The organism is Streptomyces sp. NPDC057287 (assembly GCF_042667905.1).
Classification (GTDB): domain Bacteria; phylum Actinomycetota; class Actinomycetes; order Streptomycetales; family Streptomycetaceae; genus Streptomyces.
On the sequence record NZ_JBHUYV010000006.1, the window covers coordinates 305,842 to 361,678 of the forward strand.

54 protein-coding genes and 4 tRNA genes (1 of these 58 cut by a window edge) are annotated in these 55,837 nt (G+C 69.6%); 44 read left to right on the forward strand and 14 right to left on the reverse strand.

Translation table 11 applies throughout. The annotated features are described in order from the left end of the window. From ACFUNE_RS14335 to ACFUNE_RS14345, 3 genes are all read right to left on the reverse strand, one after another. On the reverse strand, positions 1-404 hold the 5' portion of the coding sequence (locus ACFUNE_RS14335; protein WP_383566749.1) for a response regulator. The gene continues 256 nt to the left of window position 1, outside the view; only the first 404 of its 660 coding nucleotides appear in the window; it begins with the start codon at positions 402-404; the stop codon falls past the left edge of the window. A 195-nt stretch (positions 405-599) separates the two neighbouring features. Then, positions 600-1,952: a sensor histidine kinase gene (locus ACFUNE_RS14340; RefSeq protein WP_383566359.1), complete on the reverse strand. Its 1,353-nt coding sequence runs from the start codon at positions 1,950-1,952 to the stop codon at positions 600-602. Between the two features lie 256 nt (positions 1,953-2,208). Next, a complete protein-coding gene (locus tag ACFUNE_RS14345; RefSeq protein WP_383566362.1) occupies positions 2,209-3,411 on the reverse strand; it encodes a sensor histidine kinase in 1,203 nt (400 codons plus the stop codon). 205 nt (positions 3,412-3,616) lie between these two features. Here ACFUNE_RS14345 and ACFUNE_RS14350 point away from each other — a divergent pair, with 205 nt between their 5' ends. The 14 genes from ACFUNE_RS14350 to ACFUNE_RS14415 all read left to right on the forward strand — a co-directional run bounded on the left by ACFUNE_RS14350 (position 3,617) and on the right by ACFUNE_RS14415 (position 16,155). Continuing rightward, positions 3,617-4,018, forward strand: a complete 402-nt coding sequence (locus ACFUNE_RS14350; protein WP_053930253.1) for an NADH-quinone oxidoreductase subunit A — start codon at positions 3,617-3,619, stop codon at positions 4,016-4,018. Further along, a complete protein-coding gene (locus ACFUNE_RS14355) occupies positions 4,009-4,641 on the forward strand; it encodes an NADH-quinone oxidoreductase subunit B (protein WP_383566366.1) in 633 nt (210 codons plus the stop codon). Before ACFUNE_RS14350 ends, ACFUNE_RS14355 begins: the two co-directional genes overlap by 10 nt. Continuing rightward, the gene (locus tag ACFUNE_RS14360; RefSeq protein ID WP_383566369.1) at positions 4,638-5,960 is read left to right on the forward strand and encodes an NADH-quinone oxidoreductase subunit C; all 1,323 of its coding nucleotides are present in this window, start codon (positions 4,638-4,640) and stop codon (positions 5,958-5,960) included. Before ACFUNE_RS14355 ends, ACFUNE_RS14360 begins: the two co-directional genes overlap by 4 nt. Further along, complete coding sequence (locus ACFUNE_RS14365) at positions 5,957-6,925, forward strand: NADH-quinone oxidoreductase subunit H (RefSeq protein ID WP_383566372.1); 969 nt, start codon at positions 5,957-5,959, stop codon at positions 6,923-6,925. Before ACFUNE_RS14360 ends, ACFUNE_RS14365 begins: the two co-directional genes overlap by 4 nt. Continuing rightward, positions 6,925-7,509, forward strand: coding sequence for a NuoI/complex I 23 kDa subunit family protein (locus tag ACFUNE_RS14370; RefSeq protein WP_383566375.1), 585 nt, complete (start codon positions 6,925-6,927; stop codon positions 7,507-7,509). The genes ACFUNE_RS14365 and ACFUNE_RS14370 overlap by 1 nt, the downstream gene beginning before the upstream one ends. Next, on the forward strand, positions 7,506-8,192 hold the full coding sequence (locus ACFUNE_RS14375) for an NADH-quinone oxidoreductase subunit J (protein ID WP_383566378.1): 687 nt from the start codon (positions 7,506-7,508) through the stop codon (positions 8,190-8,192). The genes ACFUNE_RS14370 and ACFUNE_RS14375 overlap by 4 nt, the downstream gene beginning before the upstream one ends. Next, entirely contained in the window at positions 8,192-8,608 is a 417-nt protein-coding gene (nuoK, locus tag ACFUNE_RS14380; RefSeq protein WP_383566382.1) for an NADH-quinone oxidoreductase subunit NuoK, read from the forward strand. The genes ACFUNE_RS14375 and nuoK overlap by 1 nt, the downstream gene beginning before the upstream one ends. Beyond that, positions 8,605-10,605 carry an NADH-quinone oxidoreductase subunit L gene (locus ACFUNE_RS14385; RefSeq protein WP_383566385.1) on the forward strand — a complete coding sequence of 667 codons (2,001 nt, stop codon included), beginning with the start codon at positions 8,605-8,607 and terminating at the stop codon, positions 10,603-10,605. Before nuoK ends, ACFUNE_RS14385 begins: the two co-directional genes overlap by 4 nt. 27 nt (positions 10,606-10,632) lie before the next feature. Then, complete coding sequence (locus tag ACFUNE_RS14390; RefSeq protein WP_383566752.1) at positions 10,633-12,183, forward strand: NuoM family protein; 1,551 nt, start codon at positions 10,633-10,635, stop codon at positions 12,181-12,183. Further along, positions 12,180-13,745: an NADH-quinone oxidoreductase subunit N gene (locus ACFUNE_RS14395; protein ID WP_383566388.1), complete on the forward strand. Its 1,566-nt coding sequence runs from the start codon at positions 12,180-12,182 to the stop codon at positions 13,743-13,745. The genes ACFUNE_RS14390 and ACFUNE_RS14395 overlap by 4 nt, the downstream gene beginning before the upstream one ends. A gap of 116 nt (positions 13,746-13,861) precedes the next feature. Beyond that, positions 13,862-14,326, forward strand: coding sequence for a large conductance mechanosensitive channel protein MscL (mscL, locus tag ACFUNE_RS14400; protein WP_383566755.1), 465 nt, complete (start codon positions 13,862-13,864; stop codon positions 14,324-14,326). 225 nt (positions 14,327-14,551) lie between these two features. Next, positions 14,552-15,415, forward strand: a complete 864-nt coding sequence (htpX, locus tag ACFUNE_RS14405) for a zinc metalloprotease HtpX (protein ID WP_383566392.1) — start codon at positions 14,552-14,554, stop codon at positions 15,413-15,415. Next, positions 15,412-15,804, forward strand: coding sequence for a YccF domain-containing protein (locus ACFUNE_RS14410; protein WP_383566395.1), 393 nt, complete (start codon positions 15,412-15,414; stop codon positions 15,802-15,804). Before htpX ends, ACFUNE_RS14410 begins: the two co-directional genes overlap by 4 nt. 78 nt (positions 15,805-15,882) lie before the next feature. Continuing rightward, entirely contained in the window at positions 15,883-16,155 is a 273-nt protein-coding gene (locus tag ACFUNE_RS14415) for a GlsB/YeaQ/YmgE family stress response membrane protein (protein WP_383566398.1), read from the forward strand. A 205-nt stretch (positions 16,156-16,360) separates the two neighbouring features. Here the strand turns inward: ACFUNE_RS14415 and ACFUNE_RS14420 are convergent, their stop codons facing one another. Then, positions 16,361-16,849, reverse strand: a complete 489-nt coding sequence (locus ACFUNE_RS14420) for a YajQ family cyclic di-GMP-binding protein (protein WP_329231786.1) — start codon at positions 16,847-16,849, stop codon at positions 16,361-16,363. Positions 16,850-17,012: 163 nt separating this feature from the next. Here ACFUNE_RS14420 and ACFUNE_RS14425 point away from each other — a divergent pair. Further along, positions 17,013-17,094: transfer RNA gene (locus ACFUNE_RS14425), tRNA-Tyr, on the forward strand. 418 nt (positions 17,095-17,512) lie between these two features. Here ACFUNE_RS14425 and ACFUNE_RS14430 read toward each other — a convergent pair. From ACFUNE_RS14430 to ACFUNE_RS14450, 5 genes are all read right to left on the reverse strand, one after another. Continuing rightward, the gene (locus tag ACFUNE_RS14430) at positions 17,513-18,349 is read right to left on the reverse strand and encodes a hypothetical protein (protein ID WP_383566401.1); all 837 of its coding nucleotides are present in this window, start codon (positions 18,347-18,349) and stop codon (positions 17,513-17,515) included. Between the two features lie 82 nt (positions 18,350-18,431). After that, complete coding sequence (locus ACFUNE_RS14435; RefSeq protein ID WP_383566404.1) at positions 18,432-19,655, reverse strand: MFS transporter; 1,224 nt, start codon at positions 19,653-19,655, stop codon at positions 18,432-18,434. 123 nt (positions 19,656-19,778) lie between these two features. Further along, complete coding sequence (locus ACFUNE_RS14440) at positions 19,779-20,438, reverse strand: DedA family protein (protein ID WP_383566407.1); 660 nt, start codon at positions 20,436-20,438, stop codon at positions 19,779-19,781. A gap of 170 nt (positions 20,439-20,608) precedes the next feature. Next, positions 20,609-21,265, reverse strand: coding sequence for an SDR family oxidoreductase (locus ACFUNE_RS14445; protein ID WP_383566411.1), 657 nt, complete (start codon positions 21,263-21,265; stop codon positions 20,609-20,611). A gap of 34 nt (positions 21,266-21,299) precedes the next feature. Next, complete coding sequence (locus ACFUNE_RS14450; RefSeq protein WP_383566414.1) at positions 21,300-22,520, reverse strand: amidohydrolase family protein; 1,221 nt, start codon at positions 22,518-22,520, stop codon at positions 21,300-21,302. 307 nt (positions 22,521-22,827) lie between these two features. Here ACFUNE_RS14450 and ACFUNE_RS14455 point away from each other — a divergent pair. The 6 genes from ACFUNE_RS14455 to ACFUNE_RS14480 all read left to right on the forward strand — a co-directional run bounded on the left by ACFUNE_RS14455 (position 22,828) and on the right by ACFUNE_RS14480 (position 25,456). Next, positions 22,828-22,900 (forward strand) — tRNA-Thr (locus ACFUNE_RS14455). Between the two features lie 46 nt (positions 22,901-22,946). After that, a tRNA-Met gene (locus tag ACFUNE_RS14460) sits at positions 22,947-23,019 on the forward strand. An 89-nt stretch (positions 23,020-23,108) separates the two neighbouring features. Then, the gene (gene rpmG, locus ACFUNE_RS14465) at positions 23,109-23,273 is read left to right on the forward strand and encodes a 50S ribosomal protein L33 (protein WP_003956487.1); all 165 of its coding nucleotides are present in this window, start codon (positions 23,109-23,111) and stop codon (positions 23,271-23,273) included. A gap of 101 nt (positions 23,274-23,374) precedes the next feature. Beyond that, positions 23,375-23,827 carry a MaoC family dehydratase N-terminal domain-containing protein gene (locus ACFUNE_RS14470; RefSeq protein ID WP_383566418.1) on the forward strand — a complete coding sequence of 151 codons (453 nt, stop codon included), beginning with the start codon at positions 23,375-23,377 and terminating at the stop codon, positions 23,825-23,827. Beyond that, positions 23,827-24,255, forward strand: a complete 429-nt coding sequence (locus tag ACFUNE_RS14475) for a MaoC family dehydratase (RefSeq protein ID WP_383566421.1) — start codon at positions 23,827-23,829, stop codon at positions 24,253-24,255. The genes ACFUNE_RS14470 and ACFUNE_RS14475 overlap by 1 nt, the downstream gene beginning before the upstream one ends. Before the next feature lie 145 nt (positions 24,256-24,400). Further along, complete coding sequence (locus ACFUNE_RS14480) at positions 24,401-25,456, forward strand: UDP-N-acetylmuramate dehydrogenase (protein ID WP_383566424.1); 1,056 nt, start codon at positions 24,401-24,403, stop codon at positions 25,454-25,456. A 59-nt stretch (positions 25,457-25,515) separates the two neighbouring features. Here ACFUNE_RS14480 and ACFUNE_RS14485 read toward each other — a convergent pair whose 3' ends face one another. Further along, a complete protein-coding gene (locus ACFUNE_RS14485; protein WP_383566427.1) occupies positions 25,516-26,151 on the reverse strand; it encodes an NAD(P)-dependent oxidoreductase in 636 nt (211 codons plus the stop codon). Between the two features lie 89 nt (positions 26,152-26,240). Between ACFUNE_RS14485 and ACFUNE_RS14490 the strand changes: the two genes are divergently transcribed. After that, positions 26,241-26,822 carry a TetR/AcrR family transcriptional regulator gene (locus ACFUNE_RS14490; protein WP_383566431.1) on the forward strand — a complete coding sequence of 194 codons (582 nt, stop codon included), beginning with the start codon at positions 26,241-26,243 and terminating at the stop codon, positions 26,820-26,822. Here the strand turns inward: ACFUNE_RS14490 and ACFUNE_RS14495 are convergent. Together ACFUNE_RS14495 and ACFUNE_RS14500 are read right to left on the reverse strand one after the other, a co-directional pair. Further along, positions 26,815-27,828, reverse strand: a complete 1,014-nt coding sequence (locus tag ACFUNE_RS14495; RefSeq protein ID WP_383566434.1) for an adenosine deaminase — start codon at positions 27,826-27,828, stop codon at positions 26,815-26,817. The two genes, ACFUNE_RS14490 and ACFUNE_RS14495, sit on opposite strands and share 8 nt — an antisense overlap. Before the next feature lie 124 nt (positions 27,829-27,952). Beyond that, positions 27,953-29,179, reverse strand: a complete 1,227-nt coding sequence (locus tag ACFUNE_RS14500; RefSeq protein WP_383566437.1) for a pyridoxal phosphate-dependent aminotransferase — start codon at positions 29,177-29,179, stop codon at positions 27,953-27,955. A gap of 214 nt (positions 29,180-29,393) precedes the next feature. Here ACFUNE_RS14500 and ACFUNE_RS14505 point away from each other — a divergent pair. The 13 genes from ACFUNE_RS14505 (at position 29,394) to tuf (ending at position 46,680) form a co-directional block, all read left to right on the forward strand. Continuing rightward, a tRNA-Trp gene (locus tag ACFUNE_RS14505) sits at positions 29,394-29,466 on the forward strand. Between the two features lie 106 nt (positions 29,467-29,572). Continuing rightward, positions 29,573-29,860, forward strand: coding sequence for a preprotein translocase subunit SecE (gene secE, locus ACFUNE_RS14510; protein ID WP_356532983.1), 288 nt, complete (start codon positions 29,573-29,575; stop codon positions 29,858-29,860). Between the two features lie 74 nt (positions 29,861-29,934). Further along, the gene (nusG, locus tag ACFUNE_RS14515) at positions 29,935-30,831 is read left to right on the forward strand and encodes a transcription termination/antitermination protein NusG (RefSeq protein ID WP_383566440.1); all 897 of its coding nucleotides are present in this window, start codon (positions 29,935-29,937) and stop codon (positions 30,829-30,831) included. Positions 30,832-31,009: 178 nt separating this feature from the next. Further along, on the forward strand, positions 31,010-31,444 hold the full coding sequence (gene rplK, locus ACFUNE_RS14520; protein ID WP_073740413.1) for a 50S ribosomal protein L11: 435 nt from the start codon (positions 31,010-31,012) through the stop codon (positions 31,442-31,444). 82 nt (positions 31,445-31,526) lie between these two features. Beyond that, a complete protein-coding gene (gene rplA / locus ACFUNE_RS14525; RefSeq protein ID WP_383566443.1) occupies positions 31,527-32,249 on the forward strand; it encodes a 50S ribosomal protein L1 in 723 nt (240 codons plus the stop codon). A 409-nt stretch (positions 32,250-32,658) separates the two neighbouring features. Next, positions 32,659-33,222, forward strand: coding sequence for a 50S ribosomal protein L10 (rplJ, locus tag ACFUNE_RS14530; RefSeq protein WP_383566446.1), 564 nt, complete (start codon positions 32,659-32,661; stop codon positions 33,220-33,222). Between the two features lie 86 nt (positions 33,223-33,308). Further along, on the forward strand, positions 33,309-33,692 hold the full coding sequence (gene rplL / locus ACFUNE_RS14535; RefSeq protein ID WP_103517760.1) for a 50S ribosomal protein L7/L12: 384 nt from the start codon (positions 33,309-33,311) through the stop codon (positions 33,690-33,692). A gap of 609 nt (positions 33,693-34,301) precedes the next feature. Continuing rightward, entirely contained in the window at positions 34,302-37,787 is a 3,486-nt protein-coding gene (gene rpoB / locus ACFUNE_RS14540; RefSeq protein ID WP_383566449.1) for a DNA-directed RNA polymerase subunit beta, read from the forward strand. Positions 37,788-37,916: 129 nt separating this feature from the next. Further along, positions 37,917-41,816 (forward strand): DNA-directed RNA polymerase subunit beta', encoded by a 3,900-nt coding sequence (locus tag ACFUNE_RS14545; RefSeq protein WP_383566452.1) that lies wholly within the window; start codon positions 37,917-37,919, stop codon positions 41,814-41,816. Positions 41,817-42,315: 499 nt separating this feature from the next. Beyond that, positions 42,316-42,687, forward strand: coding sequence for a 30S ribosomal protein S12 (gene rpsL / locus ACFUNE_RS14550; protein WP_003948652.1), 372 nt, complete (start codon positions 42,316-42,318; stop codon positions 42,685-42,687). Between the two features lie 2 nt (positions 42,688-42,689). Beyond that, a complete protein-coding gene (gene rpsG, locus ACFUNE_RS14555; protein ID WP_014154599.1) occupies positions 42,690-43,160 on the forward strand; it encodes a 30S ribosomal protein S7 in 471 nt (156 codons plus the stop codon). Positions 43,161-43,198: 38 nt separating this feature from the next. Continuing rightward, entirely contained in the window at positions 43,199-45,328 is a 2,130-nt protein-coding gene (fusA, locus tag ACFUNE_RS14560) for an elongation factor G (protein ID WP_383566456.1), read from the forward strand. A gap of 158 nt (positions 45,329-45,486) precedes the next feature. Continuing rightward, entirely contained in the window at positions 45,487-46,680 is a 1,194-nt protein-coding gene (gene tuf, locus ACFUNE_RS14565; RefSeq protein WP_383566459.1) for an elongation factor Tu, read from the forward strand. 135 nt (positions 46,681-46,815) lie between these two features. Here tuf and ACFUNE_RS14570 read toward each other — a convergent pair whose 3' ends face one another. Continuing rightward, positions 46,816-48,798 (reverse strand): PIG-L family deacetylase, encoded by a 1,983-nt coding sequence (locus ACFUNE_RS14570; protein ID WP_383566758.1) that lies wholly within the window; start codon positions 48,796-48,798, stop codon positions 46,816-46,818. A 396-nt stretch (positions 48,799-49,194) separates the two neighbouring features. Between ACFUNE_RS14570 and ACFUNE_RS14575 the strand changes: the two genes are divergently transcribed. Beyond that, on the forward strand, positions 49,195-50,379 hold the full coding sequence (locus tag ACFUNE_RS14575; RefSeq protein ID WP_383566462.1) for a hypothetical protein: 1,185 nt from the start codon (positions 49,195-49,197) through the stop codon (positions 50,377-50,379). A gap of 86 nt (positions 50,380-50,465) precedes the next feature. On the opposite strand, the gene ACFUNE_RS14580 is transcribed toward ACFUNE_RS14575, so the two are convergent. Further along, a complete protein-coding gene (locus ACFUNE_RS14580) occupies positions 50,466-50,927 on the reverse strand; it encodes a GNAT family N-acetyltransferase (RefSeq protein WP_383566465.1) in 462 nt (153 codons plus the stop codon). Between the two features lie 550 nt (positions 50,928-51,477). On the opposite strand from ACFUNE_RS14580, the gene rpsJ reads away from it, so the two are divergent. Genes rpsJ through rpsC form a run of 8 tightly spaced genes read left to right on the forward strand, consistent with a single transcriptional unit; the run spans position 51,478 to position 55,837 of the window. Further along, a complete protein-coding gene (gene rpsJ / locus ACFUNE_RS14585) occupies positions 51,478-51,786 on the forward strand; it encodes a 30S ribosomal protein S10 (RefSeq protein ID WP_003948644.1) in 309 nt (102 codons plus the stop codon). 14 nt (positions 51,787-51,800) lie between these two features. Next, positions 51,801-52,445 carry a 50S ribosomal protein L3 gene (rplC, locus tag ACFUNE_RS14590; protein ID WP_014154591.1) on the forward strand — a complete coding sequence of 215 codons (645 nt, stop codon included), beginning with the start codon at positions 51,801-51,803 and terminating at the stop codon, positions 52,443-52,445. 4 nt (positions 52,446-52,449) lie between these two features. Beyond that, the gene (gene rplD / locus ACFUNE_RS14595; RefSeq protein ID WP_205018350.1) at positions 52,450-53,100 is read left to right on the forward strand and encodes a 50S ribosomal protein L4; all 651 of its coding nucleotides are present in this window, start codon (positions 52,450-52,452) and stop codon (positions 53,098-53,100) included. Next, entirely contained in the window at positions 53,100-53,438 is a 339-nt protein-coding gene (gene rplW / locus ACFUNE_RS14600; RefSeq protein ID WP_031096361.1) for a 50S ribosomal protein L23, read from the forward strand. The genes rplD and rplW overlap by 1 nt, the downstream gene beginning before the upstream one ends. Positions 53,439-53,477: 39 nt before the next feature. Continuing rightward, positions 53,478-54,314, forward strand: a complete 837-nt coding sequence (gene rplB / locus ACFUNE_RS14605) for a 50S ribosomal protein L2 (RefSeq protein ID WP_147959073.1) — start codon at positions 53,478-53,480, stop codon at positions 54,312-54,314. Between the two features lie 12 nt (positions 54,315-54,326). After that, complete coding sequence (gene rpsS / locus ACFUNE_RS14610; RefSeq protein ID WP_015610726.1) at positions 54,327-54,608, forward strand: 30S ribosomal protein S19; 282 nt, start codon at positions 54,327-54,329, stop codon at positions 54,606-54,608. A gap of 42 nt (positions 54,609-54,650) precedes the next feature. Next, the gene (gene rplV, locus ACFUNE_RS14615) at positions 54,651-54,998 is read left to right on the forward strand and encodes a 50S ribosomal protein L22 (RefSeq protein ID WP_073733141.1); all 348 of its coding nucleotides are present in this window, start codon (positions 54,651-54,653) and stop codon (positions 54,996-54,998) included. Next, positions 54,998-55,837 carry a 30S ribosomal protein S3 gene (rpsC, locus tag ACFUNE_RS14620; protein ID WP_358973519.1) on the forward strand — a complete coding sequence of 280 codons (840 nt, stop codon included), beginning with the start codon at positions 54,998-55,000 and terminating at the stop codon, positions 55,835-55,837. Before rplV ends, rpsC begins: the two co-directional genes overlap by 1 nt.

Sequence of the window (55,837 nt, forward strand, 5' to 3'; positions counted from 1 at the left end):
AGCGCGGTCCCGCCCTGCGCCACCCGCACCACGGCGTCCACGAACTCCCTGACCTCGGCGACCCGGTCCTTCAGCAGATAGCCGACCCCGCGGCTGCTGCCGGCCAGCAGCTCGGTGGCGTACTGCTCCTCGACGTACTGCGAGAGCACCAGCACCCCGATGTCCGGATACTGCTTGCGCAGCTCCACCGCCGCCCGCACCCCCTCGTCGGTGTGGGTCGGAGGCATGCGCACGTCGGCGACCACCACGTCCGGCAGCGCGTCCTGCCCCGCGAGGTCGGCCACCGTCTTGAGCAGCGCCTCCCCGTCCCCCACCCCCGCGACGACATCGTGCCCGAGCTCGGTCAGCAGCCGGGTGAGCCCTTCCCGGAGCAGCACCGAATCCTCGGCGATGACGACCCGCACTCTTTCCTCCACGACGTTGTGTCCCCCACTGTCCGTCCTGCGTGTGTACGCCGCTGTGCGCGCCGCCTCTGCCTCCAGCATTCCAGCATCGGCGCCCCGAAGGGTGTGGACCAGCGGTTCCGGTCCGACCGGGCACGCCGCGGTGCCCCGGACGCCGTGTCGGCGTCCGGGGCACCACGCGCAGCGGCTCGCGCCTCAGCCCCTCCAGGGCAGTTCCGCCGTGACCGTCGTCGGGCCCCCGGGCGGGGAGTCGACGACGAGGATGCCGTCCACCGCGTCCAGCCGCTCCGTGAGCCCGGCCAGACCGCTGCCGGTGGACACATCGGCGCCGCCGCGCCCGTTGTCGGTGACCTGGAGCATCAGCCGGTCGGCCGCCCGCCAGACGTCGACCGAGGCCCGGGTGGCGCGGGCGTGCTTGCTGACGTTCTGGAGGAGTTCGGAGACGGTGAAGTACGCGATGCCCTCGATGGCCTGCGCCGGCCGTGACTCCAGGTCCACGACGACCTTGACGGGGACGGTGCAGCGGGAGGCGATGGCGGAGAGTGCGGCGTCCAGGCCGCGGTCGGTGAGGACGGCGGGGTGGATGCCGCGGGCGAGGTCGCGGAGTTCCTGGAGGGCGACCTTGACCTCTCCGTGGGCCTCGTCGACCATGCGGGCGGCGGCTTCGGGGTCGTCGGTGAGCTTCTCCTTCGCCAGCCCCAGATCCATGGCGAGGGCGACGAGGCGGGCCTGGGCGCCGTCGTGGAGGTCGCGTTCGATGCGGCGCAGGTCCGCGGCGGCGGTGTCCACGACCACCCCGCGGTCCGACTCCAGCTCCGAGACCCTGGTGGCCAGCCGGGAGGGGCCGAGCAGACCCGACACCATCAGCCGGTCCACGGACACCAGACCACGGATGATCCACGGCGTGACCAGGACGAGCGCCAGACCGAGCGCGCTTGTCGCCGCCAGCTCGAACGGCGAGTCAAGGTAGACCTGATGCGTCGCGTCGCCGTACAGCTGGATGCCTCCGACACCCGTGTCGGAGGGGAAGGCCCAGTGCCACAGCGGATACGTGAACGCGGCCCAGCCGTACGCCCAGAACGTCACCGCGACGGTGAACGAGAAAATCGCCCAGGGCATGTGCAGCACCGAGTAGAGCAGGTGCCGCCAGGACACCCCGCTCTTCAGCACCGCGCCGACCCAGGACATCAGGCCGCCCTTCCCGCGCACCGGCGCGGGGTCGGCGACGTCCAGCTTCAGCAGCCCCCGCGCCCGGCCCCGTTCCATGACGCCGAAGCCGCGGCACACGACCAGGCCGGCGGCGAGTATCGGAATGCCGAGGAAGGTGATCAGCATGCCCAGGCCGAGCGACACCATGGTGACCGCGAAGCTGAACATCACGACACCGATCGGCAGGCCCAGGAGCACATAGGCCAGCTCGCGCCAGACACGCGCCTCGAGAGGTGCGCGGAGCGCCGCGGGGAGGAAGTGCTTCGCCGGGGGGTGGCCCCCCGACCCGGTGCCGGGGCTGTGGTGGTCCCGCGTGCCCGGTCCGTATGCCGTGGCCATCAGTGGCGTCCGTCCGTTTCTTCTGAGCGGGAACTCCCCGCGGGCCGATAGAGCGGCTGATACCTCAAGACTGCTGTGCCGGAGGACTCCGCACCATGAGGGCGGTCTCCGTATCCGGCGGGGGGTTTTCCCCACCACGTCTCCCCGGCCTGGTCTCCCCACCACGTCTCCCCGGCCACGTCCTGCCGGCCACGGGCGGGCGGATGCGGTCCTGACGACTTCCCGCGGGCACGCCGTCGCATCGGGGTGCGGGCGGTCACGTCGCGCCGTCCTGCCGCACGGCCCCGGTGTCCGCACGGTCGCGCCAGGGCAGCTCAGCGGTGACCGCGGTGGGGCCGCCCTCGGGGGAGTCCAGGACGAACAGTCCGTCGACCGCTCCCAGCCGCTCCGCCAGCCCCGACATCCCCGTACCTCCGTCGAGCCGGGCGCCGCCCCTCCCGTCGTCCCGGACCTGGAGCATCAGCCGGTCCCCGGACCGCCAGACGTCGACCGAGGCCCGGGTGGCGCGGGCGTGCTTGCTGACGTTCTGGAGGAGTTCGGAGACGGTGAAGTACGCGATGCCCTCGATCGCCTGCACCGGCCGGCCGGGCAGGTCCACCGACACGGTCACCGGGACGGTGCAGCGGGAGGCGATGGCGGAGAGTGCGGCGTCCAGGCCGCGGTCGGTGAGGACGGCGGGGTGGATGCCGCGGGCGAGGTCGCGGAGTTCCTGGAGGGCGACCTTGACCTCTCCGTGGGCCTCGTCGACCATGCGGGCGGCGGCTTCGGGGTCGTCGGTGAGCTTCTCCTTCGCCAGCCCCAGGCCCATGGCGAGGGCGACGAGGCGGGCCTGGGCGCCGTCGTGGAGGTCGCGTTCGATGCGGCGCAGGTCCGCGGCGGCGGTGTCCACGACCACCCCGCGGTCCGACTCCAGCTCGGCGATCCGGCGCTCCAGCTCGTCGGAGGGGGAGAGGAGCGCCCGCGCCATCGCCCGGTCCGCGTTCGTCAGCCCGCGCGCGATGAACGGGAGCACCGGCCAGAGCACGAACAGGCCCACCAGCGTCACGACGAACGTCGCCACCCCCCACGGCAGCCGCATGAACGAATACAGCAACGTCCGCCAGCCCACCGGATCCTTCAGCCCCGCCCACAGCCAGGAGAAGAACCCCTGCTCCCGCCTGCCGCGCGCCGGCGGGCTCGGCTCGTCGATCCGCACGCCGAGCATCCCCCGCACCCGGGCGCGCTCCGCCCGGCCCAGACCGCGCGCACCCTGCAGCCCCAGCACGAGCAGTGGCAGTCCGATCACGGTGACCGAGAGCCCGGCGCCCACGCCGATCAGGAGCACGGTGTAGACGAACCCGGCGATCGCCATCGGCAGGTTGGCCAGGAGATGGGCGATCTCCTTCCACGTCCACCGGTCGTAGGCGAAGCGCGCGGGCGGCGGCCGGTCGTTGTCCGGCAGGGAAGGGCTCATGGTCATGGGACCAGCGTGCCGGGCCGGGCGTCCCCACGCCATGGGGTTCGTGGGTGGGCGCCGGGTGGGGGTAACCCCACCTCGCGACGGACCTCCCCTGTCACCTCCTGCCCCACCCGTTGTGCGACGGGGCTGCTTACCCTTTCTTTAACAGGGCCTAGACTCCCGTGCGTACAGACCGTCGAACAGGTTGAGGGAGCGAGGGGCGGACGTGGCGGACGTGCCGGGACCGACCGTTCTCGCGTCGGACTACTTCCAGAGCTACTCAGTGGTCGGACTGCTCGCCCTGGTGGGCGTGCTGTTCGTCGCCGTCGCCTTCGGGGCCGGCCGGCTGCTGAGGCCCGTGGTCCCGACGCCGGAGAAACTCCTCACGTACGAGTGCGGTGTGGACCCCGTGGGGGAGGGCTGGGCCCACACCCAGGTTCGCTATTACGTGTACGCCTTCCTGTACGTGATCTTCGCCGTCGACTCGATCTTCCTGTTCCCGTGGGCGACGGTGTTCGCGGCCCCCGGATACGGGGCGACGACGCTGGTGGAGATGTTCATCTTCCTCGGTTTCCTGGCCGTGGGACTGCTCTACGCATGGAAGAAGGGCGTCCTCGAATGGGCGTGACGAGCCGGCAGAACCCCGAACCCCCCGTGTCGCTGCCCGATCCGACGCCACTGCCCGAGCCGAAGCTCGGCGTGCTGTCCCGGCTCGCGCCCGAACCGATGAAGGTGGTCCTCAACTGGGGCCGCCGCTACAGCCTCTGGGTCTTCAACTTCGGACTCGCCTGCTGCGCCATCGAGTTCATCGCCGCCTCCATGGCACGGCACGACTTCATCCGGCTCGGCGTCATCCCGTTCGCCCCCGGCCCCCGGCAGGCCGACCTGATGATCGTGTCCGGCACGGTGACGGACAAGATGGCCCCGGCCGTGAAGCGCCTGTACGAGCAGATGCCCGAGCCGAAGTACGTCATCTCCTTCGGCGCCTGCTCCAACTGCGGCGGGCCGTACTGGGATTCGTACTCCGTGACGAAGGGCGTCGACCAGATCATCCCCGTCGACGTCTACGTACCCGGCTGCCCGCCCCGGCCCGAGGCGCTCCTCCAGGGCATCCTCAAGCTCCAGGAGAAGATCGCGCGCGAATCGCTCGCCGAGCGGTACGCCACCGCGGACACGGCCCGCCCCTCGGCCGCGGCCCTGACCAGCGGTCTCGTCGCCGCCCCGAAGACGCCGGGGGAGGAGGGGAAGTGACCGCCGAGGAGACCTACGACCGGCTGCCCGACGCCGTCGCCGACGTCTTCGGCGCGGACGCCACGGCCACCCACGCGTACGACCTGCTGACCGTCGACGTCCCCGCCGCCTCCTGGACCGCCGCCCTCGAAACGGCCCGCGACGAGCTGGGCTGCACCTACTTCGACTGGCTGAGCGCCGTCGACGAACCGGGTACGGGATTCCGCGTCTGCGCCCATGTCGCGGCCCTCGGCGACGGCACGGTCCGACGCCTGCTCCTCCGCACGACCGTTCCGCACGACGCGGCCACTCTGCCCACCGCCGTGGGCGTCTACGCGGGCGCCGGGTGGCACGAGCGCGAGACGCACGAAATGTTCGGCATCGCCTTCGAGAACCACCCGCATCTGGTGCCCCTGCTGCTGCCCGAGAGCTTCGAGGGCCACCCGCTGCGCAAGGACTTCGTCCTGGCGGCCCGCGTGGCCAAGGCCTGGCCGGGCGCGAAGGAGCCGGGCGAATCCGAGCACGGGGGGCCCAAGCGGCGCACGATGCTGCCGCCCGGGGTGCCCGATCCCAACGAGTGGGGCCCGCTCAAGGGGCAGCTCCCGCCCGCCCCCGCCCGGCCGGCCCGAGGGGCGCGCGCGGCGGGAGACCGGCCGGTGCGCCGGGCCCGGAGCGCGAGCGAAGGCTCGGCGGCGCAGCGGCCCGACGCGGAGGAGACCCCGCAGACGGCGCCCCCGCGTCGCAGTCGCAGCGCCTCCCAGGGCTCGGCGAGCCAGGCCACCGACCCGGCCGCCGTACCTCCGGCATCCGCTCCTCCGTCATCCGCTTCTCCGGCATCCGCTCCTCCGGTCGCCACACCTCCGGAGGCCACGCCTTCGGGCGACGCGACGGAGAACGGCGCGACGGAGAACGGCCCCGCGCAGAGCGGCGGCGGGCCGCGCGCGACGGGCGCGGCCGGCAGCTCCGACGCGCCCTGGCACGACGCGCGCCCCGCGTTCGACGAGGCCCCGAAGCGGCCGGCGGAGCCTGCGTCTTCCGAGCCTGCGGAGCCCGCGCCTGCGCCTTCCGAGCCTGCGGAGTCCACGTCCGAGCAGCCCGCCGAGCCCGCGCGGGCGGACCCCGACGCGCAGGATGACGCCGGCCGGGACCCGGCGCCCGACGCGCAGGATGACGCCGGCCGCGAACCTGACCGCGACCCGGAGCCCGGTCCGGACCACCCCCCGGACAGCGGGCCCGGCCGGGACACCGGCCCCGACAGCGACGGCCCCGACCCCGATGCCTCGTCCCGATCCGACCGTTCCGCCGGTCCCGACCGCCCTGCCGGAGGCGATACCGCGTGAACGACGTACTCGACGTCGCCCTCCGCCTCGTCATCGTCTTCGCCGTCTTCATGGTGGTCCCTCTCGCGGTGGGACAGGCCGAGCACAAGGTGATGGCCCACATGCAGGGCCGCCTCGGCCCCATGTACGCGGGCGGATTCCACGGCTGGGCCCAGCTCGTCGCGGACGGGGTGAAGTTCGCGCAGAAGGAAGACGTCGTACCGGCGGACGCGGACCGCCGGGTCTTCCAGATGGCACCCGCCGTCGCCCTGCTCCCGTACCTCCTCGTGATCGTCGCCATCCCGATCGGCCCCAGCGAGGGAGCGGTCGGCCAGGTCGTCGACGCGGGCATCTTCTTCGTGCTGGCCGTCATGGGCGTCGGCGTGCTCGGCTCGCTCATGGCGGGCTGGGCCTCGGCCAACAAGTTCTCGCTCCTCGGCGGTCTCCGCACCGCCGCTCAGCTCCTCGCGTACGAACTGCCGATGCTGCTCGCCGCCGCCTCCGTGGCCATGGCGGCCGGCACCGTCTCGCTCCCCGGCATCCTCAACGCCTTCGAGTGGTGGTGGCTGCCCTGGCAGATCGTCGGCGCCCTGGTCTTCTTCGTCGCCGGCCTCGCCGAGCTCCAGCGTCCGCCCTTCGACATGCCGGTCGCCGACTCGGAGATCATCTTCGGCGCCTACACCGAGTACACAGGTCTTCGCTTCGCCCTGTTCCTGCTCGCCGAGTACGCGGGAATCGTCGTCCTGTGCGGACTGACGACCGTCCTCTTCCTCGGTGGATGGCACGGCCCGCTCGGTGCCGACGGACTCGGCTGGGTCTGGACCCTGCTCAAGACCGCGGTTCTCGCGTTCGTCGTCATCTGGCTCCGGGTCACCTACCCCCGCCTGCGTGAGGACCAGCTGCAGAAGCTCGCCTGGACCACGCTCATTCCCCTCGCCCTCGCGCAGATCGCGCTCACCGGCATCGTGAAGGTGGCGATCAATTAGTGCCCCCGATCCCCGGCTCAGGCCTGGCCAAGGGTCTCGCCGTCACCCTGCGGACCATGACGAAGCGCACGGTCACCGCGCAGTACCCGGACGTCCAGCCCGAACTTCCGCCCCGCACCCGGGGCGTCATCGGGCTGTTCGAGGAGAACTGCACGGTCTGCATGCTCTGCGCCCGCGAATGCCCCGACTGGTGCATCTACATCGACTCCCACAAGGAGACGGTGCCCGCCGCCGCACCCGGAGGCCGGGAGCGCAGCCGCAACGTCCTGGACCGCTTCGCGATCGACTTCGCGCTGTGCATGTACTGCGGCATCTGCATCGAGGTGTGTCCGTTCGACGCACTGTTCTGGTCACCCGAGTTCGAGTACGCCGAGACGGACATCCACGAACTGACCCATGAGCGTGACAAGCTCCGCGACTGGATGTGGACCGTCCCCGAGCCGCCCGCGCTCGACCCGGGAGCCGAGGAGCCCAAGGAGATCGCCGCCGCCCGCAAGACGGCCGACAAGCTCCAGGCCCAGGAAGCCCAGCAGGCGCAGGAAGCCGGGCCGGGGCAGGAAGCAGAACAGGAGGGGCAGGAGTGACCCTCGCGGCCGCCGCCGGCCATCCCGGCTTCCTCTCCCCGACCGGTGTCGAGATCGCCTTCGTCCTCGTCGGTCTCGCCACCCTCGGCGCAGCGCTGATCACCGTCACGACCAAGCAGCTCGTACACGCGGCTCTCTGGCTCGTCGTCGCGCTCGGTGGCATCGCGGTGGAGTACCTCCTGCTCACGGCCGAGTTCATCGCGTGGGTGCAGGTCCTGATCTACGTCGGCTCCGTCGTCGTCCTCCTCCTCTTCGGGCTGATGCTCACGAGAGCCCCCATCGGCCGTTCACCGGATGCCGATTCCGGCAACCGGTGGATCGCGCTGGGTGCCTCGGTCGCCGCCGCCGGCGCCCTGGTCTGGGTCGTCGTGGACGCCTTCCGCACGACCTGGATCAATCTGGACGGTCCCGCCCAGGGCTCGACCGCGGCCTCCGGAGAATTCCTCTTCAGGCACTGGGTGCTGCCCTTCGAGGCACTCTCCGTCCTGCTGCTCGCCGCACTCGTGGGAGCGATCGTCCTGTCCCGCAAGGACGGCAGGGACGGCAAGCCCCGCCAGGGCGGCCTGAACCAGCGGGGCGGCCGGACCGGGCAGGGCGGCCGGACCGGGCAGGGCGGCCGGACCGGCAGGGACCGACAAGGCACCGACGAACGCCCCGTCGCGAACAGGGAGGACAAGAGCTGATGCACCTCGCCTATCCCGCGGTCCTCGCCGTCCTCCTCTTCTGCACCGGGCTGTACGGGGTGCTGGCCCGCCGCAACGCGATCCTCGTCCTGATGTCCGTCGAGCTCATGCTCAACGCCGTCAACCTCAACCTGGTCGCCTTCGACGTCTGGCTCCGCGACGAGCTCCACGCAGGCCAGGCCCTCACCCTCTTCACGATCGCCATCGCCGCGGCCGAGATCGGCATCGGCCTCGCGATCGTCCTGGCCGTCTACCGCAACCGCGGCAGCTCGGACGTCGACCGTCTCCGCGACACCGCGGAGACCGACGACGCCGAAACGCTGCCCGACGACGTTGACGACGACGTCCAGGGCACCACCGCAGACCAGGCCACTGCTCCGGCAGGGAAGGCAAAGAAGGCAGAGGCCACCGCGTGACCACCACGACCCTCGCCGTCCTCGTCCCCCTCCTCCCTTTCCTGGGCGCCGCCGCGGGACTCCTGCTGGGCAGGACCTCGCCCGGATTCGTCCGCCCCCTCGCCGTCCTGCCGACCCTCGTCGCCGCCGTCCTCGCGGTCGTCGTCGCAGCACGGCAGGGCGGCGGCCGGTCCATCGACGCCGCGACCCAGCTGACCCCCACCGGCTCCGTCCCGATCGACCTCGCCCTGCACCTGGACGGCTTCGCCGTCCTCGTCGCCGTCCTCGTCGGGCTCGTCGCCACCTGTGTGCAGATCTACTCGACGGCGTATCTGAAGGACGACGCCCGGTACCCCTCCTACGCGGCCCTCGTCTCCCTCTTCACCTCCGCGATGCTGCTCGTCGTCTACTCGGGCGACCTGATGGTGCTCCTGGTCGGCTGGGAGATCATGGGCATCTGCTCGTACTTCCTGGTCGGCCACTACTGGGAGACCCCCGAGGCACGCGCGGCCTCCCTCAAGGCCTTCCTCGTCACCAAGCTCGGCGACGTGCCGTTCCTCATCGGCCTGTTCGCGCTCGCCGCCGACACCGGCACGTTCCGTATCACCGGCATCCTGGCCGCGGTCACCAACGGCGGACTCGACCACCCGACCGTCATCGCACTGCTGCTCCTCGCCGGAGTCGCGGGCAAGTCCGCGCAGTTCCCCCTGCACACCTGGCTGCCCGACGCCATGGCCGGCCCCACCCCCGTCTCGGCGCTCATCCACGCCGCGACGATGGTCGCCGCCGGTATCTACTTCGTGGCCCGGCTCCTGCCCGTCTTCGCCGCCTCCGGCGCCGCCCTCGTCGTCCTCGCCGTGATGGCGGCCGTCACCATGATCGGATCCGGGCTCGCCGCGCTCGCCCAGGACGACATCAAGCGCGTCCTCGCCTACTCGACGATCGGCCAGCTCGGCTACATGTCCGGCGCCCTGGCCGTCGGCGACCGCGGGGCCGCCGTCTTCCACCTCCTGTCGCACGGCGCCTTCAAGGCGGTCCTCTTCCTTGCCGCGGGTGTCGTCATCCACGCGGCGGGCACCAATTCACTCGCCGCCATGTCGCGCATGGGGGGTCTGACCAAGCGGATTCCCGACGCCTACTGGACGATGACCGTCGCCCTTTTGGCGCTCGCCGCCATTCCCCCGTTCGCCGGCTTCTTCTCCAAGGAAGCCGTTCTCGTCGCCGCCGAGCACACCGCCTTCGGGGACCGGGACGTCGCCCCTGCCGCGGCCGGCTGGACGGTCCTCGTCGCCGGGCTCGTCGCCGCCGTCCTCACCGCCGCCTACGCCACCCGGCTGTGGCTCCTCGCCTTCCGCGGGCGCGGCCCCGAGGCGCCCGACCACGGCAGGCAGCCCGTCGCGATGACCTCCGTCCTCTGGGTGCTCGCCGTCCCCACGATCGCCTTCGGCCTCGCCGCCGGCTCTCTCACCGACTGGTTCGACGGACACAGCCTCACCCCCTCCCTCACGACCGCCGTCCTCTCCACAGGCGTCGGGCTCGTCGGAGGACTCGTCACCTACGGGGCCTGGCGCCACACCACGGCGCTCGCCGACCGCCCCCCGGTCGGCGCGGTCGTCGCGCACCCCGACGCCGAACCCGCGCTCGTGGAGGCCGAGGCGATCGCCTCGCACACCGCGGTGTACGGCACGATCGCGGACGCCCCGGACCCCTCGGACCCCGGCCGTCTCCTCCTGGGCCCGCTCCACCGCCACGCGGTGACCGGATTCCACCTCGACGCCCTCTACACGGCGATGTTCGTCCGCCCCGTCGGCGCCGCCGCCCGGCTCGTCCGCTTCCTGGACCGCGAGGTCGTCGAGACCTACGTACGCGGCTCGGGCAGCATCGCGCGCGGACTCGGCACAGCGGTCCGCCGCGCCCAGACCGGCAACGTGCAGACCTACCTCGGCGCGCTGCTCGCCGGAACCCTTGTCCTGGCGATCGCCGCCGTCGTCTTTGCCAACGTCTACGCCGGGGCGTGAGCCGTGTTCGATATCAGCGCATCCGTGATGCAGTTCCTTCTGGCGTTCGTCGTCGTCGTCCCGCTCCTCGGCGCGGTCGCGGCCCTCCTGCCCGCCCCGCCCGGACTCAGGGGCAGGAACCCCGACCAGGCCGTACTCCGCCACGGCGTCACCGTCACCGGCGTCGTACTCCTCGCCGCGCTCGTCCTGGCCGCGGGCTTCGACCACGACCACCCGTCGAAGATGCAGGCCACCACGGACATCAGCTGGATCCCGGCTCTCGACGTCCGGATCCACCTCGGCACCGACGGCATCTCGCTCCCCCTTCTCGTGCTGACCGCGCTGCTGACCTTCCTCTGCGCGCTCCACAGCTACTTCAAGCTCCCCGCAGGCCCCTCCCCGAAGGCCTTCGTCGCTCTCGTCCTCGTCCTCGAGTCCGGCACCCTCGCGACCTTCGCCGTCCTCGACCTGATGCTGTTCTTCCTGGCCTTCGAGATGGTCCTCATCCCGATGTACTTCCTCATCGCCCGCTGGGGCGGCGACCGGAAGCAGCCCGCCGCCTGGAAGTTCATCCTCTACACGCTGCTCGGCTCCGTGATCATGCTGCTGGGGCTGCTCCTCATCGGACTGAAGAGCGGCACCTTCGACATGGTGGCACTCGCCACTGACAACGGCCGCGGCCTGACCACGTCCGTGCAGGTCATCGCCGTACTCGCGGTCGGTGTCGGGCTCGCCGTGAAGACCCCGATGTGGCCCCTGCACAGCTGGCTGCCCGACGCCCACACCGCGGCCCCCACCGTCGGTTCCGTCCTCCTCGCCGGCGTGCTGCTGAAGATGGGCACGTACGGCTTCGTCCGCATCCTGCTCCCCGCCGCCCCCGACGGGATGCAGACCTTCGCGCCGTACCTCGCCGCCTTCGCCGTCGTCGGGATCATCTACGGATCCCTCGCCTGCCTCGCCCTCGCCCGCCCCGGCGCCAAGGGCGACCTGAAGCGCCTGATCGCCTACTCCTCCGTGGGCCACATGGGCTTCGTGCTCCTCGGCATCGCGACGATGACCCCGACCGGCGTCAACGGCGCGCTCTTCGCGAACATCGCCCACGGTCTCATCACCGGCCTGCTGTTCTTCCTGGTCGGCGCGGTCAAGGACCGCTACGGCACGGCGGACCTCGACACCCTGTCCGGAGCCACCGGCGCCGCCCTCTACGGCCGGGCGCCCCGGCTGGGCGGCCTCCTCGCCTTCGCCGCGGTCGCGTCGCTCGGACTCCCCGGGCTCGCCGGTTTCTGGGGGGAGATGCTCACGCTGTTCGGCGCCTTCGACCCCGCCGCAGGTCTCAGCCGCCCCGCCTTCCTCACCTTCATGGCGATCGGCGCCCTCGGCACCCTGCTCACCGCCGCGTACATGCTGATCGTCGTTCGCCGTGTCTGCATGGGCGAGCACCGGGAGCACCCCCACCAGGTCGCCGACATCCAGCGCCACGAATTCGCCGCCTGGACCCCGCTCGCCGCCCTGACCGTCCTCGCCGGACTCTGGCCCGCCGTCCTCCTCGGCCTCACCGACCCGGCCGTGCAGAAGCTCCTCGCAGGAGGCAAGTCGTGACCGTGGCAGCAGGCAGTGCGACCGGGGCGGAAAGCCTCGTCCAGTCCGTCGACTGGCTCGCGATCGCACCCCCCGTCATCGCGGCGTCCGCGGCCCTGCTCGTCCTCGTTGCGGACCTCTTCGTCGGCGAACGGCACAAGCCGCTCCTCGGCTGGGGAGCCGTCGCCGGGCTCCTCGCCGCGCTCGCCGCGATCGTCCCGCTGCGCGCCGGTGACCGCTCCACCTTCTGCCTCACCGGCGGGACCCAGGCCTGCAGCTACACCGCAGACCACTTCGCGCTCGTCATCCAGGCACTTGTGCTCGGCGGGGCACTGCTCACCGCTCTGCTCTCGATCGGCGACACCCGCAAGCTCCCCGCCGGCGAGTTCTGGTTCCTGCTGCTCTCCTCCGCGGCGGGCGCCGCGCTCCTGCCGGCCGCGCGGGACCTGGCCACCCTCGTCGTCGCCCTCGAAGTCGCCTCGCTCCCCGCGTTCGCGCTGGTCGGCATCAAACGCGGCGACCGGCGCTCCTCCGAGGCGGCGCTGAAGTTCTTCCTCTCCTCGGTCGTCGCCACCGCCGTCATGCTCCTCGGCGTCAGCTTCGTCTACGCCACCACCGGCACCATGCACCTCACCGAGATCGCCGCCCGGCTCGACGACGTACCGGGCAGGTTCTCCACCCTCGCCGAGGCGGGCGTCGTCCTCACGCTCGTCGGCTTCGCCTTCAAGACGGCCGTCGCCCCGTTCCACTTCTGGGTCCCGGACACCTATGTGGGGGCGCCGCTCCCCATCGCCGCGTACCTCTCGGTCGTCGGCAAGGCGGTGGGCTTCTCCGGCCTCATCCTCGTCACGGTCATCGGCTTCCCGTCGTACGCCGACGTGTGGGGCCCCGCCCTGGCCGTCCTCGCCGCGCTCACCATGACCACCGGCAACCTCGCCGCGCTCCGGCAGAACGCCACCCGGGCCCGCAGCGCCGTACGCCTGCTCGCCTGGTCGTCCGTCGGCCAGGCCGGCTATCTCCTCGTACCGATCGCGGCAGCCGCCTACTCCAGCGACGAGCAGATCGGCTCGACCGTCGCCTACGCGCTCATGTACGCGGTGGTGAACCTCGGAGCCTTCGCGGTCGCCGCCCTCGTCGCCCGCACCCACCCGGGGAACCGTCTCAGCGACTACCGGGGCCTGTACGCCACCCGCCCGCTGGCCGCGCTCGCCCTGGGGTTCTTCCTGCTCTGCCTGGCGGGCCTGCCGCCCGGCATCGTCGGCCTCTTCGCCAAGGTCACGGTCTTCTCCGCGGCCGTCGACGCGGGACTCGGCTGGCTCGCCGTCGTCATGGCCGTCAACGTGGTGATCGCGCTGTACTACTACCTCCGGTGGACCGCCGTGCTCTTCCTGTCCCCGGAGCCGGAGCCGGAGCCGGAGCCGGAGCCGGAGACGGTCACGCCGGCCGGCACGGTTCCCGCAGTACGCAAGCACCGGGTCCCGGCCCCGCTCACCCTGGCGATCGCCCTGACCGCCGTAGCCGGAATCACACTGTCCGGCGCCCCGCAGCTCATCCTTCGTTTCGCCGCCGTCAGCCTCTTCTGAGCGGCTCCGTCCGGCTTGCCCGTGGAGCCACGCACAGGGCATGGTCATGCGTGCACGCGTCCCGAAAGGGAACGCAGGACGGGTACGACATGAAGAGCACAGAGGGAGCCAGAGCGGTGCTGAACGGGTTCAAGGACTTCATCCTCCGCGGGAACGTCATCTCCATGGCCATCGGCCTCGCTGTGGGAGCCGCCTTCACCGCCGTGGTCACCGGTTTCAGCAACGCGTTCATCGTGCCGCTGATCGGTCTCTTCACCCGTGGCACCGGCGACTTCAGCAAGGCCTCCTACTCCGTCGACGGCGTGACGTTCCCCTACGGCCTCTTCATCAGCGCCGCCATCGCCTTCCTCATCACCGCCGCGGTCCTCTACTTCCTGGTCGTCCTCCCCATGGCCAAGGTCCAGAACCGCTTCACGGCCAAGGAGGAGGAGAAGGCGGCCGACATCAAGGCCGCCCTCCGCGACTGTCCCCACTGCTTCAGCGAGATCCCCTCGATCGCCACCCGCTGTGCCCACTGCACCAGCGAGGTCGAGTCGGACGCCGAGGCGCGCGCGCTCGCGGGGCTCCCCGCCCAGCGCTGACCTCACCCCTCCGCCGCGGGGCGCCACCCGCCCGCGCAGGCACATCCACCCGTACGGCCCAGGGGCGGATCCACCAGGATCCGCCCCTGCTGCCTGTGCCCCCGGCCATCTCGCACAAGGGAACTAGCTTCCTTCGCCTCGCGTTGACCAGTACAGGAAGTTCCACTGGGGAGTGGAGCACCACCGAGCAAGGGTTCCCCTGCTGCACCACTTGGAGGGCGTACCGTGCACCGCCGGCACAACGGGCTGAAAACCGCTGTACTCCTCGGGGGCCTCTCGGCCCTCATCATCGTCATCGGCAGCTTCTTCGGACGGACCGGCCTGATCGTGGCCCTTCTCGTCGCGCTCGCCACCAACGCCTACGCGTACTGGAACAGCGACAAGCTCGCCCTGCGCGCCATGAGGGCCCGCCCGGTCAGCGAATTCGAGGCGCCGCAGCTCTACCGCACCGTCCGCGAGCTGTCGACCGCGGCGCGCCAGCCCATGCCCCGGCTCTACATCTCCCCGACGCAGGCACCGAACGCCTTCGCCACCGGCCGCAACCCGCGCAACGCCGCCGTGTGCTGCACCGAAGGCATCCTCCAGATCCTCGACGAGCGGGAGCTGCGCGGTGTCCTCGGCCATGAGCTGAGCCACGTCTACAACCGCGACATCCTCATCTCCTCCGTCGCGGGAGCCCTCGCCTCCGTCGTCATGTTCCTGGTCAACTTCGCCTGGCTCATCCCCGTCGGGCGGTCGGACGACGACGACGGCCCCGGTCTCCTCGGGATGCTCCTGGTCATGATCCTCGGCCCGCTCGCCGCCTCCGTGATCCAGCTGGCCGTGAGCCGTTCCCGTGAGTACCAGGCCGACGCGTCCGGGGCTCAGCTCACCGGCGACCCGCTCGCCCTGGCGTCCGCCCTGCGCAAGCTCGACGCCGGGACCAAACAGCTTCCCCTCCCACCCGAACCGCGGATCGAGACCGCGAGCCACATGATGATCGCGAACCCGTTCCGCCCCGGCCAGGGCATGTCGAAGATGTTCTCCACCCACCCGCCCATGGCTGAACGCATCGCCCGACTCGAGCAGATGGCAGGGTATCGACCATGAACGCAATCCTGAACGTCATATGGCTGGTCCTGTGCGGACTCTGGATGTTCCTGGGCTACATCGCCGCGGGGCTCCTGCTCTGCATCACGATCATCGGCATCCCCTTCGGCGTGGCCGCGTTCCGTATCGGCGTCTACGCACTCTGGCCCTTCGGCCGCACCGTCGTGGACCGTCCCGGTGCCGGAGGCGGCTCCCTCATCGGCAACGTCCTCTGGGTGATCCTTGCGGGCTGGTGGCTCGCGCTGGGCCACATCTTCACCGGCATCGCCCTGTGCATCACGATCATCGGGATCCCGCTGGGCATGGCGAACTTCAAGCTCATCCCGGTCTCGCTGATGCCCTTCGGCAAGGAGATCGTCCCGAGCGACCAGCCGCTCGTCGGCCACTAGCGGAGCGGCCGGCCGGCAACCGCACCCGTCCTGAATGCGTCATGGCTTGCAGGAACGAGTGACGGGTAGGACGCGAACATGAGCATCATCAGCTGGATCATCCTCGGGCTGCTGGCCGGCGCCATAGCCAAGATTCTCCTGCCGGGCCGCGACCCCGGCGGCATCATCGGCACCACCCTCATCGGCATCGTGGGGGCCTTCCTCGGCGGCTGGCTGTCGTCCCGCTTCCTGGACCGCCCCATCAGCACCGACTTCTACGACACGGCCACCTGGGTCGCAGCCATCGCCGGCTCCCTCGTCCTGCTGATCGCCTACCGGCTGCTCTTCGGCAACTCCCGCGAACGCCGCTGACCCGCCCCCGCACGCAGCCCCGGACCGGCCGCACGGACCCCGGGACACGCCCGCAGAGGCCCCGGACACGCCCGCAGGGGCCTGGACGCGGCTGCCAGGGCCCGGGGCACGCCCGCAGGGCCCCGGGATACGGCAACGGGGCGGAGCACGGCCCACCGGCACGCCCCGCCCCGCCCACGACCCGCTGCACACGGCAGCGCACCGTCTACCGGTAGTTGGCGAACTGCACCGCGAAGTCGAGGTCCTTGCCCTTGACCAGCGCCTGCACCTCCTGCAGGTCGTCCCGGCTCTTGGAACTGACGCGCAGCTCGTCGCCCTGGACCAGTGCCTTGACGCCCTTCGGGCCCTCATCGCGGATGATCTTCGCCACCTTCTTGGCGTTCTCCTGGGAGATGCCCTCCTCGATCGTGGCGAAGATCTTGTACTCCTTGCCGGAGAGCTGAGGCTCGCCCGCGTCCAGCGACTTCAGGGAGATCCCGCGCTTGATCAGCTTGGACTGGAAGATGTCGAGGATCGCCTTGACCCGCTCCTCGCCGTTCGCCTCCATCAGGATCTTCTCGCCGGACCAGGAGATCGACGCGCCCGTCCCCTTGAAGTCGTAGCGCTGGGAGATCTCCTTGGCGGCCTGGTTGAGGGCGTTGTCGACCTCCTGCCGCTCGACCTTCGAGACGATGTCGAAACTGGAGTCGGCCATGACGTGTGGCTCCTTGCGTCGTATGCGTTGGGTACGGCACAAAGCCTAGCCACCCCCGCCCGCGCCCGGCACTGATCAACCGGGTGGCGTAGCACCCCTGGGTATCGGGTATCGTTTACGTCGTCGCCAAGGAGTCCTGAGCGGGGTCCGAGGCGTCGTTCCAGGCGGTGTGCCCGAGTGGCCAAAGGGAGCAGACTGTAAATCTGCCGGCTCAGCCTACCCAGGTTCGAACCCTGGCGCCGCCACAGGACGGGAACCCCGTCCGACCTGCTTAAACACCAGGTCGGGCGGGGTTTTTTCGTGCGTGCACGTGGTGCTGCGGAGCGGGCCTGCCGGCCCCCGAAATCTCACGTCGTCCCACCCGGATCCCACCCTTGTCACGGCGTGTCCCCCCAGCTGTTCCCCGGGGACAGGCTCACTCCGTCTCGTTCCACTCTCGTGCCGGTCTCGATCCACTCCCGTGGTGCTGTGCCGATGCCCCGAAGAACGCGATCCGTCAGCGCGGCCGGTCCAGGGTCGGGGCCGGCCCGGTCGGTGTCTGTCCCCATGCCCGGCATTGTTCTCCGCCGGCATGGGGTGGGCGAGGTCTTTTCCGGGGTACTCCGAGAGACCTGATCGGGCATCAGGCCGGGCGGGGTTTCTGCGTGTGTGGGCCGGTGGGGATCAGGGCCGTTCGAAGAACTGGAGCACCCCTCCGACGGAGAAGCAGAGCGCGCCCGTGAGCGTGCCCCAGTTGGCGATGTCGACGTTCAGGACGCTTCCCGTGGCGGGGCGGGTGAAGTCGGCCAGTGCCGAAGCCATGAAGAGCACCGATCCGAGCTGGTTGACCGCGACGATCCACCAGCCGAGATCGTGCGGCCGCACGCCCGGCCGGCCGTGGCAGACCTCCAGCAGGGCCAGATGTCCCGAGATGAGGAACAGCGTGCACCCGATCAGGTCCGGTGCCCAGACCAGCCCGTTCTCCTGCCGCGCCGAAAGCCCTCCCAGGAGGGAGCCGACCAGGTTGATGCCGAACACCAGCGTTCCCACGAACAGCAGGAAGGTGCTCAGCCAGTCGATCCGGCCGGGCTCGTAGCTCCACCAACTCCATCGGCGTGCGGCGAGTGACGCGCTCGTGCTGTCCTGGCGAGGAGCCTGGATCGCCTGCAGAAGTGACGCGTAGCCGCCCGTGTTGAAGAACAGACCGCCGGCGAAATAGATCCAGGCGCCCGTCGCGTCGGCGGGGCCGAACTGGGCCACCGCGGCACCTGCGACGAACAGGCCCCCACCGGCCGCGAACGTACCGGCCGCAACCGCGTTGAGCAGGCGGAGGCGGCGCACCGACGCGGTGTCCGCGCGTCGGGGCCGGGCCTCCGGCTCTCCTGCGGCCCGTACGGTGAGCAGGCCGCGCTTGCGTGCCTGCCGTGATTCCCAGACGGCGGTGCTTCCGTCACTGAGACGCCAGGTCATCCGGGTCGTGAACGGCCCCGCGCCCTCGACGGCCTGATCGGTTCGACTCACGCCGCGACCCTAGCTTTTTCGATGCCCCTTCATCCCGCTTGCGTGCGGTTTCCACCCGATGTGGTGGCGGTCCGTCACCTCCTCAGGCTGCCGGACCCGACGTGGTGGGCCCGCCGCCCGACGGTGCGGGGCGCCGCAGCAGGTAGACCCCGGCGCACGTGACCAGGACCGCCATGCACGCGATGAAGACCAGCCCCGCGTCCTGGAGGCCGATGTGGCCGGAGAGGACGCCGACGCCGATCACCGGCAGCGAGATGCCCGCGTAGGCCACCACGAACAGCGTCGAGATGACCGCCGCCCGCTTGTCCGCCGGGGAGGCCGCGGCCACTTGGGCCAGGGCGGCGCGGAAGGTCAGTCCCTGGCCCCCGCCGCCGAGGAGCGCACTCAGCACCACCAGGGGCAGCAGCTGCCACCACAGCGCTGCCGCGAGCAGGGCGAGGCCGCCGAGGAGGCCTGCGCAGCCCAGCGGCAGCGACCGCTGCTCACCGATCCTGCCGACCGCCGACTGCCCGGCGATCGAGGCGAAGAAGGCCAAGGCGACGATCAGCCCGCTCACCGCGTGGTTGTCCACGTCCAGGAACTCGGACAGGAACGCCGGGCTGACCGAGGTGAACACCCCGAACAGGGCGAATCCCACGAAGGAGGCGAGCGCCGCGGGCCTGAACACCGCTCGGACCCCGGACGGCAGTCCGGGCCGCTGCGGGCGGACGGAGCTCAGCGGCCGCCGCTCACGCACGGTCTCCCTCAGGCCGAGCAGGACGACCGCCGATGCGGCCAGCAGCACCAGGTGGACGACGAACGGCAGGTGCAGCGGCCACGGGGCGTACTGGGCGAGGATTCCGGCGAGCAGGGGGCCGCAGCCCAGGCCGCCCATGTTCGCGGCGGTCGCCACGAACGAGGCTCTGGGGGAGTCCCTGCCCGGCGCCAGTTCCATCACGTACGCGGTGGCCGCGCCCGTGAACAGCCCGGCGGACAGGCCCGACAGCAGCCGCCCCGCGAAGAGCCAGCCCAGAGCGGAGGCACCCAGGAAGCAGGCGGCGCTCACCGCCGCGCACCCCAGCCCCCACAGCAGTACGGGGCGCCTGCCCACGGCGTCGGAGGCGTTTCCCGCCAGCAGCAGTACGCCGATGACGCCGAAGGCGTACACGGCGTACACGACGGTCACCGTCAGTTCGGAGAACCCGAGTTCGTCCTGGTAGAGGCCGTAGAGCGGCGTCGGCAGGGTGGTCCCGGCCATGCACACGGCGAACACCGCCCCGGCCGCGTAGCAGGGGAGCCAGCCTCGGCGATCAGGGCCACCGTCCATACGGCGACGCTATCCCGCGAACGCTCCACCGGTCCTGAACGCCTCGCGCCGTGCCTCGCGGGTCGTCACCATCCGCGCCCCCGGCCTCGGTACGGGTGGTCCGGACGACAGGGCCGGCGCGGGTCAGGAACCGCCACGGGCCCGGGCGGCGCCGCGCAGCCGCAGGACGACGTACGTCACGACGGCCACGACCGCCAGGGCGAGCACCGCCTTGGAGGCGAGTCCCACATACGTCCCCACCGTCTCCCACCGGTCGCCCAGCCAGTATCCGGCCATCACCAGAACCGAGTTCCAGATCAGGCTGCCGAGTGCCGTCAGGGTGAGGAAGACGGGCAGGGGCATGCGCTCCACGCCGGCAGGGACGGAGATGAGGCTGCGAAAGACCGGCACCATGCGGCCGAAGAAGACCGCCTTGGTGCCGTGCTTCGCGAACCACTCCTCCGTGCGCACCAGGTCGGAGGCCTTCACCAGCGGCAGCTTCGCCCACAGGGCGCGCATGCGCTCCCGGCCGAAGGCCGCGCCGATCCAGTAGAGGACCAGGGCTCCCACGACCGAGCCGAGCGTCGTCCAGAACAGCGCCGAGGCCAGGCTGAGCACTCCCTGCCCGGCGGCGAACCCGGTCAGCGGGAGGATCACCTCGCTCGGCAGCGGGGGGAAGAGGTTCTCCAGAGCGATGGCCAGGCCCGCTCCGGGGCCGCCCAGAGTTTCGACGAGTCCGGTGGCCCAGCCCGCTATGCCGCCCGAGGGCTCCTGCGGTGCGGCAGTCGAGTACGTGAGATGCATGGAGGTCTCCAAGTCAGCGGGTCGACATCCCGGGCGTGTACCCGGATGACCCTCCATGTCGGAGGCCGCAGCTCAACGGCCGGTGTGCGGGCGGCCGGTCCGGTGTGGGGCCCGCAGGCACGCCTGCGGGGAACCACATCACCTGCGCGGACAACGGCCGGCGCCGCGCCTCAGTTCCCCGCGACGTCCTTCACCGCGACCGTCACCGGCGTGGACCCGCTGATCAGCTCCAGTGTCAGGCCCGCGGTCGCCGGGGTGTCCAGCAGCTCCGCCAGCACCGCCGCCACGTCGTCGCGGGGGACCGGGCCGCGGCCCGTCGACGCGGCGAGCAGGACCTGGCCGGTCCCGGCGTCGTTCGTGAGCATCCCGGGGCGCAGGATCGTCCAGTCCAGGCCGCTCCTGGAGCGCACGTACGCGTCCGCCTCGCCCTTGGCCCGCTGGTAGATGTCGAAGACCTCGTCGCCGGTGCGGCCCGGGTCGGCGCCCATGGACGACACCACGACGTAGCGGCGCACCCCCGCCCGTTCCGCCGCGTCCGCGAAGAGCACAGCCGCCCCCCGGTCCACCGTGTCCTTGCGTGCGGAGCCGCTGTCGGGGCCCGCGCCGGCCGCGAAGACCACGGCGTCCGCTCCCCGCAGGACCTCCGCCGCCTCCTCGACGGACGCCGATTCGAGGTCGAGGACGACGGGCTCGGCCCCGGCCGCCCTCAGGTCCTCGCTCTGCTTCGGGTCGCGGATGACACCCACCGCTTCGTCACCGCGCGCGGCGAGCAGCCGCTCCAGCCGCAGCGCGATCTGACCATGTCCACCTGCAATGACAATGCGCATGTCTCCGACCGTACGCCGCGCGAGGCGCTCGTGCTCAAGGCCCGGCGCCGGTGCCGGAATCGGCGCGTCCCTGACGGGGGAGGTCGAGGGCGGCCGCGGCCTCGGAGTCGCAGTACTCGCGTACGGCGCTGGTACGCGCCACCACGCGGCCCCGGTGCACCACGATCCGGCTGTACGCGAGGGAGAGCACGCCGGCCAGCCCGTCCCCGCGCACGGCCAGCAGCTCGGCGGGGAAGCCCGCCTCGACGCGCACCCGGGGAAGGCCCAGGGCCGCTCTCGCGCCGGTGGAGACGGCTTCGTAGGCGTGCTCGGGACCGAGGCCGCCCTGGGAGGCGAGGAGGTAGGCGGCCTCCAGGGGGTCGCCCCGGCCGACGGGGTTGGCACGGTCGCGCAGGGCTCCGCTGCCCGCGGCCACCCGCACTCCGGCGGCCCTCAACAGCCGTACGGGCGGGCTCCCGCGGTGCCGGGAGCCCGAGCAGCCGCCCTGGGGGAGGCAGACCACCGTCACGGCGGCGGCGGCGAGCCGGTCGGCGGCGCGGGCCGCCTCGGTGCCGGGAAGCCGCGAGAGGCCCGCACAGGGGCCGAGGCAGAGGCCGGGGCGGAGTCCGCCGGCCATGGCGGCCAGCCGGGCGAGCCGGGCGGGGTCGTCACCGTCGGTGTGCAGGTCGACGGGGAGGCCCCTGGCGGCGGCGAGGTCCAGGACCGCTTCGGTGTGGCCGGCGGGATCCGGGTCGAGGTCGGGGCAGCCGCCGATCACGCCCGCGCCCATGTCCACGGCGTCGCGGAGCACGGCGAGGCCGTCGGCGCCCGCGACGCCGGTGAGGAGCCGGGGCACGGCGACGGCGGTCACCTCGGTGAGGCCGCGCAGGGAACGGCGGGCCCCCAGGACGCCTTCGAGGGAACCGAGCCCCCGCACGTCGCCCACGCGCACGTGGGCGCGCAGCGCGGTGGCCCCGTGGCTGAGCTGGAGCAGTGCGGCCTCCGTGGCCCGGCGCCGGACGTCGTCGGGCAGGCAGGACACGGGGCCGTCGGCGGCGCCGGTGAGTGCCGTGTCCGCGTGGGCGTGGGGCTCGGCGGGGGCGGGCAGCAGGAGGTAGCCGCGCAGGTCCAGACGGGTCCCCCGGGTGGTGAGGCTGCCCGCCGTGCCCACCGCCTCGATACGCGTGCCGCCGATCCGCACGTCGACGGTGCGCCCGTCCGCGAGCCGGGCCCCGCTGAGGAGGAGTGCGGGCGCGCCGCTGTGGCTGTCGGGCATCGCGCCGCTCCTGAGGGAATGCAAGATCACGCAGAGTGCGCCCAACTTAGGCGGAGGCTCCGCTCGCTCCGAGGAGGAGCGCATTAGTCGTACGAATGTGGCTCTGGAGGGCCGAGGGCGGGAGCGGGCAGGAGGAGGGCGCCGCGGGTGCCCGTGCGCTGATCCGCGGAGATCGCGTACGCGCTGATCAAGGGCCTGATCAGGGGGGTGGCGACGAGGGCCGCCCCGGGTGCGGAACGGGGTCCGGAGAGGGCCGCGGAAACGGATTTGGGCGTCGGCGACAGACCGTGTAATGTCTTCCTCGCTCGCCCCAATAGCTCAGTCGGTAGAGCGTCTCCATGGTAAGGAGAAGGTCTGCGGTTCGATTCCGCATTGGGGCTCTGGTGATCGGGTCATCCCGCTTCGGCGGGGGAAACCCGGCATCAAAGCGGTGTAGCTCAGTCGGTAGAGCAAGCGGCTCATAATCGCTGTGTCACCGGTTCAAGTCCGGTCACCGCTACTAACGGTAGCCGATTGTGGGGTCGGTCCTTCGATCGGCTACTCTTTTTTGCGTTCATCCGTCCATCCGTCCGTCCAAGGAGCACTCACGTGGCTGCCACCGACGTCCGCCCGAAGATCACGCTGGCCTGCGTGGAGTGCAAGGAGCGGAACTACATCACCAAGAAGAACCGGCGTAACAACCCGGACCGTCTTGAGATGAAGAAGCACTGCCCGCGCTGCAACTCACACACTGCGCACCGCGAAACGCGCTGAAACAGGCTCGTACACGAGGCCGTCCCCACTGGGGGCGGCCTCGTGTCGTTGTATTGGGTTGTTCCTCGCCCTATTCGACTTTCTCAGGAGGTACCGAGCTCATGGCGCTCGACCAGTCCTTCGTGGGGCGGACCTATCCGCCCACCCCGGCGTACGAGGTCGGCCGGGAGAAGATCCGGGAGTTCGCGGAAGCGGTGGGTGACACCAACCCCGCGTACATGGATCCGGAGGCCGCCAAGGCTCTCGGGTACCAGGATGTGATCGCTCCCCCCACGTTCGTCTTCTCCATCACCTTCAAGGCCGCGGGCCAGGTCGTCCAGGACCCTCAGCTGGGCCTGGACTACAGCCGCGTGGTGCACGGTGACCAGAAGTTCGCGTACGTGCGTCCCGTCCGGGCGGGGGACCGGCTGACGGTCACCTCCACCATCGAGGCCATCAAGACGATGGCGGGCAACGACATCGTGGACATCCGCGGTGAGGTGCACGACGAGTCCGGTGAGCACGTCGTGACCGCGTGGACGAAGCTGGTGGCGCGCGCCGCCGAGGAGGCGTGATGACGGCGACCATTGCTTACGGGGCGGTCGAGGTCGGCACGGAGCTGCCGGCGCAGTCGTTCCCGGTGACACGGGCGACGCTGGTGCAGTACGCGGGCGCCTCCGGTGACTTCAACCCGATCCACTGGAACGAGAAGTTCGCGACCGAGGTCGGTCTGCCGGACGTGATCGCGCACGGCATGTTCACGATGGCCGAGGCGGCCCGGGTGGTCACGGACTGGGCCGGCGACCCGGGTGCGGTCGTCGAGTACGGGGTGCGGTTCACCAAGCCGGTCGTCGTGCCGAACGACGGCACCGGGGCGCTGATCGAGGTCAGCGGCAAGGTCGCCGCGAAGCTGGACGACAACCTGGTACGGGTCGACCTGACGGCGATGAGCGACGGCAAGAAGGTGCTGGGCATGTCCCGCGCGGTCGTCCGCCTCGCCTGACCCGCCGCTTCCGCGTCGGCCCGAAGGGCGTCCTCCTCGGGAGGGCGCCCTTCGCGCTGTCCGCGGCCCCCGCCCAGGTGCGCCCCTGTCCGTGCCCCCGTGGCCCCGCCCGGGTGCCGGGGCCGTGGACCGTACTCTTGTCCCCGTGCAGGAACTCCACGACGCCCCCCTCGCCCCCCTGACCACCTTCCGGCTCGGCGGCCCGGCCAGCCGCCTCCTGACGGCCACGACCGACGACGAGGTGATCGCCGCCGTACGCGAAGCCGACGACAGCGGCACCCCGCTCCTGGTCGTCGGCGGCGGCTCCAACCTGGTCATCGGCGACAAGGGCTTCGACGGAACGGCCCTCCGCGTCGCGACCGAGGGCTTCGAGCTCTCCGGTACGACGCTGGAGCTCGCCGCGGGCGAGGTCTGGACCGACGCCGTGGCCCGCACGGTCGCCGCAGGACTGGCAGGGATCGAGTGCCTCGCCGGGATCCCCGGATCCGCCGGGGCGACGCCGATCCAGAACGTCGGTGCCTACGGGCAGGAGGTGTCCTCCGTCATCACCGAGGTCGTCGCCTACGACCGGCACGCCCGGGAGACGGTCACCCTGGCGAACGAGGCCTGCGCGTTCTCCTACCGCCACAGTCGTTTCAAGGCCGAACCGGGCCGTTTCGTCGTCCTCCGTGTCCGTTTCGGGCTGGAGGACGCGGGTGGTCGCTCCGCACCCCTCCGCTACCCGGAGACGGCCAGGGCCATGGGGGTCGAGCAGGGCGACCGGGTCCCCGCCGCCGACGCCAGCGCGACCGTCCTCCGGCTGCGGGCGGGCAAGGGGATGGTGCTCGACCCGGAGGACCACGACACCTGGTCGGCCGGGTCCTTCTTCACCAACCCGATCCTCGACGAGGCGGAGCACGCGGCCTTCCTCGCCCGCGCCGCCGAGCGCCTGGGCGCGGACGTCACGCCCCCGGCCTTCCCCGCGGGCGACGGGCGCGTGAAGACCTCGGCCGCCTGGCTCATCGACAAGGCGGGCTTCACCAAGGGCTACGGCACAGGCCCCGCCCGCATCTCCACCAAGCACACGCTCGCCCTCACCAACCGGGGCGGGGCGACCACCGAGGACCTGCTGGCCCTGGCGCGCGAGGTCGTCGCAGGGGTCCACGAGGCCTTCGGGGTCACCCTCGTCAACGAGCCGGTGACGGTGGGAGTCAGCCTGTAGGGGCCGTTCGGGCCGTTCGGGCCGTTCGGGCCGTTCGGGTCGGCGGTCCCGCGCGGCGTTCAGTAGGCGACGCCCACGCCCTGCCGCACGGCGGCCGGCTCGCCGATGAGCGCCAGCATCGCGTGGGCCACATCGGCCCGCGCGATGGACCGCCCGCTGCGCGGGGTGCCGCCCACGACCGTCCGGTACGTCCCCGTCCGCGGGCCGTTCGTCAGCTTCGGCGGCCGCACCGACGTCCAGTCCGCCGCGCTTGCGGTCAGGGCGGCCTCCATGCGCGTCAGATCCGCGTACACCTCCCTGAGGACCGTGCCGATCACCCGGCGGACCGCCCGGTCCAGCAGGGGGTCGTCCGCAGGCTCCGGGCCGACCGGTGCCGCGCTCACGACCAGCAGCCGCCGCACTTCCTCCGCCTCCATCGCCCCCAGCACCTGCCGGGTCAGCCGCTCCGCCACGTCGCCGGCCTTCCGGCCCCGCGCCCCGAGCCCGGAGAGCACCGCGTCCCGTCCCGCCACCGCCCCGCGCACGGCGGCCACGTCGCCCAGCGGCACGACCCCGTGGAGATCCGCACCCCGCAGCCCCTCCGGGAGCCGCGAGGGATCCCGGACCACGGCCGTCACCTCGTGCCCCGCCGAGAGCGCCTGCCGCACGATCTCCTGGCCGACGGCCCCCGTCGCTCCGAACACTGTGAGCCTCATGACACACGCCCTCCTCAGGTGGGTGAGTATTCACTCACCCTTAGGGTGAGTGGACGCTCACCCCTTCGTCAACCCTTTCTGGAGCACTCGTGGAGCAGAAGCCGGCCCGCATCCGCATCATCGACGCGGCTCATGAGCTCATGCTCGGCATCGGCCTCGCGCGGACGACGACGAAGGAGATCGCGAAGGCCGCCGGCTGTTCCGAGGCCGCGCTGTACAAGTACTTCACGAGCAAGGAGGAGCTCTTCGTCACCGTCCTCGGCGAACGCATGCCGAGGCTGGGCCCCCTGCTGAGCGATCTGGAGGCGGGCACCGGGGAACTGGAGCAGAATCTCACCGAGATCGCCCGCCAGGCGGCGCTCTTCTACGAGCAGACCTTCCCGGTGCTCGCCTCCCTGTACGCCGAACCCCGGCTCAAGCACCGCCACGAAGCGGCGATGCGCGAGATGGGCACCGGCCCGCACAAGCCGATCCAGGGGCTCGACGCCTATCTGCGTGCCGAGCAGCGGGCAGGCCGTGTCGGCCCCGGCGCCGACACCTATGCCGCCGCCTCGCTGCTGCTGGGCGCCTGCGCGCAGCGTGCCTTCGCCTACGAGACGGGCGGGGCCCCGCAGCCGCTGGACGCCTTCGCCGCGTCCCTCGCGCGCACCCTGCTGGCCGGCATCAGCTAGCGAGCCACGCGTCGATCCCGCCCAGCAGTTCCTCCCGCACCTCGGCGGGAGCCACCGAGCCCCGCACGGACTGCCGTGCCAGCTCGGCCAGTTCCTCGTCGGTGAACGCGTGATGGCGGCGTACGAGCTCGTACTGCGCGGCCAGCCGGGAACCGAAGAGCAGCGGGTCGTCCGCGCCGAGGGCCATCGGCACCCCGGCGTCGAACAGAGTGCGCAGGGGTACATCGGCGGGCTTCTCGTAGACGCCGAGTGCCACGTTGGACGCCGGGCAGACCTCGCAGGTCACTCCCCGCTCCGCGAGCTTGCGCAGCAGCCTCGGGTCCTCGGCCGCCCGCACACCGTGCCCGATCCGGAAGGCGTCGAGGTCGTCCAGGCAGTCCCGGACGCTGGAGGGGCCCGAGAGTTCGCCGCCGTGCGGGGCGGCGATCAGACCGCCCTCACGGGCGATGGCGAAGGCGCGGTCGAAGTCGCGGGCCATCCCGCGGCGCTCGTCGTTGGAGAGACCGAAACCGATGACACCCCGGTCCGCGTACCGCACGGCGAGCCGGGCCAGGGTGCGGGCGTCCAGCGGATGCTTCATCCGGTTGGCGGCGATCACCACCCGGATCCCGAGACCGGTCTCCCTCGCGGCGCTGTCCACGGCGTCGAGGATGATCTCGATGGCCGGGATGAGCCCGCCGAGCAGCGGGGCGTACGAGGTGGGGTCGACCTGGATCTCCAGCCACCCGGAACCGTCCGCGACGTCCTCCATGGCGGTCTCGCGCACCAGCCGCTGGATGTCCTCCGGGGAGCGGAGGCAGGACCGGGCGATGTCGTAGAGGCGCTGGAAGCGGAACCAGCCGCGCTCGTCGGTGGCCCGCAGCTGGGGCGGCTCACCCCCGGTCAGCGCCTCGGGCAGACGGACCCCGTACTTGTCCGCCAGTTCGAGCAGGGTCGTGGGCCGCATCGACCCGGTGAAGTGCAGGTGCAGATGGGCCTTGGGCAACCGCCGTACGTCACGCTCCATTGAAGGATCTTGCCGCACACGAGGGGTGTCGCGGTAGCCGGATCCCCTTGTGAGTTACCGCTCGAACAGAGAAGTGGCCCCCGGCCGGAGCCGGGAGCCACTTTCCTCAGGTGAGTGCTCCGCGTCAGTCGCGGGCCTCGCCCAGCAGCTTCTGGAGCCGCGAGACGCCCTCGACGAGGTCGTCGTCGCCCAACGCGTAGGACAGCCGCAGGTAACCCGGGGTGCCGAAGGCCTCGCCCGGCACCACGGCGACCTCGGCCTCGTCCAGGATCAGGGCGGCGAGCTCGACGGAGTCGGCGGGACGCTTGCCGCGGATCTCCTTGCCGAGCAGGCCCTTCACCGACGGGTAGGCGTAGAACGCGCCCTCGGGCTCGGGGCAGAGCACGCCGTCGATCTCGTTCAGCATGCGCACGATCGTCTTGCGCCGGCGGTCGAAGGCGGTCCGCATCTCGGCGACCGCGTCCAGCGGGCCGGAGACGGCGGCTAGCGCGGCGACCTGCGCGACGTTGCTGACGTTGGAGGTGGCGTGCGACTGGAGGTTGGTCGCGGCCTTCACGACGTCCTTGGGGCCGATGATCCAGCCGACGCGCCAGCCGGTCATGGCGTAGGTCTTGGCGACACCGTTGACCACGATGCACTTGTCGCGCAGCTCGGGCACGACCGCCGGGAGCGAGGCCGCGGCCGCGCCGCCGTAGACCAGGTGTTCGTAGATCTCGTCCGTCATGACCCACAGGCCGTGCTCGACGGCCCAGCGGCCGATGGCCTCGGTGTCGGCCTCGCTGTAGACGGCGCCGGTCGGGTTGGACGGGGAGACGAACAGGACGACCTTGGTGCGCTCCGTGCGGGCCGCCTCCAGCTGCTCCACGGAGACGCGGTAGCCGGTGGTCTCGTCGGCGACGACCTCGACCGGGACACCGCCGGCGAGACGGATGGACTCCGGGTACGTGGTCCAGTAGGGAGCCGGGACGATGACCTCGTCGCCCGGATCGAGGATCGCGGCGAAGGCCTCGTAGATGGCCTGCTTGCCGCCGTTGGTCACGAGGATCTGGGAGGCGTCGATCTCGTAGCCGGAGTCGCGCAGGGTCTTCTCCGCGATGGCGGCCTTGAGCTCGGGGAGCCCGCCCGCCGGGGTGTAGCGGTGGTACTTCGGGTTGCGGCACGCCTCGATCGCGGCGTCCACGATGTAACCGGGTGTCGGGAAGTCGGGCTCGCCGGCGCCGAAGCCGATCACCGGACGCCCGGCGGCCTTCAGGGCCTTGGCCTTGGCGTCGACGGCGAGGGTGGCGGACTCGGAGATCGCACCGACGCGGGCGGAAACCCGGCGCTCGGTCGGAGAAGTTGCAGCGCTCATGCCCCCCATGCTCGCAGACCGGAAATGCCCGGGGCACAGCGGTTTCAGGGAGCGGACAGGAGTCGGACAGCATCCGGACAGGACCGGTCGGTAGTTGTCTGTTCGACGCGACGCCCCGGAACACGTACACTCACCTGTCGTTGGCCTTCATCAGCCGCACCGTTTTCCCAACCGGTTCGCCGGGGAAGATGCGGTAGGTTGGTGGAAACCACAAAGGGTCGTAGCTCAATTGGTAGAGCACTGGTCTCCAAAACCAGCGGTTGGGGGTTCAAGTCCCTCCGGCCCTGCTACACACTCCTTCGCCAGGATGTGTGCGCATGTACGTACTTCAATGCACAGCCGTGCGGCTCCACCGGGCGCGGCACGGCCACGACCCGGAATCAGGTGAGTAGCGTGACGGACGCCGTGGGCTCCATCGACATGCCTGATGCCGAGGATGAAGCCCCCGAGTCGAAGAAAAAGGCTCGGAAGGGCGGGAAGCGCGGAAAGAAGGGCCCTCTGGGCCGTCTCGCGCTGTTCTACCGCCAGATCGTCGCCGAGCTCCGCAAGGTCGTATGGCCCACGCGCAGCCAGCTGTCCACGTACACGGCCGTAGTGATCGCGTTCGTGGTCGTCATGATCGGTCTCGTCACCGTGATTGACTTCGGATTTGCGCGGGTCATCAAGTACGTCTTCGGCTGATCCCCGCGGAGGGCGCCTCATCGGCGCCCCTTTCGCATGTTCCACCCATTTGTATCCAGGAAGAAGCAGCCATCGTGTCTGACCCGAACCTGAACGACGACGCCGAGCCCACGGCGAGCGCCGTCGAGTCCGCCGAGGACGAGCTCGACATCGTCGAGGCGGCAGACGCCGTGGCCCCGGACCAGGTCGAAGCTGCTGACGACGCCGCGGGCGAGCCCGCCGAGCAGGACGCCGTACACGCCGAGTCCGACGAGGACGAGTCCGAGGACGAAGAGTCCGACGAGGACGAAGAGGCGGCCGAGGACGACGCGACCGACGAGTCCGACGCCGAGGAGGCCGAGCCGGCCGCCCCCGTCGACGCCGTCACCGCGCTCCGCGAGGAGCTGCGCGGACTTCCCGGCGAGTGGTACGTCATCCACACCTACGCGGGCTACGAGAAGCGCGTGAAGGCCAACCTGGAGCAGCGCGCCGTCTCGCTCAACGTCGAGGACTTCATCTACCAGGCCGAGGTGCCCGAGGAAGAGATCGTCCAGATCAAGAACGGTGAGCGGAAGAACGTCCGTCAGAACAAGCTCCCGGGATACGTCCTGGTGCGCATGGACCTGACGAACGAGTCCTGGGGTGTTGTCCGCAACACGCCCGGTGTCACCGGCTTCGTGGGCAACGCCTACGACCCGTACCCGCTGACCCTGGACGAGATCGTCAAGATGCTCGCCCCCGAGGCCGAGGAGAAGGCGGCCCGCGAGGCGGCCGAGGCCGAGGGCAAGCCGGCTCCGGCCCGCAAGGTCGAGGTGCAGGTCCTGGACTTCGAGGTGGGCGACTCGGTCACCGTCACCGACGGCCCGTTCGCGACGCTGCAGGCGACGATCAACGAGATCAACGCCGACTCGAAGAAGGTCAAGGGCCTCGTCGAGATCTTCGGTCGCGAGACCCCGGTCGAGCTGAGCTTCGACCAGATCCAGAAGAACTGATCGGCTTTCCGCCAGCTTCTGGACACATGCTTACCGAGCAGGTCAGACCGGCTTCGCAGCCGCTCTGACCTGCTCGGTTTTTGGTCGCGCAGCTATACCCGTTATCGTTGCGCGGTATGCCTCCATCCGGATGACCGGAATGGCGGCGAAACACTCTCACTAGGACCCGGAGAGAGCAATGCCTCCCAAGAAGAAGAAGATCACGGGGCTTATCAAGCTCCAGATCAACGCCGGTGCGGCCAACCCGGCGCCGCCGGTCGGTCCCGCACTGGGCCAGCACGGCGTGAACATCATGGAGTTCTGCAAGGCCTACAACGCCGCGACCGAGTCGCAGCGTGGCATGGTCGTGCCGGTGGAGATCACGGTCTACGACGACCGTTCCTTCACCTTCATCACGAAGACTCCGCCGGCCGCCAAGCTGATCCTCAAGGCCGCGGGTGTGGACAAGGGCTCCGGCGAGCCGCACAAGACCAAGGTTGCCAAGCTCACGGCTGCCCAGGTCCGCGAGATCGCCACGACCAAGCTCCCCGACCTGAACGCCAACGACCTCGACGCCGCGTCGAAGATCATCGCTGGCACCGCCCGTTCCATGGGCATCACGGTCGAAGGCTGAGTCAGCCCCGTAGCCCCACAGTGGTAGGACCAAGCGCTGGTCCGCACCACGACTCCACACTCTGAAAACCACAGGAGTAGATGTGAAGCGCAGCAAGAACCTCCGCGCTGCGGACGCGAAGATCGACCGGGAGCGCCAGTACGCCCCGCTCGAGGCCGTCCGTATCGCCAAGGACACCGCCGCCACCAAGTTCGACAGCACCGTCGAGGTCGCGTTCGCGCTGGGTGTAGACCCGCGCAAGGCCGACCAGATGGTCCGTGGCACCGTGAACCTCCCGCACGGCACCGGCAAGACCGCCCGGGTCCTGGTCTTCGCGACCGGTGACCGTGCTGCGGCCGCGGAAGCCGCGGGCGCCGACATCGTCGGCGCCGACGAGCTCATCGACGAGGTGGCCAAGGGCCGCCTGGACTTCGACGCCGTCGTCGCCACGCCGGACCTCATGGGCAAGGTCGGCCGCCTGGGCCGCGTGCTCGGTCCGCGTGGTCTGATGCCGAACCCGAAGACCGGCACCGTCACCCCCGATGTCGTGAAGGCTGTCAACGACATCAAGGGCGGAAAGATCGAGTTCCGCGTCGACAAGCACTCGAACCTGCACTTCATCATCGGAAAGACCTCTTTCGATGACACGAAGCTGGTCGAGAACTACGGCGCGGCCCTCGAGGAGATCCTCCGCCTGAAGCCGTCCGCCGCGAAGGGTCGCTTCATCAAGAAGGCGACCATGAGCACGACGATGGGCCCCGGCATCCCGCTGGACTCCAACCGCGTGCGCAACCTCCTCGTCGAGGAGGACCCGGCCTCCGTCTGAGCCTCCGTGCTCACCCGGTAGCCGACGTCACGGCACGGACGGGCCCCGCAGCCTCCAGAAGGCTGCGGGGCCCGTCCTCGTACGTACGCCACGTCGTCCGAGCGGCGTATGCCACGCCCTCCGAGCGGCCCCTAAACCTCTCGCACCGGTCGGACCGTGACGGATTTGCTCCGAACGGCCCCGATCGCGTACTCTCACCAAGAAGCCAAAGACCGCTGGTCGTTGCCGTGCTCTCGCAGGAGAAACCGGTGACCGAAGGATCCGTCGAGAACGGACGACCTGCGCAGGTGACCGTGGAAAGCTCCCGGATTCATTCGGTCGAGCTACGCCCTGGCGCCTGCGCCGGGGCGTTTGTTCTTTCCCGGCCCCTTCTGAGCGGTCCTCATCACCCGGAAGGAGGCCGACGCTCATGGCAAGGCCCGACAAGGCTGCCGCGGTAGCCGAGCTGACGGACCAGTTCCGCAGCTCGAACGCCGCTGTGCTGACCGAGTACCGGGGTCTCACCGTGGCGCAGCTCAAGACGCTGCGCCGTTCGCTCGGTGAGAACGCCCAGTACGCCGTGGTGAAGAACACGCTGACCAAGATTGCGGCCAACGAGGCCGGGATCGACACGCTGGACGACCTGTTCGCAGGTCCGACGGCAGTTGCCTTCATCACCGGTGACCCGGTGGAGTCGGCGAAGGGTCTTCGTGACTTCGCCAAGGACAACCCCAACCTCGTCATCAAGGGCGGTGTCCTTGATGGTAAGGCGCTGTCCGCCGATGAGATCAAGAAGCTCGCGGACCTCGAGTCCCGCGAGGTTCTGCTCGCCAAGCTGGCCGGCGCCATGAAGGGCAAGCAGACTCAGGCTGCGCAGCTCTTCCAGGCTCTGCCGTCGAAGTTCGTCCGCACCGCGGAAGCGCTTCGCGCCAAGAAGGCCGAGCAGGGCGGTGCCGGTACGCCGGCTCCCGCCGACGCCGAGGTGGCGGAGTAACACTCCGCTCCACCGGCTCGCAGCGGGCCCGTACGCCCGCCTACATATACATCCGGCACCTGCCGAATTAGTGGAAGGACGCCATCATGGCGAAGCTCAGCCAGGAAGACCTGCTCGCCCAGTTCGAGGAGCTCACCCTCATCGAGCTCTCCGAGTTCGTTAAGGCGTTCGAGGAGAAGTTCGACGTCACCGCCGCCGCGGCCGTCGCCGTTGCCGGTCCCGCCGCCGGTGGCCCCGCCGCCGAGGCCGAGGCCGAGCAGGACGAGTTCGACGTCATCCTCACGGGTGCCGGCGAGAAGAAGATCCAGGTCATCAAGGTCGTGCGTGAGCTGACCTCGCTGGGTCTCAAGGAGGCCAAGGACCTCGTCGACGGCGCCCCGAAGCCCGTCCTCGAGAAGGTCGCCAAGGAGGCCGCCGAGAAGGCTGCCGAGTCCCTCAAGGGCGCCGGCGCCTCCGTCGAGGTCAAGTGACCCTGCGAGTCATCTGACTCCTCAGGACTGTCCCTTCCGCGAGGCGGGGATGTCACATCGCAAAGGGCGATCACCCATCCGGGTGGTCGCCCTTTGGCGTGCCCCAGGAGGCTGCCTTGATCTTCCGCCCGCGGCGAGTAGGGTGATCTTCGCCGTGCGTTTCTCCGGGGCGCCAGGAGGCGTCAACCGGCGTCCTCCGGGCGCAGGTGAAGATCGTCGGTCGTCCGCCGGGACCCCCGGGTCTTGACGAACCGCACGCGGCGCGCAATTCTCAGGACGCGTCGTCATCTCGATCCGCATCCGAGGCATGGATCGAGAGCGAAGAGGGCAGTAAAGAAGAGCGCACACCGCGCGAGGGCTATTCATAGGTGTTGAGAACAGCTGTTGAGAGCAACGTGGGTCTCTGAGAACCCCGACTGGACATCAGTGTGGCGTTTGGCTACACTGACCCTTTGCGCTGCCTGTTAGCTGCCTCCTGCCCGTCACCAGGGGCATGCCCACGCCTAGCACCGATGACCGGACCATCCCTGACCTTGGGATTCCTGTCTCTGTGTGCGGCATGGGGCCGGTACGCGCGTAGTGAGTCCGAGCCCTCGGAAGGACCCCCTCTTGGCCGCCTCGCGCAACGCCTCGACCTCGAATACGAACAACGGTGCCAGCACCGCCCCGCTGCGCATCTCTTTTGCAAAGATCAAGGAGCCCCTCGAGGTTCCGAACCTCCTCGCGCTGCAGACCGAGAGCTTTGACTGGCTCCTCGGTAACGCCGCCTGGAAGGCTCGCGTCGAGGCTGCTCTGGACAGTGGACAAGACGTCCCCACCAAGTCCGGCCTGGAGGAGATCTTCGAGGAGATCTCGCCGATCGAGGACTTCTCCGGGTCGATGTCGCTCACGTTCCGCGACCACCGCTTCGAGCCCCCGAAGAACTCGATCGACGAGTGCAAGGAGCGCGACTTCACGTTCGCCGCGCCGCTCTTCGTCACGGCCGAGTTCACCAACAACGAGACCGGCGAGATCAAGTCCCAGACGGTCTTCATGGGCGACTTCCCGCTCATGACCAACAAGGGCACCTTCGTCATCAACGGCACCGAGCGTGTCGTCGTGTCGCAGCTCGTGCGCTCGCCGGGTGTCTACTTCGACTCCTCCATCGACAAGACGTCCGACAAGGACATCTTCTCCTCCAAGATCATCCCTTCCCGGGGTGCCTGGCTGGAGATGGAGATCGACAAGCGCGACATGGTCGGTGTCCGCATCGACCGCAAGCGCAAGCAGTCCGTCACCGTCCTCCTGAAGGCTCTCGGCTGGACCACCGAGCAGATCCTCGAGGAGTTCGGCGAGTACGAGTCCATGCGCGCCACCCTGGAGAAGGACCACACCCAGGGCCAGGACGACGCGCTGCTCGACATCTACCGCAAGCTGCGTCCGGGCGAGCCGCCCACGCGCGAGGCTGCTCAGACGCTGCTCGAGAACCTCTACTTCAACCCGAAGCGCTACGACCTCGCGAAGGTCGGCCGCTACAAGGTGAACAAGAAGCTCGGCGCCGACGAGCCGCTCGACGCCGGTGTGCTCACCAGCGACGACATCATCGCCACCATCAAGTACCTGGTGAAGCTGCACGCCGGCGAGACCGAGACGACCGGCGAGTCCGGCCGTTCGATCATGGTCGAGACCGACGACATCGACCACTTCGGCAACCGCCGTATCCGTAACGTCGGTGAGCTGATCCAGAACCAGGTCCGTACGGGTCTCGCCCGTATGGAGCGCGTCGTGCGTGAGCGCATGACCACCCAGGACGTCGAGGCGATCACGCCGCAGACCCTGATCAACATCCGGCCGGTCGTCGCCTCCATCAAGGAGTTCTTCGGCACCAGCCAGCTGTCCCAGTTCATGGACCAGAACAACCCGCTGTCGGGCCTGACGCACAAGCGTCGTCTCAACGCCCTCGGCCCGGGTGGTCTGTCCCGTGAGCGCGCCGGCTTCGAGGTCCGTGACGTTCACCCGTCGCACTACGGCCGCATGTGCCCGATCGAGACGCCCGAAGGCCCGAACATCGGTCTGATCGGCTCGCTGGCCTCCTACGGGCGCATCAACCCGTTCGGCTTCATCGAGACGCCGTACCGCAAGGTCGTCGAGGGCGTCGTCACCGACGACGTCGACTACCTGACGGCCGATGAAGAGGACCGCTTCGTGATCGCCCAGGCGAACGCGACGCTCTCCGAGGACATGCGCTTCACCGAGGCCCGCGTCCTGGTCCGCCGTCGTGGCGGGGAGATCGACTACATCCCCGGTGACGACGTCGACTACATGGACGTCTCGCCGCGCCAGATGGTGTCGGTCGCGACCGCGATGATCCCGTTCCTCGAGCACGACGACGCCAACCGTGCCCTCATGGGCGCCAACATGATGCGTCAGGCCGTCCCGCTCATCAAGAGCGAGGCGCCGCTGGTCGGTACCGGCATGGAGTACCGCTGTGCCACCGACGCCGGTGACGTGCTCAAGGCGGAGAAGGCGGGTGTGGTCCAGGAGGTCTCCGCGGACTACATCACCGTGACGAACGACGACGGCACGTACACCACGTACCGCATCGCCAAGTTCTCGCGCTCCAACCAGGGCACCTCGGTCAACCAGAAGGTCGTCGTCTCCGAGGGCGACCGCGTGATCGAGAGCCAGGTCCTCGCCGACGGGCCCGCCACCGAGAACGGTGAGATGGCGCTCGGCAAGAACCTGCTCGTGGCGTTCATGCCGTGGGAGGGTCACAACTACGAGGACGCGATCATCCTGTCGCAGCGCCTCGTGCAGGACGACGTCCTCTCCTCGATCCACATCGAGGAGCACGAGGTCGACGCCCGTGACACCAAGCTCGGCCCGGAGGAGATCACCCGGGACATCCCGAACGTCTCCGAAGAGGTCCTCGCCGACCTCGACGAGCGCGGCATCATCCGTATCGGTGCCGAGGTCGTCGCCGGCGACATCCTCGTCGGCAAGGTCACGCCCAAGGGCGAGACCGAGCTGACCCCGGAGGAGCGCCTGCTCCGCGCGATCTTCGGTGAGAAGGCGCGCGAGGTGCGCGACACCTCGCTGAAGGTCCCGCACGGCGAGATCGGCAAGGTCATCGGCGTCCGCGTCTTCGACCGCGAAGAGGGCGACGAGCTGCCGCCGGGCGTGAACCAGCTGGTCCGCGTCTACGTCGCGCAGAAGCGCAAGATCACCGATGGTGACAAGCTCGCCGGCCGTCACGGCAACAAGGGCGTCATCTCCAAGATCCTGCCGATCGAGGACATGCCGTTCCTGGAGGACGGCACCCCGGTCGACATCATCCTCAACCCGCTGGGTGTCCCGTCCCGAATGAACCCGGGACAGGTCCTGGAGATCCACCTCGGCTGGCTCGCCAGCCGCGGCTGGGACGTCTCCGGCCTCGGTGACGAGTGGGCCCAGCGCCTGCAGGCCATCGGCGCCGACCAGGTCGCCCCCGGCACCAACGTCGCCACCCCCGTCTTCGACGGTGCGCGCGAGGACGAGATCACCGGCCTCTTCCAGGCCACGATCCCGAACCGCGACGGCGACCGGCTGGTCCAGCCCTCGGGCAAGGCCAACCTGTTCGACGGCCGCTCCGGCGAGCCGTTCCCGGACCCGGTCTCGATCGGGTACATGTACATCCTCAAGCTGCACCACCTGGTCGACGACAAGCTCCACGCCCGTTCGACCGGCCCGTACTCCATGATCACGCAGCAGCCGCTGGGTGGTAAGGCGCAGTTCGGTGGGCAGCGATTCGGTGAGATGGAGGTGTGGGCCCTTGAGGCTTACGGCGCCGCATACGCCCTCCAGGAACTCCTGACGATCAAGTCCGACGACGTGACCGGCCGCGTGAAGGTCTACGAGGCGATCGTCAAGGGCGAGAACATCCCCGAGCCGGGCATTCCCGAGTCCTTCAAGGTGCTCATCAAGGAAATGCAGTCGCTCTGCCTCAACGTGGAGGTGCTGTCCTCGGACGGCATGTCCATCGAGATGCGCGACACGGACGAGGACGTCTTCCGCGCGGCGGAGGAGCTCGGTATCGACCTGTCCCGGCGAGAGCCGAGCAGCGTCGAAGAGGTCTGACGGGTTGGCCGGCCGGATCCCCGTGATCCGGCCGGCTCTCCCCGGACCCGTTCAGACCATTGCTGAAGTGCCCCGATTTCTCGCGTGACGCGAGGGGGCTCGAACCCCCGAAAGAGGGATTGACGACAAGTGCTCGACGTCAACTTCTTCGACGAGCTGCGGATCGGCCTTGCCACCGCGGACGACATCCGGACCTGGTCCCACGGCGAAGTGAAGAAGCCGGAGACCATCAACTACCGCACGCTCAAGCCCGAGAAGGACGGACTCTTCTGCGAGAAGATCTTCGGTCCGACCCGGGACTGGGAGTGCTACTGCGGCAAGTACAAGCGTGTCCGCTTCAAGGGCATCATCTGTGAGCGCTGTGGCGTGGAGGTCACGCGCGCCAAGGTGCGCCGTGAGCGCATGGGCCACATCGAGCTTGCCGCTCCCGTCACCCACATCTGGTACTTCAAGGGCGTCCCGTCGCGCCTCGGCTACCTGCTGGACCTCGCGCCGAAGGACCTCGAGAAGGTCATCTACTTCGCCGCGTACATGATCACGTTCGTCGACGAGGAGCGCCGCACGCGTGACCTCCCGTCGCTGGAGGCGCACGTCTCCGTCGAGCGCCAGCAGGTCGAGAACCGTCGCGACTCGGACCTCGAGAACCGCGCCAAGAAGCTCGAGACCGACCTGGCCGAGCTCGAGGCCGAGGGTGCCAAGGCCGACGTGCGCCGCAAGGTGCGCGAAGGTGCCGAGCGTGAGATGAAGCAGCTGCGCGACCGTGCGCAGCGCGAGATCGACCGTCTCGACGAGGTGTGGAGCCGCTTCAAGAACCTCAAGGTCCAGGACCTCGAGGGCGACGAGCTGCTCTACCGCGAGCTGCGTGACCGCTTCGGCACGTACTTCGACGGCTGCATGGGCGCCGCCGCGCTGCAGAAGCGCCTGGAGTCCTTCGACCTCGACGAGGAGGCCGAGCGCCTCCGCGAGATCATCCGCACCGGCAAGGGCCAGAAGAAGACCCGTGCGCTCAAGCGCCTCAAGGTCGTCTCCGCGTTCCTGCAGACCAGCAACAAGCCCAAGGGCATGGTGCTCGACTGCGTGCCGGTCATCCCGCCGGACCTGCGTCCGATGGTGCAGCTGGACGGTGGCCGCTTCGCGACCTCCGACCTGAACGACCTGTACCGCCGTGTGATCAACCGCAACAACCGCCTCAAGCGTCTCCTTGACCTCGGTGCCCCCGAGATCATCGTGAACAACGAGAAGCGGATGCTGCAGGAGGCCGTCGACGCGCTGTTCGACAACGGCCGCCGCGGTCGCCCGGTCACCGGTCCCGGTAACCGCCCCCTGAAGTCCCTCAGCGACATGCTGAAGGGCAAGCAGGGCCGTTTCCGTCAGAACCTCCTCGGCAAGCGCGTGGACTACTCCGCGCGTTCCGTGATCGTCGTCGGTCCGCAGCTCAAGCTGCACCAGTGCGGTCTGCCGAAGGCGATGGCGCTGGAGCTCTTCAAGCCGTTCGTGATGAAGCGCCTGGTGGACCTGAACCACGCGCAGAACATCAAGTCGGCCAAGCGCATGGTCGAGCGTGGCCGCACCGTCGTGTACGACGTCCTCGAAGAGGTCATCGCCGAGCACCCGGTGCTGCTGAACCGTGCGCCCACCCTGCACCGCCTCGGCATCCAGGCCTTCGAGCCGCAGCTGGTCGAGGGCAAGGCCATCCAGATCCACCCGCTCGTCTGCACCGCGTTCAACGCGGACTTCGACGGTGACCAGATGGCCGTGCACCTGCCGCTCTCCGCGGAGGCGCAGGCCGAGGCCCGCATCCTGATGCTGTCCTCGAACAACATCCTGAAGCCGGCCGACGGTCGTCCCGTCACCATGCCGACCCAGGACATGGTGCTGGGTCTCTTCTTCCTCACCACGGACGAAGAGGGCCGCAACGCCAAGGGCACGGACCGCGCGTTCGGCTCCACGGCCGAGGCCACCATGGCCTTCGACGCCCGCGAGCTGTCGCTGCAGGCGAAGGTCGACATCCGCTTCCCGGTGGGCACCATCCCGCCGCGTGGCTGGGTGCCGCCGGCCATCGAGGAGGGCGAGCCCGAGTACCAGCCGGGCGACACCTTCCGGCTGCGTACGAGCCTGGGCCGCGCGCTCTTCAACGAGCTGCTGCCCGAGGACTACCCGTTCGTCGACTACTCGGTGGGCAAGAAGCAGCTCTCCGAGATCGTCAACGACCTGGCCGAGCGCTACCCCAAGGTCATCGTGGCGGCGACGCTCGACAACCTGAAGGCGGCGGGCTTCCACTGGGCGACGCGTTCCGGCGTCACCGTGGCCGTCTCCGACATCGTCGTGCCCGAGGCCAAGAAGGCCATCGTCAGGGGCTACGAGGAGCAGGACGAGAAGGTCCAGAAGCAGTACGAGCGCGGTCTCATCACCAAGGACGAGCGCACGCAGGAGCTCATCGCGATCTGGACCAAGGCGACCAACGAGGTTGCCGAGGCGATGAACGCGAACTTCCCGAAGACGAACCCCATCTTCATGATGGTCGACTCGGGTGCCCGAGGAAACATGATGCAGATGCGTCAGATCGCGGGTATGCGTGGTCTGGTGTCGAACGCCAAGAACGAGACGATTCCCCGTCCCATCAAGGCGTCCTTCCGTGAGGGCCTCACCGTTCTGGAGTACTTCATCTCCACGCACGGTGCCCGTAAGGGTCTGGCGGACACCGCCCTGCGTACCGCCGACTCGGGTTACCTGACCCGTCGTCTGGTGGACGTCTCGCAGGACGTCATCATCCGCGAGGAGGACTGCGGCACCGACCGCGGCCTCAAGCTGAAGATCGCCGTCAAGGGCGCCGACGGCGTGCTGCGCAAGACGGACGACGTCGAGACCTCGGTCTACGCCCGCATGCTCGCCGAGGACGTCGTCATCGACGGCAAGGTCATCGCGCCTGCCAACGTCGACCTCGGTGACGTCCTGATCGACGCCCTCGTGGGCGCCGGCGTCGAGGAGGTCAAGACCCGTTCGGTCCTGACCTGTGAGTCCGCGGTCGGCACCTGTGCCTTCTGCTACGGACGCTCGCTCGCCACCGGCAAGCTGGTCGACATCGGTGAGGCGGTCGGCATCATCGCCGCCCAGTCCATCGGCGAGCCCGGTACCCAGCTGACGATGCGTACCTTCCACACCGGTGGTGTGGCGGGTGACGACATCACGCAGGGTCTGCCGCGTGTCGTCGAGCTCTTCGAGGCGCGTACCCCCAAGGGTGTCGCCCCGATCTCGGAGGCCAAGGGCCGGGTCCGCATCGAGGAGACCGAGAAGACCAAGAAGCTCGTGGTCACCCCGGACGACGGGAGCGAGGAGACGCCGTTCCCGATCTCCAAGCGCGCCCGTCTCCTGGTCGGCGAGGGCGACGCGGTCGAGGTGGGCCAGAAGCTCACCGTCGGTGCCACCAACCCGCACGACGTGCTGCGGATCCTCGGTCAGCGCGCGGTCCAGGTCCACCTGGTCGGCGAAGTCCAGAAGGTCTACAACTCGCAGGGCGTGTCGATCCACGACAAGCACATCGAGATCATCATCCGGCAGATGCTGCGCCGTGTGACGATCATCGAGTCCGGCGACGCGGAGCTGCTGCCGGGCGAGCTCGTCGAGCGCTCGAAGTTCGAGACCGAGAACCGTCGTGTGGTCACCGAGGGCGGTCACCCCGCCTCCGGCCGTCCGCAGCTGATGGGTATCACCAAGGCCTCGCTCGCCACCGAGTCGTGGCTGTCGGCGGCGTCCTTCCAGGAGACGACCAGGGTCCTGACCGACGCGGCGATCAACGCCAAGTCGGACTCCCTGATCGGCCTCAAGGAGAACGTCATCATCGGTAAGCTCATCCCGGCCGGTACGGGCCTCTCCCGCTACCGCAACATCCGGGTCGAGCCGACCGAGGAGGCCAAGGCCGCGATGTACTCGGCCGTCGGCTACGACGACATCGACTACTCGCCGTTCGGCACGGGCTCCGGCCAGGCCGTTCCGCTGGAGGACTACGACTACGGTCCGTACAACCAGTAAGCGAGTCGCTTGATACGACCGCAGGGCGGTCACCCCGTTTCGCACGGGGTGGCCGCCCTGCGGCGTTTCCTCCCGGCGGCCGTGAAGTCGGTCACCCGGGGTGACCGGTGCCAGGCCGGCGCCGAGGGGACGGCTCGGCGCGCTTCGGCGCCCGGGGGAGTCGTTTATGCTGGTCGGAGGCGCTGCGCCGGCCGTCGGGCCGCCTCGTCAGGGCGCTCCGGTGCCTGTCCGCGGCGGATCCCCGGCTGCGGGGGCCGGGGGTGGACGGCATTTGTTTTGACCCAGCTCCGTGAGGTAGGTACGCTCAAGCCTTGTGCCTGGGGTGTGCCTGGGCTCGGGTGCGTGTCCTCAACCGCACGGCGAGTCCGTAAGTGGCCACCGCAATCTGCGTCTCCTCTGCTTCACCGCGGAGGCGTGCAGTATTCGACACACCCGACCGCGTGGGTCGGCGAGTGTTCCAGGTTAGTTTCACGAACGGCACACAGAAACCGGAGAAGTAGTGCCTACGATCCAGCAGCTGGTCCGGAAGGGCCGGCAGGACAAGGTCGAGAAGAACAAGACGCCCGCGCTCGAGGGTTCGCCCCAGCGTCGCGGCGTCTGCACGCGTGTGTTCACGACCACCCCGAAGAAGCCGAACTCGGCGCTCCGTAAGGTCGCGCGTGTGCGTCTGACCTCCGGTATCGAGGTCACGGCCTACATCCCGGGTGAGGGACACAACCTGCAGGAGCACTCGATCGTGCTCGTGCGTGGTGGCCGTGTGAAGGACCTGCCGGGTGTTCGTTACAAGATCATCCGCGGCTCGCTCGACACCCAGGGTGTCAAGAACCGCAAGCAGGCCCGCAGCCGCTACGGCGCCAAGAAGGAGAAGTAAGAATGCCTCGTAAGGGCCCCGCCCCGAAGCGCCCGGTCATCATCGACCCGGTCTACAGCTCTCCTCTTGTCACGTCGCTGATCAACAAGATCCTGCTCGACGGCAAGCGTTCCACCGCCGAGCGGATCGTGTACGGCGCCATGGAAGGCCTCCGCGAGAAGACCGGCGCTGACCCGGTCATCACGCTGAAGCGCGCGCTTGAGAACGTCAAGCCCTCGCTCGAGGTCAAGTCCCGCCGTGTCGGTGGCGCCACCTACCAGGTGCCGATCGAGGTCAAGCCCGGCCGTGCCGCCACCCTCTCGCTGCGCTGGATCGTGGGTTACTCCCGCGCCCGTCGTGAGAAGACCATGACCGAGCGCCTCATGAACGAGCTGCTCGACGCCTCCAACGGTCTTGGCGCTGCTGTCAAGAAGCGCGAGGACACCCACAAGATGGCCGAGTCCAACAAGGCCTTCGCGCACTACCGCTGGTAGTCGCTCACCCCATCGAGACCGAGAGAAGATTGAGCCTTATGGCCACCACTTCGCTTGACCTGGCCAAGGTCCGCAACATCGGGATCATGGCCCACATCGACGCGGGCAAGACGACCACCACTGAGCGGATCCTCTTCTACACCGGCGTTTCGTACAAGATCGGTGAAGTCCACGACGGCGCAGCCACGATGGACTGGATGGAGCAGGAGCAGGAGCGCGGCATCACGATCACGTCCGCCGCGACGACCTGTCACTGGCCGCTCAATGATGTTGACCACACCATCAACATCATCGACACCCCGGGTCACGTCGACTTCACCGTCGAGGTGGAGCGTTCGCTCCGCGTCCTCGACGGTGCCGTCACCGTGTTCGACGGTGTGGCCGGCGTCGAGCCGCAGTCCGAGACCGTCTGGCGTCAGGCGGACCGCTACGGCGTCCCGCGTATCTGCTTCGTCAACAAGCTCGACCGCACCGGCGCCGAGTTCCACCGTTGCGTCGACATGATCGTCGACCGCCTCGGTGCGGTTCCGCTCGTCATGCAGCTCCCGATCGGTGCCGAAGCCGACTTCAAGGGCGTCGTCGACCTCGTGTCGATGAAGGCCTTCGTGTGGTCGGACGAGGCCGCCAAGGGCGAGATGTACGACACCGTCGAGATCCCGGACACCCACAAGGAGGCCGCCGAGGAATGGCGCGGCAAGCTCCTTGAGGCCGTCTCGGAGAACGACGACCAGATGATGGAGCTGTACCTCGAGGGCGTCGAGCCCACCGAGGACCAGCTGCACGAGGCGATCCGCAGGATCACCCTCGCGTCGAAGGGCACGGCCGACTCCGTCACCGTGACCCCCGTCTTCTGTGGCACCGCGTTCAAGAACAAGGGCGTCCAGCCCCTGCTCGACGCTGTCGTCCGCTACCTGCCTTCCCCCCTGGACGTCGAGGCCATCGAAGGCCACGACGTCAAGGACCCGGAGCTGGTCATCAAGCGCCGGCCTTCGGACGACGAGCCGTTCTCCGGCCTCGCGTTCAAGATCGCGAGTGACCCGCACCTGGGCAAGCTCACCTTCGTCCGGATCTATTCCGGTCGCCTCGAGGCCGGCACCGCGGTGCTGAACTCGGTCAAGGGCAAGAAGGAGCGCATCGGCAAGATCTACCGCATGCACGCGAACAAGCGTGAGGAGATCGCGTCGGTGGGCGCCGGTGACATCGTCGCCGTCATGGGTCTGAAGCAGACCACCACGGGTGAGACGCTGTCCGACGACAAGAACCCGGTGATCCTGGAGTCCATGGACTTCCCGGCGCCGGTCATTCAGGTCGCCATCGAGCCCAAGTCCAAGGGTGACCAGGAGAAGCTGGGTGTCGCCATCCAGCGCCTCTCGGAGGAGGACCCCTCCTTCCAGGTGCACTCCGACGAGGAGACCGGCCAGACCATCATCGGTGGTATGGGCGAGCTTCACCTCGAGGTGCTCGTCGACCGCATGAAGCGCGAGTTCCGCGTCGAGGCGAACGTCGGCAAGCCCCAGGTCGCTTACCGCGAGACGATCCGCAAGACCGTCGAGCGCATCGACTACACGCACAAGAAGCAGACTGGTGGTACCGGCCAGTTCGCGAAGGTGCAGATCGCCCTCGAGCCCATCGAGGGTGGCGACGCCTCCTACGAGTTCGTCAACAAGGTCACCGGTGGCCGCATCCCCCGTGAGTACATTCCCTCGGTGGACGCGGGTGCTCAGGAAGCCATGCAGTTCGGCATCCTGGCCGGTTACGAGATGGTCGGCGTCCGCGTCACCCTTCTCGACGGTGGTTACCACGAGGTCGACTCCTCGGAGCTCGCCTTCAAGATCGCCGGTTCGCAGGCGTTCAAGGAGGGTGCCCGCAAGGCGTCCCCCGTGCTCCTCGAGCCGATGATGGCCGTCGAGGTCACCACGCCCGAGGACTACATGGGCGATGTCATCGGCGACCTCAACTCCCGCCGTGGCCAGATTCAGGCCATGGAGGAGCGCAGCGGCGCTCGCGTCGTGAAGGGCCTCGTGCCCCTCTCGGAGATGTTCGGCTACGTCGGAGACCTCCGCAGCAAGACCTCGGGTCGCGCAAGCTACTCGATGCAGTTCGACTCCTACGCCGAGGTTCCGCGGAACGTCGCCGAGGAGATCATCGCGAAGGCCAAGGGCGAGTAACTCTTCCGAGCTCACGCTTTAGGCTTGTCACCGGAGCCCGGTCGGGCATTCGTCGCAGCGCGCAAGCAGCGCGGCGAATGCCCCCGGCACCGGCATTCCAGCAAAGATCACCTGGCGCCGATGAAGCAAGGCGTACAGAACCACTCAGGAGGACCCCAGTGGCGAAGGCAAAGTTCGAGCGGACTAAGCCGCACGTCAACATCGGCACCATCGGTCACATCGACCACGGTAAGACGACCCTCACGGCCGCCATTACCAAGGTGCTGCACGACGCGTACCCGGACCTGAACGAGGCCTCGGCCTTCGACCAGATCGACAAGGCTCCTGAGGAGCGTCAGCGCGGTATCACGATCTCGATCGCGCACGTCGAGTACCAGACGGAGTCGCGTCACTACGCGCACGTCGACTGCCCGGGTCACGCCGACTACATCAAGAACATGATCACGGGTGCGGCGCAGATGGACGGCGCCATCCTCGTGGTCGCGGCCACCGACGGCCCGATGCCGCAGACCAAGGAGCACGTGCTCCTGGCCCGCCAGGTAGGCGTGCCGTACATCGTCGTCGCGCTGAACAAGGCCGACATGGTGGACGACGAGGAGATCCTGGAGCTCGTCGAGCTCGAGGTTCGTGAGCTCCTCTCCGAGTACGAGTTCCCGGGCGACGACCTTCCGGTCGTCAAGGTCTCGGCGCTCAAGGCCCTCGAGGGCGACGCCGAGTGGGGCAAGACCGTTCTCGACCTGATGAAGGCCGTCGACGAGTCGATCCCGCAGCCCGAGCGTGACGTCGAGAAGCCGTTCCTCATGCCGATCGAGGACGTCTTCACGATCACCGGTCGCGGTACGGTCGTCACCGGCCGCATCGAGCGTGGTGTCCTCAAGGTCAACGAGACCGTTGACATCGTGGGCATCAAGCAGGAGAAGACCACCACCACGGTCACCGGCATCGAGATGTTCCGGAAGCTGCTCGACGAGGGCCAGGCCGGTGAGAACGTCGGTCTGCTGCTTCGTGGCATCAAGCGCGAGGACGTCGAGCGCGGCCAGGTCATCATCAAGCCGGGTTCGGTCACGCCGCACACCGAGTTCGAGGCGCAGTCCTACATCCTGTCGAAGGACGAGGGTGGCCGTCACACCCCCTTCTTCAACAACTACCGCCCGCAGTTCTACTTCCGTACCACGGACGTGACGGGCGTTGTGACCCTTCCCGAGGGCACCGAGATGGTCATGCCGGGTGACAACACCCTCATGAACGTCACGCTGATCCAGCCGGTCGCCATGGAAGAGGGCCTGAAGTTCGCCATCCGTGAGGGTGGCCGGACCGTGGGCGCCGGCCAGGTCACCAAGATCGTCAAGTAGTCACTTGACCGTCTGACCTGGTTGCTCCGCACAGAGCACCGAGAGGGGCCCCGGCCCACCGCGCGAGCGGTGGGCCGGGGCCCCTCTTCCGTGTCCGGAATCCCACGCTCCGGTGTACGCGGGCGTCGCGCGGCGTCACGGGCGCCAGGTCCAGGGAAGCGCGTCCGGTCCCAGGCCCACCACCACGGGGCGGCCGTCCTCGCCGATGCGGAGCGCGGGGCCGTCCAGCGCGGCCGGCCCCTGTGACCGCACGGAGAGCCGGGCGCCCGTACGGAGCTGGATCAGGCCCTCGGTGGTGCGGCCGAGCAGCGCGGGACCGGCGGCGGTCAGCTCTCCGTACCCGTCGAAGCCCGGCAGGTCCACGGCCACTCCGCCGCGCACCGCCGTCGTCACCGCACGTGCCTCAGCCCGGTAGACCAGGTCCACGGAACCGTCCGCCGCGGGCAGTGCGGCGGGGGTGTCGCCGGGCACGGGTCCCGCGTCGATCTGCGTACGGGCGGTGAGTGCCGTACCCGGCGCGTCCTGGGTCCAGTGGTGCACCGCGTGATGGCCGACGGCGTGGACGTGGACGCGTCCCGCACCGTCCACCACGGTGCTCAGCCCGTCCCGGACCTCTCCGCCGCCCATGTCGTGCCAGTCGCCCCAGGAGCCGTCCGGCTCCCGCACCCTGGTGCCGAGCCCCTTCTCCGCGGTGCGTACGAAGAGGTGGACGCGGCCGTCCGGAGCCGCGACGGCGACGGGAGCACCGATGCGGCGCCCCTCGTCGCGGCCGGGCGAGGGGGTGCCGAGGCCCCGCCAGGCGAGGAACCCGCCGCCGGGTGAGCTCTGCTCCAGCACCACGATCTCGCGCTCGTTGTCCCCGCCGTGTCCGCCGAGCGCGGCGAAGCGCAGGGCGAAGAGGAGGACGCGGCCGTCGCCCGTCGCGGCGGACCCCAGGACCGGCGCGAGCGGCCCGCCGCCGAGGTCGGCCGGCGGGCCCCACACTCCGCTGCCGGCCGCCGTCTCGTGCCACCGGACCACGCGGAGCCCCACCACCGCGTACGCCGTGAGCCGTTCTCCGGCCTCGGCGGTGAGGACGGTGCGAGCACCCGGGTAGCGGTACAGGGTGGACCGGACCCAGCCCTTCCGGTTCTTCAGTGGCCGGTCACCGCCCACGTTGTAGTCACCGCACCCCGCCGGGTTCCCGCACTCCCAGTCGGGCGAACCGCCGTACGGGACGAGGTGCGCGGCCTTCCCGGCCAGGACGGCGGGTGGCAGATTCTTGGGCCAGTGGCGGTTGTAGTACCCGCGGAACGAGGTGACCACGAAGCCGGGGACCTGCCCGCCGTTCTCGGTGCTCCTGGCGACCCAGCGGATCATCGAAGCCCACGCGAAGCAGGCGGCCGCGGTGTGGTCGGCGTGGTCGGAGTAGCCGCGCTGCTCGCTGTCCGCGCGTCGTACGGCCTCGGTGCTGTACTGGATGTCCGGATCCGGGTCCAGGGTGTGCACGAGGGTGGGGCGGTGGCGCTCCAGCAGGCCGGCGACGACGTCGACCAGAGCGTCGTAGGTGTACGAGCCCGCCCGCCGCACCGGCGAACCCGCGGCGACGACGGTACGCAGCACGAGGCGGCGGTCCTGCCAGAGACTGGGCAGCCCGAGCCGGTGCCGGCCGGTGTGCATGGCCGTGTCGATGAAGATCAGCTCGACCCGGCGGCCGCCGGCGGCCAGCGTGTTCACCTCGGCCCTGTGGCCTCCGCCGAGCTCGGCGACGGAGATGTCCCACGGGGTGAAGGGGGCCAGCCCGAGGAGCGCGGCGTAGGCCTGCCGGAGCCCCTGGTGGCGGGCGGAGGAGTACGCGGCCTTGTCCGGCGCCGGACGGGCCCGGCCGGGGACCTTGTTGACGCCGTCCGCCTCGCCCGCCGTCAGGTAGACGCAGACCAGCGGGGTACCGGCGTCGAGGGCGCGGCGGGTGTCCGGGTTCATGAAGTACAGGTCGTCGTCGGGGTGGGCGAGTATCTGCATGAGCAGAGCCCGCCGCCCGGTGCTGATCGGCCGGCCGGGTGCGGGATCCGGCGCCGGATCGGTGCGCCGGGGCGCCGGGACCGAGCAGGCGGTGAGGGCCGCGCCCGCGGCGGCCATGGTCACGACGGTGCGTCGTGGCACACCGTTTCCGGGCAGGGCAGATCGATCCGTCACGCCACGCACTCCGTCCGCGTCCCCCCGCAGCGGGTGGGCGGGTGCCCGGAGCTGCGTGCTGTCGGTCAGCGCAGGTCAGGGCCGTGCGCCTGGTCCTGCGGGGGGATAGACGGGGATCGGGGCGGCCGGGTTGCCCGCGAGGGTGGAGCCGCCCGCGGACTCCGCTTCCGGACGGACCGCGTCCGGGAGGCGGGCGCGCCGCCGCGGGCCGGCTTCCGGGGGCGGCGGGCGCACGCGACCGTCACATGATCGTCACGGTCCGCCCCGAACTCTTGTCCGTACGTGGGTCGGCGGCGTGAAGTGGTGCGCCGGAACCGCGTGGGGGAGTGGAACAGAACAGTGAGCACCAGTGCATCGCAGGGGGAGCCGTCCGAGCGTCCGGACGGCCGGGTCCCCGTCACCGACGAGCAGTGGGCGGAACTCGTCCGGCAGGCCGGGAGTGGTGGCGCCGACGCGCCGAAGGAACCCTCCGCCCGCGCCCGCATGGTCACCGCGCGCCTGCGCGCGCTGGACGAGGAGGCCGCACGCGCAGGCGGCCGGCGGAAGGGCAGGAAGGGCGGCAGCCCGGCAGGAGCGTGGCAGCCGGACGGCTGGCGCACCGGTCCGGACACCCAGCAGCGGCACCCCCGCTCGGCGAGGAGGCGGCGGGTCGCGGGGACCCTGGGATTCCTCGTGGTCCTGGGAATCCTGGTGGTCGCCATGCGGCCGAGCCTGCTGACCGACCGCCTGCCCGGCGGGGACGTCGCCGTGGACACCCTGCCCCTGCCCGCGGAGACCGCGCCTCCGACCGGCGCGCCCGCCGGTGGGGACATGGAACGGCCGACCCTGGCGGAGCCCTTCCGCGGCTCGCCCGCCGTCCGCTGGGCGGACGGGGCGGAGGGTATCGAGATCCCGGAGGCACAGGCCGCCGGAGGGCTGGGCAAGACCGAGGTCGAGCAGGCGCTGCGGGCCACCCGGCAGCTGCTCGTCGCTGCCAATCTCGATCCGGCCACCCTGCGGGGGGAGAGGCCCGCCGAGGCACTGAACCTGCTCGACCCGCTGCAGAAGGGGGAGCGGGAACGCCTGGAGCGGTCACTGGCGGAGCCCGGCGAGAAGCAGGACCCGCTGATGCTGTTCACCCGCTTCGACCCGGACGGTGCCCGCCTGGTGGGAGACGTCGTGAAGACCCGCGGGCGGATGACCTTCGAGGCGGGCGCCGCCGGCTCCGTCGAGGTACACGCCGACTACACCTTCGTCTATGCGCTGGTGGAGCCGGACGGCGACGAGGTGGCGCGCACGATCGTGCGGCGGAAGCTGACGACGGCGCTGCACGACCCGGAGCGGTTCGTGGCGACGCGCGGCAAGCTCTCAGTCGTCAGTTCCGAACAGAACGTCGGCAACACCGCCTGCGAGGTGAACGACGGCTTCCTGCACCCGGCCTTCCCGAGCGACGGCGCGGGCCCTCCTCGCGGGGACGACGTGGACCCGTACGACCGCAGCGAGTGGCAGCCCGACGGGGCCTGCGGGACGGTCACGCGTACCTGAGGTGGCCCGGGCGCCGACGGGGGCCGCTCCCTGCCGGACCGGCCCCGTCCCACGCCCGGTCCGGTCCGGGTGGGCCGGAGGTGCTCCTACCCGGCGGCCCGCACCATGTGCACGTCCACCGGGTCCTGGCGCTCCATGGTGAAGCCGTGGCGCTCGTAGAGCCTGCGGGCCTTGCTGCCCTGGAGCACCTGGAGGCGGACCGTCGCGCCCTCGGCGTCCGTACGGGCCAGGAGGGCGGCCAGCACCGCGGAGCCGATACCCCGGCCCTGCAGTTCGGGGGCGAGGTAGAAGCTCTCCAGCCACCAGCCGTCGCTCTCGTGGGGGCGCAGGACGACACAGCCCGAGAACGCGCCGTCGATCGTCACGATCTCGGTCCGCCCGGGGTCGTAGCCGTCCCGCAGACGCTGCCGTACCCGGTGCTCGTCGTACCGGCCCAGACGTTCGAGGTCGGGTCGCATGACGACGGCCCGCAGTTCGGCGATGACCTCGACGTCCTCGGACGTCGCCGGGCGCAGGCTCCAGGCCTGGACGGGGGTGCGCGTAGACATGGCCGGATTCAATCAGGCGGTGCGTGGTCCCGTTCCCGGTGGTCCATGGACGTCCGTCCGGCCTGTGCGGGGGACCGCCTCCACCACTCCGGTCCGCCGGCCCCGGGCAGGGCAGGGCGGGCGCCCGTGAGGCGGGGATCGCGAGCCGTGCGCCGCTGCGTGTGTTTGAGCCGTCCCTCACAGGGGGTAAGATCCCCGGCCCGATTGGCCAGGCCCCCGAGCCGTGTGGCACACTAGCCAGGTTGCTCGGTTGAGTGTCAATGCTGCGCGCCTCCCGCCGGGAGGACCGGAAGCGAGTCCCACAGTACTCGTCGGCCCTGTAGGGCCGGACGTACGGGAATCTTTCGGGAAGCGTATGTGTGGCACCGGCCAGGCGCCCGGTGGGGTTTCACCCCCGGCAGCGCGGCTCAGGCCCGCACCCCCTTGGTTGGGATCTCCTTCGGGAGATTTTCGTAGAGGGGATGCGACACGCCCGACCGCGTGGGTCGGAGGTGGGGATATCAGAACCCCGGGTTCCAGAGCGTTATGAGAGACAGGACTACTAGTAGCCATGGCGGGACAGAAGATCCGCATCCGGCTCAAGGCCTACGACCACGAGGTCATCGACTCCTCGGCGAAGAAGATCGTCGAGACGGTGACCCGCACTGGTGCGTCGGTCGCGGGCCCGGTGCCGCTGCCCACTGAGAAGAACGTGTACTGCGTCATCAAGTCGCCGCACAAGTACAAGGACTCTCGCGAGCACTTCGAGATGCGCACGCACAAGCGCCTCATCGACATTCTCGACCCCACCCCGAAGACGGTTGACTCGCTGATGCGTCTCGACCTGCCGGCTGGCGTCGACATCGAGATCAAGCTCTGAAGGGACGGGCCGAGATGAGCAAGAACATCAAGGGCGTCCTGGGCGAGAAGCTCGGCATGACCCAGGTCTGGGACGAGAACAACCGGGTTGTCCCGGTGACCGTCGTCAAGGCCGGTCCGTGCGTCGTGACGCAGGTCCGTACGAACGACAGCGACGGCTACGAGTCGGTCCAGATCGCCTTCGGCGAGATCGACCCGCGCAAGGTGAACAAGCCCCTCAAGGGCCACTTCGCCAAGGCCGACGTGACCCCGCGCCGCCACCTGGTGGAGCTCCGCACCCCTGACGCCAGCGAGTACACGCTGGGCCAGGAGGTCACTGCCGAGGTGTTCGAGTCCGGCGTCAAGGTTGACGTCACGGGCAAGAGCAAGGGCAAGGGCTTCGCCGGTGTCATGAAGCGTCACAACTTCAAGGGCCTCGGCGCCGGCCACGGCGTCCAGCGCAAGCACCGTTCCCCCGGTTCGATCGGTGGCTGCGCCACCCCTGGGCGTGTCTTCAAGGGCATGCGCATGGCCGGTCGTATGGGTAACGAGCGCGTCACCACCCAGAACCTGACCATCCACGCGGTTGACGCGGAGAAGGGTCTGCTCCTCATCAAGGGCGCGGTCCCCGGTCCGAACGGCGGCCTCGTCCTGGTCCGTACCGCGGCCAAGGGGGCTTGAGGTAATGAGCACCATTGACATCCTTTCGCCGGCAGGCGACAAGGCCGGTACCGTCGAGCTCCCCGCGGAGATCTTCGACGCGAAGACCAGCGTTCCGCTGATCCACCAGGTCGTTGTCGCACAGCTGGCAGCTGCCCGTCAGGGCACGCACAAGACCAAGCGTCGTGGCGAAGTCCGTGGTGGTGGCCGCAAGCCTTACCGCCAGAAGGGCACCGGCCGCGCGCGCCAGGGTTCGACCCGCGCGCCGCAGTTCGTCGGCGGTGGCGTCGTCCACGGCCCGCAGCCGCGCGACTACTCGCAGCGCACCCCGAAGAAGATGAAGGCCGCCGCCCTCCGCGGTGCCCTCTCCGACCGGGCGCGTCACTCCCGCATCCACGTCGTCACCGGCGTGGTCGAGGGTGGGATCTCCACCAAGGCCGCCAAGACGCTGTTCGGCAAGATCTCGGAGCGCAGCAACCTGCTCCTGGTCGTCGACCGCGCCGACGAGGCCGCGTGGCTGTCCGCACGCAACCTGCCCCAGGTGCACATCCTGGAGCCGGGCCAGCTGAACACGTACGACGTGATCGTCTCTGACGACGTGGTCTTCACCCAGGCCGCTTTCGAGTCCTTCGTGTCTGGCCCCCAGACCGCTGAGACCGAAGGGAGCGCCGCCTGATGAGTGAGGCGACCGTTACCAGCTCGACCATCACGAGCAAGACCTACTCGGACCCGCGCGACGTTCTCGTCAAGCCGGTCGTGTCCGAGAAGAGCTACGCGCTGCTCGACGAGAACAAGTACACGTTCATCGTCGCGCCCGGCTCCAACAAGACCCAGATCAAGCAGGCCGTGGAAGCGGTCTTCTCGGTCAAGGTCACCGGGGTCAACACGATCAACCGGCAGGGTAAGCGCAAGCGCACCAAGACCGGTTTCGGCAAGCGCGCCGACACGAAGCGCGCCATCGTGACCCTCGCCGAGGGCGACCGTATCGACATCTTCGGCGGCCCGACCTCCTGACGGAGGTCGAGTCGTCCGGAATCGGACGAGGACTGAGAAATGGGTATCCGCAAGTACAAGCCGACGACCCCGGGCCGTCGTGGCTCCAGCGTCGCCGACTTTGTCGAGATCACGCGGTCCACGCCGGAGAAGTCGCTGGTCCGCCCCCTGCACAGCAAGGGCGGCCGTAACAACGCCGGTCGTGTGACCGTTCGCCACCAGGGTGGTGGCCACAAGCGCGCCTACCGCGTGATCGACTTCCGTCGTCACGACAAGGACGGCGTGCCGGCCAAGGTCGCGCACATCGAGTACGACCCGAACCGCACCGCGCGCATCGCGCTGCTGCACTACGCGGACGGCGAGAAGCGTTACATCGTCGCCCCCCGTGGCCTGTCGCAGGGTGACCGCGTCGAGAACGGTCCGGGCGCCGACATCAAGCCGGGCAACAACCTGGCGCTGCGCAACATCCCGGTCGGTACGACCATCCACGCCATCGAGATTCGTCCCGGTGGCGGCGCGAAGTTCGCCCGCTCCGCTGGTGCGTCCGTGCAGCTGCTGGCGAAGGAGGGCACGATGGCCCACCTTCGTATGCCTTCCGGTGAGATCCGGCTGGTCGACGCACGCTGCCGCGCCACCATCGGCGAGGTCGGCAACGCCGAGCAGTCGAACATCAACTGGGGCAAGGCCGGCCGCATGCGCTGGAAGGGCGTCCGCCCGACCGTCCGCGGTGTCGCGATGAACCCGGTTGACCACCCGCACGGTGGTGGTGAAGGCAAGACCTCCGGTGGACGTCACCCGGTCTCGCCGTGGGGTCAGAAGGAGGGTCGTACTCGCTCGCCGAAGAAGGCATCGAGCAAGTACATCGTCCGCCGCCGCAAGACGAACAAGAAGCGCTAGGAGCGGGTTTAGATGCCGCGCAGTCTCAAGAAGGGGCCCTTCGTCGACGGCCACCTCGTCAAGAAGGTGGACGTACAGAACGAAGCCGGCACCAAGAACGTCATCAAGACCTGGTCCCGTCGCTCGATGATCATCCCGGCCATGCTGGGTCACACCATCGCGGTGCACAACGGCAAGATCCACGTCCCGGTGTTCGTCACCGAGTCGATGGTCGGCCACAAGCTCGGCGAGTTCTCGCCGACTCGCACCTTCCGCGGCCACGTCAAGGACGACCGGAAGTCGAAGCGCCGCTAGCGCGGGGTGGAAACGACTATGACTCACACCGAAGGGACAACCATGGAAGCCAGGGCCCAGGCGCGGTACATCCGCGTCACGCCCATGAAGGCCCGCCGCGTGGTGGACCTCATCCGTGGCATGGATGCCACGGAGGCTCAGGCGGTCCTGCGTTTCGCCCCGCAGGCCGCGAGCGTGCCGGTTGGCAAGGTGCTTGACAGCGCCATCGCCAACGCTGCACACAACTACGACCACCCTGACGCTTCTTCGCTGGTCATCAGCGAGGCGTTCGTGGACGAGGGCCCGACCCTGAAGCGGTTCCGTCCGCGTGCTCAGGGCCGTGCCTACCGGATCCGTAAGCGGACCAGCCACATCACCGTGGTCGTCAGCAGCAAGGAAGGAACCCGGTAATGGGCCAGAAGGTAAACCCGCACGGGTTCCGGCTCGGCATTACCACGGACTTCAAGTCCCGTTGGTACGCCGACAAGCTGTACAAGGACTACGTCAAGGAAGACGTTGCCATTCGTCGCATGATGACGAAGGGCATGGAGCGGGCCGGCATCTCGAAGGTCGAGATCGAGCGCACCCGCGACCGCGTCCGCGTTGACATCCACACCGCCCGCCCGGGCATCGTCATCGGCCGCCGTGGCGCCGAGGCCGACCGCATCCGTGGCGAGCTGGAGAAGCTGACCGGCAAGCAGGTCCAGCTGAACATCCTCGAGGTCAAGAACCCCGAGGTGGACGCTCAGCTGGTGGCCCAGGCCGTCGCCGAGCAGCTCTCCTCCCGTGTCTCCTTCCGTCGTGCCATGCGTAAGAGCATGCAGAGCACGATGAAGGCGGGCGCCAAGGGCATCAAGATCCAGTGCGGTGGCCGCCTCGGCGGCGCCGAGATGTCCCGCTCGGAGTTCTACCGCGAGGGCCGCGTGCCCCTGCACACGCTCCGTGCGAACGTCGACTACGGCTTCTTCGAGGCCAAGACGACCTTCGGCCGCATCGGCGTGAAGGTCTGGATCTACAAGGGCGACGTCAAGAACATCGCCGAGGTCCGCGCCGAGAACGCAGCGGCTCGTGCCGGCAACCGTCCGGCCCGTGGCGGCGCTGACCGCCCGGCCGGCCGTGGTGGCCGTGGTGGCGAGCGTGGCGGTCGCGGCGGCCGCAAGCCGCAGCAGTCCGCGCCGGCAGCCGAGGCCCCCAAGGCCGACGCTCCCGCCGCCGCTGCTCCGGCTGAGAGCACCGGAACGGAGGCCTGA

Excerpts from the sequence above, each read along its gene's own strand:
- ACFUNE_RS14355 (WP_383566366.1), top strand. The coding sequence starts at position 4,009 with ATGGGCGTGACGAGCCGGCAGAACCCCGAACCCCCCGTGTCGCTGCCC.
- ACFUNE_RS14435 (WP_383566404.1), bottom strand. The coding sequence starts at position 19,655 with ATGGACGGTGGCCCTGATCGCCGAGGCTGGCTCCCCTGCTACGCGGCC.
- ACFUNE_RS14420 (WP_329231786.1), bottom strand. The coding sequence starts at position 16,849 with ATGGCCGACTCCAGTTTCGACATCGTCTCGAAGGTCGAGCGGCAGGAG.
- ACFUNE_RS14495 (WP_383566434.1), bottom strand. The coding sequence starts at position 27,828 with ATGGAGCGTGACGTACGGCGGTTGCCCAAGGCCCATCTGCACCTGCAC.
- ACFUNE_RS14340 (WP_383566359.1), bottom strand. The coding sequence starts at position 1,952 with ATGGCCACGGCATACGGACCGGGCACGCGGGACCACCACAGCCCCGGC.
- rplJ (WP_383566446.1), top strand. The coding sequence starts at position 32,659 with ATGGCAAGGCCCGACAAGGCTGCCGCGGTAGCCGAGCTGACGGACCAG.
- ACFUNE_RS14440 (WP_383566407.1), bottom strand. The coding sequence starts at position 20,438 with ATGCATCTCACGTACTCGACTGCCGCACCGCAGGAGCCCTCGGGCGGC.
- ACFUNE_RS14485 (WP_383566427.1), bottom strand. The coding sequence starts at position 26,151 with ATGAGGCTCACAGTGTTCGGAGCGACGGGGGCCGTCGGCCAGGAGATC.
- ACFUNE_RS14580 (WP_383566465.1), bottom strand. The coding sequence starts at position 50,927 with ATGTCTACGCGCACCCCCGTCCAGGCCTGGAGCCTGCGCCCGGCGACG.
- ACFUNE_RS14445 (WP_383566411.1), bottom strand. The coding sequence starts at position 21,265 with ATGCGCATTGTCATTGCAGGTGGACATGGTCAGATCGCGCTGCGGCTG.
- rplK (WP_073740413.1), top strand. The coding sequence starts at position 31,010 with ATGCCTCCCAAGAAGAAGAAGATCACGGGGCTTATCAAGCTCCAGATC.
- ACFUNE_RS14450 (WP_383566414.1), bottom strand. The coding sequence starts at position 22,520 with ATGCCCGACAGCCACAGCGGCGCGCCCGCACTCCTCCTCAGCGGGGCC.
- rpsC (WP_358973519.1), top strand. The coding sequence starts at position 54,998 with ATGGGCCAGAAGGTAAACCCGCACGGGTTCCGGCTCGGCATTACCACG.
- ACFUNE_RS14570 (WP_383566758.1), bottom strand. The coding sequence starts at position 48,798 with ATGGCCGCCGCGGGCGCGGCCCTCACCGCCTGCTCGGTCCCGGCGCCC.
- rpsJ (WP_003948644.1), top strand. The coding sequence starts at position 51,478 with ATGGCGGGACAGAAGATCCGCATCCGGCTCAAGGCCTACGACCACGAG.
- rplB (WP_147959073.1), top strand. The coding sequence starts at position 53,478 with ATGGGTATCCGCAAGTACAAGCCGACGACCCCGGGCCGTCGTGGCTCC.
- ACFUNE_RS14500 (WP_383566437.1), bottom strand. The coding sequence starts at position 29,179 with ATGAGCGCTGCAACTTCTCCGACCGAGCGCCGGGTTTCCGCCCGCGTC.
- rpsG (WP_014154599.1), top strand. The coding sequence starts at position 42,690 with ATGCCTCGTAAGGGCCCCGCCCCGAAGCGCCCGGTCATCATCGACCCG.
- fusA (WP_383566456.1), top strand. The coding sequence starts at position 43,199 with ATGGCCACCACTTCGCTTGACCTGGCCAAGGTCCGCAACATCGGGATC.
- ACFUNE_RS14390 (WP_383566752.1), top strand. The coding sequence starts at position 10,633 with ATGCAGTTCCTTCTGGCGTTCGTCGTCGTCGTCCCGCTCCTCGGCGCG.
- rplW (WP_031096361.1), top strand. The coding sequence starts at position 53,100 with ATGAGTGAGGCGACCGTTACCAGCTCGACCATCACGAGCAAGACCTAC.
- rplL (WP_103517760.1), top strand. The coding sequence starts at position 33,309 with ATGGCGAAGCTCAGCCAGGAAGACCTGCTCGCCCAGTTCGAGGAGCTC.
- rplD (WP_205018350.1), top strand. The coding sequence starts at position 52,450 with ATGAGCACCATTGACATCCTTTCGCCGGCAGGCGACAAGGCCGGTACC.
- ACFUNE_RS14415 (WP_383566398.1), top strand. The coding sequence starts at position 15,883 with ATGAGCATCATCAGCTGGATCATCCTCGGGCTGCTGGCCGGCGCCATA.
- ACFUNE_RS14475 (WP_383566421.1), top strand. The coding sequence starts at position 23,827 with ATGACGGCGACCATTGCTTACGGGGCGGTCGAGGTCGGCACGGAGCTG.
- rplC (WP_014154591.1), top strand. The coding sequence starts at position 51,801 with ATGAGCAAGAACATCAAGGGCGTCCTGGGCGAGAAGCTCGGCATGACC.
- rpsS (WP_015610726.1), top strand. The coding sequence starts at position 54,327 with ATGCCGCGCAGTCTCAAGAAGGGGCCCTTCGTCGACGGCCACCTCGTC.
- ACFUNE_RS14470 (WP_383566418.1), top strand. The coding sequence starts at position 23,375 with ATGGCGCTCGACCAGTCCTTCGTGGGGCGGACCTATCCGCCCACCCCG.
- nuoK (WP_383566382.1), top strand. The coding sequence starts at position 8,192 with ATGCACCTCGCCTATCCCGCGGTCCTCGCCGTCCTCCTCTTCTGCACC.
- rplV (WP_073733141.1), top strand. The coding sequence starts at position 54,651 with ATGGAAGCCAGGGCCCAGGCGCGGTACATCCGCGTCACGCCCATGAAG.
- ACFUNE_RS14345 (WP_383566362.1), bottom strand. The coding sequence starts at position 3,411 with ATGACCATGAGCCCTTCCCTGCCGGACAACGACCGGCCGCCGCCCGCG.
- ACFUNE_RS14410 (WP_383566395.1), top strand. The coding sequence starts at position 15,412 with ATGAACGCAATCCTGAACGTCATATGGCTGGTCCTGTGCGGACTCTGG.